The 57,671-nt window shown below is 40.9% G+C and carries 45 protein-coding genes (1 of these 45 running past the window's edge); 22 read left to right on the top strand and 23 right to left on the bottom strand.

The window, feature by feature from the left end; translation table 11 throughout:
* A protein-coding gene (locus tag WKF66_RS19635) for an amidophosphoribosyltransferase (protein ID WP_489676203.1) crosses the window boundary here: on the top strand, positions 1-1,144 show its 3' portion. It extends 758 nt beyond the left edge of the window; the window shows 1,144 of its 1,902 coding nt (coding positions 759-1,902); its start codon lies off the left edge, out of view; the stop codon is at positions 1,142-1,144.
* A gap of 9 nt (positions 1,145-1,153) precedes the next feature.
* Here the strand turns inward: WKF66_RS19635 and WKF66_RS19630 are convergent, their stop codons facing one another.
* Positions 1,154-1,780, bottom strand: coding sequence for a LysE family translocator (locus tag WKF66_RS19630; protein ID WP_489676202.1), 627 nt, complete (start codon positions 1,778-1,780; stop codon positions 1,154-1,156).
* A gap of 130 nt (positions 1,781-1,910) precedes the next feature.
* Here WKF66_RS19630 and WKF66_RS19625 point away from each other — a divergent pair, with 130 nt between their 5' ends.
* From WKF66_RS19625 to WKF66_RS19605, 5 genes are all read left to right on the top strand, one after another.
* Positions 1,911-3,341, top strand: coding sequence for an MFS transporter (locus WKF66_RS19625; protein WP_489676201.1), 1,431 nt, complete (start codon positions 1,911-1,913; stop codon positions 3,339-3,341).
* 92 nt (positions 3,342-3,433) lie between these two features.
* Positions 3,434-3,856: a deoxycytidylate deaminase gene (locus WKF66_RS19620; RefSeq protein WP_489676200.1), complete on the top strand. Its 423-nt coding sequence runs from the start codon at positions 3,434-3,436 to the stop codon at positions 3,854-3,856.
* Positions 3,857-3,864: 8 nt separating this feature from the next.
* The gene (gene guaA, locus WKF66_RS19615) at positions 3,865-5,394 is read left to right on the top strand and encodes a glutamine-hydrolyzing GMP synthase (RefSeq protein WP_489676199.1); all 1,530 of its coding nucleotides are present in this window, start codon (positions 3,865-3,867) and stop codon (positions 5,392-5,394) included.
* The gene (locus WKF66_RS19610) at positions 5,351-6,577 is read left to right on the top strand and encodes a type 1 periplasmic-binding domain-containing protein (protein WP_489676198.1); all 1,227 of its coding nucleotides are present in this window, start codon (positions 5,351-5,353) and stop codon (positions 6,575-6,577) included. The genes guaA and WKF66_RS19610 overlap by 44 nt, the downstream gene beginning before the upstream one ends.
* Positions 6,574-7,740 (top strand): RsmB/NOP family class I SAM-dependent RNA methyltransferase, encoded by a 1,167-nt coding sequence (locus WKF66_RS19605; protein ID WP_489676197.1) that lies wholly within the window; start codon positions 6,574-6,576, stop codon positions 7,738-7,740. The genes WKF66_RS19610 and WKF66_RS19605 overlap by 4 nt, the downstream gene beginning before the upstream one ends.
* Positions 7,741-7,786: 46 nt before the next feature.
* Here the strand turns inward: WKF66_RS19605 and WKF66_RS19600 are convergent, their stop codons facing one another.
* From WKF66_RS19600 to WKF66_RS19590, 3 genes are all read right to left on the bottom strand, one after another.
* Positions 7,787-8,356: a MarC family protein gene (locus WKF66_RS19600; RefSeq protein WP_489676196.1), complete on the bottom strand. Its 570-nt coding sequence runs from the start codon at positions 8,354-8,356 to the stop codon at positions 7,787-7,789.
* Positions 8,357-8,449: 93 nt separating this feature from the next.
* Complete coding sequence (locus WKF66_RS19595; protein WP_489676195.1) at positions 8,450-9,961, bottom strand: amino acid permease; 1,512 nt, start codon at positions 9,959-9,961, stop codon at positions 8,450-8,452.
* Between the two features lie 122 nt (positions 9,962-10,083).
* A complete protein-coding gene (locus WKF66_RS19590; RefSeq protein ID WP_489676194.1) occupies positions 10,084-12,372 on the bottom strand; it encodes a sodium-translocating pyrophosphatase in 2,289 nt (762 codons plus the stop codon).
* 190 nt (positions 12,373-12,562) lie between these two features.
* On the opposite strand from WKF66_RS19590, the gene WKF66_RS19585 reads away from it, so the two are divergent.
* A complete protein-coding gene (locus tag WKF66_RS19585) occupies positions 12,563-13,975 on the top strand; it encodes an APC family permease (protein ID WP_489676193.1) in 1,413 nt (470 codons plus the stop codon).
* Between the two features lie 501 nt (positions 13,976-14,476).
* Here the strand turns inward: WKF66_RS19585 and WKF66_RS19580 are convergent.
* The 6 genes from WKF66_RS19580 to WKF66_RS19555 form a co-directional block, all read right to left on the bottom strand.
* The gene (locus WKF66_RS19580) at positions 14,477-16,105 is read right to left on the bottom strand and encodes a serine/threonine protein kinase (RefSeq protein ID WP_489676192.1); all 1,629 of its coding nucleotides are present in this window, start codon (positions 16,103-16,105) and stop codon (positions 14,477-14,479) included.
* Positions 16,106-16,116: 11 nt separating this feature from the next.
* Positions 16,117-17,388 carry a serine/threonine-protein kinase gene (locus WKF66_RS19575; RefSeq protein ID WP_489676191.1) on the bottom strand — a complete coding sequence of 424 codons (1,272 nt, stop codon included), beginning with the start codon at positions 17,386-17,388 and terminating at the stop codon, positions 16,117-16,119.
* A gap of 12 nt (positions 17,389-17,400) precedes the next feature.
* A complete protein-coding gene (locus WKF66_RS19570; RefSeq protein WP_489676190.1) occupies positions 17,401-18,183 on the bottom strand; it encodes an FHA domain-containing protein in 783 nt (260 codons plus the stop codon).
* Positions 18,184-18,188: 5 nt separating this feature from the next.
* Positions 18,189-22,163 (bottom strand): FtsW/RodA/SpoVE family cell cycle protein, encoded by a 3,975-nt coding sequence (locus WKF66_RS19565; protein WP_489676189.1) that lies wholly within the window; start codon positions 22,161-22,163, stop codon positions 18,189-18,191.
* 1 nt (position 22,164) lies between these two features.
* Entirely contained in the window at positions 22,165-23,661 is a 1,497-nt protein-coding gene (locus tag WKF66_RS19560) for a PP2C family protein-serine/threonine phosphatase (RefSeq protein ID WP_489676188.1), read from the bottom strand.
* A 93-nt stretch (positions 23,662-23,754) separates the two neighbouring features.
* Complete coding sequence (locus WKF66_RS19555; protein WP_489676187.1) at positions 23,755-24,705, bottom strand: hypothetical protein; 951 nt, start codon at positions 24,703-24,705, stop codon at positions 23,755-23,757.
* A gap of 266 nt (positions 24,706-24,971) precedes the next feature.
* Between WKF66_RS19555 and WKF66_RS19550 the strand changes: the two genes are divergently transcribed.
* A complete protein-coding gene (locus tag WKF66_RS19550; protein ID WP_489676186.1) occupies positions 24,972-27,653 on the top strand; it encodes a sensor histidine kinase in 2,682 nt (893 codons plus the stop codon).
* A gap of 42 nt (positions 27,654-27,695) precedes the next feature.
* A complete protein-coding gene (mnmL, locus tag WKF66_RS19545) occupies positions 27,696-28,655 on the top strand; it encodes a tRNA modification radical SAM protein MnmL/YtqA (RefSeq protein ID WP_489676185.1) in 960 nt (319 codons plus the stop codon).
* Here mnmL and WKF66_RS19540 read toward each other — a convergent pair.
* Positions 28,631-29,116, bottom strand: coding sequence for an SRPBCC family protein (locus WKF66_RS19540; RefSeq protein WP_489676184.1), 486 nt, complete (start codon positions 29,114-29,116; stop codon positions 28,631-28,633). The genes mnmL and WKF66_RS19540 overlap by 25 nt on opposite strands.
* 265 nt (positions 29,117-29,381) lie before the next feature.
* Between WKF66_RS19540 and WKF66_RS19535 the strand changes: the two genes are divergently transcribed.
* The 3 genes from WKF66_RS19535 (at position 29,382) to WKF66_RS19525 (ending at position 32,469) form a co-directional block, all read left to right on the top strand.
* Positions 29,382-30,746, top strand: a complete 1,365-nt coding sequence (locus tag WKF66_RS19535) for an ammonium transporter (RefSeq protein ID WP_489676183.1) — start codon at positions 29,382-29,384, stop codon at positions 30,744-30,746.
* Between the two features lie 40 nt (positions 30,747-30,786).
* The gene (locus WKF66_RS19530) at positions 30,787-31,821 is read left to right on the top strand and encodes an outer membrane beta-barrel protein (RefSeq protein ID WP_489676182.1); all 1,035 of its coding nucleotides are present in this window, start codon (positions 30,787-30,789) and stop codon (positions 31,819-31,821) included.
* A 63-nt stretch (positions 31,822-31,884) separates the two neighbouring features.
* On the top strand, positions 31,885-32,469 hold the full coding sequence (locus tag WKF66_RS19525; protein ID WP_489676181.1) for a DUF4468 domain-containing protein: 585 nt from the start codon (positions 31,885-31,887) through the stop codon (positions 32,467-32,469).
* A gap of 1 nt (position 32,470) precedes the next feature.
* Here WKF66_RS19525 and WKF66_RS19520 read toward each other — a convergent pair whose 3' ends face one another.
* Positions 32,471-32,944 (bottom strand): ribonuclease H-like YkuK family protein, encoded by a 474-nt coding sequence (locus WKF66_RS19520; protein WP_489676180.1) that lies wholly within the window; start codon positions 32,942-32,944, stop codon positions 32,471-32,473.
* Positions 32,945-33,155: 211 nt separating this feature from the next.
* Here WKF66_RS19520 and WKF66_RS19515 point away from each other — a divergent pair, with 211 nt between their 5' ends.
* The 5 genes from WKF66_RS19515 (at position 33,156) to WKF66_RS19495 (ending at position 37,465) form a co-directional block, all read left to right on the top strand.
* A complete protein-coding gene (locus WKF66_RS19515; protein ID WP_489676179.1) occupies positions 33,156-34,463 on the top strand; it encodes a DEAD/DEAH box helicase in 1,308 nt (435 codons plus the stop codon).
* Between the two features lies 1 nt (position 34,464).
* Positions 34,465-34,710 (top strand): DUF1456 family protein, encoded by a 246-nt coding sequence (locus WKF66_RS19510; RefSeq protein WP_489676178.1) that lies wholly within the window; start codon positions 34,465-34,467, stop codon positions 34,708-34,710.
* Between the two features lie 99 nt (positions 34,711-34,809).
* Entirely contained in the window at positions 34,810-35,718 is a 909-nt protein-coding gene (locus WKF66_RS19505; RefSeq protein ID WP_489676177.1) for an ROK family protein, read from the top strand.
* Between the two features lie 2 nt (positions 35,719-35,720).
* Complete coding sequence (locus WKF66_RS19500) at positions 35,721-36,536, top strand: alpha/beta hydrolase (RefSeq protein WP_489676176.1); 816 nt, start codon at positions 35,721-35,723, stop codon at positions 36,534-36,536.
* Positions 36,537-36,544: 8 nt separating this feature from the next.
* Complete coding sequence (locus tag WKF66_RS19495) at positions 36,545-37,465, top strand: sugar phosphate isomerase/epimerase family protein (RefSeq protein ID WP_489676175.1); 921 nt, start codon at positions 36,545-36,547, stop codon at positions 37,463-37,465.
* A gap of 14 nt (positions 37,466-37,479) precedes the next feature.
* Here the strand turns inward: WKF66_RS19495 and ettA are convergent, their stop codons facing one another.
* Positions 37,480-39,159, bottom strand: coding sequence for an energy-dependent translational throttle protein EttA (gene ettA / locus WKF66_RS19490; protein WP_489676174.1), 1,680 nt, complete (start codon positions 39,157-39,159; stop codon positions 37,480-37,482).
* A 268-nt stretch (positions 39,160-39,427) separates the two neighbouring features.
* Between ettA and WKF66_RS19485 the strand changes: the two genes are divergently transcribed.
* From WKF66_RS19485 to WKF66_RS19465, 5 genes are all read left to right on the top strand, one after another.
* Positions 39,428-41,965, top strand: a complete 2,538-nt coding sequence (locus WKF66_RS19485) for an ATP-dependent Clp protease ATP-binding subunit (RefSeq protein WP_489676173.1) — start codon at positions 39,428-39,430, stop codon at positions 41,963-41,965.
* 186 nt (positions 41,966-42,151) lie between these two features.
* Complete coding sequence (locus tag WKF66_RS19480; protein ID WP_489676172.1) at positions 42,152-43,075, top strand: formylglycine-generating enzyme family protein; 924 nt, start codon at positions 42,152-42,154, stop codon at positions 43,073-43,075.
* A gap of 43 nt (positions 43,076-43,118) precedes the next feature.
* Entirely contained in the window at positions 43,119-44,447 is a 1,329-nt protein-coding gene (locus WKF66_RS19475) for a Gfo/Idh/MocA family protein (RefSeq protein WP_489676171.1), read from the top strand.
* Positions 44,448-44,459: 12 nt separating this feature from the next.
* Positions 44,460-45,470 (top strand): FAD:protein FMN transferase, encoded by a 1,011-nt coding sequence (locus WKF66_RS19470; RefSeq protein WP_489676170.1) that lies wholly within the window; start codon positions 44,460-44,462, stop codon positions 45,468-45,470.
* A 26-nt stretch (positions 45,471-45,496) separates the two neighbouring features.
* Entirely contained in the window at positions 45,497-46,432 is a 936-nt protein-coding gene (locus WKF66_RS19465) for a hydroxypyruvate isomerase family protein (protein WP_489676169.1), read from the top strand.
* A 3-nt stretch (positions 46,433-46,435) separates the two neighbouring features.
* Here WKF66_RS19465 and WKF66_RS19460 read toward each other — a convergent pair whose 3' ends face one another.
* The 10 genes from WKF66_RS19460 to WKF66_RS19415 form a co-directional block, all read right to left on the bottom strand.
* Positions 46,436-47,509, bottom strand: a complete 1,074-nt coding sequence (locus tag WKF66_RS19460; protein ID WP_489676168.1) for a PA0069 family radical SAM protein — start codon at positions 47,507-47,509, stop codon at positions 46,436-46,438.
* 40 nt (positions 47,510-47,549) lie between these two features.
* Complete coding sequence (locus WKF66_RS19455) at positions 47,550-48,770, bottom strand: carboxypeptidase-like regulatory domain-containing protein (protein ID WP_489676167.1); 1,221 nt, start codon at positions 48,768-48,770, stop codon at positions 47,550-47,552.
* A 43-nt stretch (positions 48,771-48,813) separates the two neighbouring features.
* Entirely contained in the window at positions 48,814-49,635 is an 822-nt protein-coding gene (locus WKF66_RS19450; RefSeq protein WP_489676166.1) for an enoyl-ACP reductase FabI, read from the bottom strand.
* An 81-nt stretch (positions 49,636-49,716) separates the two neighbouring features.
* Entirely contained in the window at positions 49,717-51,375 is a 1,659-nt protein-coding gene (recN, locus tag WKF66_RS19445) for a DNA repair protein RecN (RefSeq protein ID WP_489676165.1), read from the bottom strand.
* A 101-nt stretch (positions 51,376-51,476) separates the two neighbouring features.
* Entirely contained in the window at positions 51,477-53,288 is a 1,812-nt protein-coding gene (locus tag WKF66_RS19440; protein ID WP_489676164.1) for a M56 family metallopeptidase, read from the bottom strand.
* Between the two features lie 4 nt (positions 53,289-53,292).
* The gene (locus WKF66_RS19435) at positions 53,293-53,676 is read right to left on the bottom strand and encodes a BlaI/MecI/CopY family transcriptional regulator (RefSeq protein ID WP_489676163.1); all 384 of its coding nucleotides are present in this window, start codon (positions 53,674-53,676) and stop codon (positions 53,293-53,295) included.
* Positions 53,677-53,752: 76 nt separating this feature from the next.
* Positions 53,753-54,697: a type IX secretion system protein PorD gene (porD, locus tag WKF66_RS19430; protein ID WP_489676162.1), complete on the bottom strand. Its 945-nt coding sequence runs from the start codon at positions 54,695-54,697 to the stop codon at positions 53,753-53,755.
* A gap of 2 nt (positions 54,698-54,699) precedes the next feature.
* The gene (gene coaBC, locus WKF66_RS19425) at positions 54,700-55,893 is read right to left on the bottom strand and encodes a bifunctional phosphopantothenoylcysteine decarboxylase/phosphopantothenate--cysteine ligase CoaBC (protein WP_489676161.1); all 1,194 of its coding nucleotides are present in this window, start codon (positions 55,891-55,893) and stop codon (positions 54,700-54,702) included.
* Between the two features lie 42 nt (positions 55,894-55,935).
* Positions 55,936-56,259, bottom strand: coding sequence for a DNA-directed RNA polymerase subunit omega (locus WKF66_RS19420; RefSeq protein ID WP_410883947.1), 324 nt, complete (start codon positions 56,257-56,259; stop codon positions 55,936-55,938).
* A complete protein-coding gene (locus WKF66_RS19415; RefSeq protein WP_489676160.1) occupies positions 56,259-57,185 on the bottom strand; it encodes an outer membrane protein assembly factor BamD in 927 nt (308 codons plus the stop codon). Before WKF66_RS19415 ends, WKF66_RS19420 begins: the two co-directional genes overlap by 1 nt.
* Positions 57,186-57,671 lie beyond the last annotated feature (486 nt).

Genomic DNA, 57,671 nt, shown 5'->3' with positions numbered 1-57,671 from the left:
TCCGTCCGGCATCAGGCCTGCTTTCTATTACCAGGATGACGAAATTGTGGTTGCTGCATCTGAAAGACCAGCCATTCAAACTGCTTTCAATATTCCGTTTAGAGATGTAAAAGAGATCCAACCGGGTCATGCTTTGATCGTTAAGAAAAATGGAACGGTTACCCAGGAAATTTTTAGAGAACCTGGTGAGAAAAGAGCTTGTTCATTTGAACGCATTTATTTCTCCAGAGGAAGTGATGCAGAAATCTATAAAGAGCGCAAGCATCTTGGCGCCTTACTTTGCAAACAAATTCTCGATGCTGTAAGTGCGGATTTAAAGAACACAGTATTCTCGTTTATTCCAAATACAGCTGAGGTTTCATTCTATGGAATGGTCGAAGGTTTACATAGCTACATCAGACAAGTTCAGAAGGATACCTTGCTTCACAGGAAGGATACTTTGACGGATGAACAACTTGATGAGTTGTTATCTATGAACCCCCGGGTTGAAAAATTAGCAATTAAGGATGTGAAGCTGCGAACATTTATTACGCAGGATGCAGACAGACAGGATATGGTTGCTCACGTTTACGATACTACTTACGGCGTGATTAAGAATGATACTGACACGCTTGTGGCTGTTGACGATTCTATTGTGAGGGGGACTACATTGAAGCAAAGTATCATCAAGATCATTGACAGGCTGCATCCGAAAAGAATTATTATTGTATCATCGGCGCCGCAGATCCGTTACCCTGACTGTTATGGAATTGACATGTCGAAGATGGGGCAATTTGTTGCTTTTGAGGCTGCCATCCAATTGTTAAAAGCTAGGGGCATGGTAAACGTTATTGAAGAAGTTTACCAGAAATGTAAAGCTTCGCTATTGCTGCCTAAAGAAGAAATTGTGAATCATGTAAAAGACATCTATCGTCCTTTTACTCAGGAAGAGATCTCTGCGCAAATCACTAAGATCATTACACCTGAAAATATAAATGCTGAAGTCAAAGTTATTTATCAAACTTTGGATAATCTGCATGTTGCTTGTCCTAATCATAGTGGTGACTGGTATTTCTCAGGAAACTATCCCACTCCAGGAGGTAATAAAGTAGTAAACAAAGCTTTTGTTAACTGGAAAGAGGGAAATAACCAAAGAGCTTATTAAGCAGCAGCATTAACTATAATGCTTCATAATCACTTGTACGAATAGCCGGATAGCAAAGATCAAGATCACTGCTCCGGCTATTTTGTTTAATGCCTGGATGTTCTTTTCCTTGATCCGGTACCTTAACTTAGCAGCATAGTAAGTTTTAACACAGTCCACGGACAATTGTGTCGCCATGGCCACCACAAAAAATACAACCTTCTCAACGATGTCGTAATGTAATTGTACAGATATGATTCCGCCCACCATGATCCAGAACATGAGTGTGGAAGGAGAAAGCAAGCACATCAAAAATCCTTTGAGTATATAGCCTCTCTTTCGGATCTTGACTGTATCCGCTACTTCGTAATTTACCTTGACTTTGTGGATCAGGTAGTAAATGCCAACACCAAATAAGAATGCGCCGCCTATAATTCCGATGTACTGGTTATACTCTGCTTTATAATCTACAAATTGGGAGCTGAAGATGGTTAAGGAGATAAAAATTATATCGCTAAATACAACGCCGATAGCCAAAGAAAAACCAGCTTTGAACCCTGATTCAATACTGGTTTTGATCATAGAAAAGAAAACAGGACCCGTTAGAAACGAAAATAAAACACCTGCGCCTATCCCTTGTAATATTGCTTCAAACATTCAGTTCCTTTAATATAATATGCTAATATGCGATTTTAAACAATATATACGCCCAAATATTATGCATTAGCCCGCTTGCTTACAGTTTTTTTATTTATGTTTATCGCGACAAATTATCACTAATCAAAATATGGAACAACAAGTAAAAACGAAGTGGGGACAGTTCATTCCTTTAGTCACAGTATTCTTTTTCTGGGGCTTTGTAGCCGCCAGTAACGATATTTTAATACCGGTATTTAAACAGGCATTCAACCTAACTCAAAGCCAAAGTCAATGGGTTTCTCTGGCATTTTACATCGCTTACACTGTTGGTTCACTCATTTACACCGGCATTTCTGTTTTAATTAAACAAGATCTTGTAAATAAAATAGGCTACAAAAACGGGCTTGCTCTTGGTTTGGTAATCTCCGCCGTTGGAACTTTGCTATTCTATCCTGCTGCAAATCTGGGTTCCTTTCCATTAATGCTGTCTGGTTTGTTTATTGTGGCTTTAGGATTCTCTCTACAGCAAACTGTAGCTAATCCTCTAGCTATTGCATTAGGTCCGATCGCTACCGGTTCTCAACGTTTAACACTTGCGGGAGGGGTCAATAACTTTGGTACAACAATAGGTCCCTTGATTGTGAGTTTCGCAATATTCGGATCCAACACTGACGCTACAAGCAGTATGAGTATCGAAAGTGTGAAGATTCCGTATCTGATTTTAGGTGCGGCATTTCTATTGGTAGCTGTATTCCTTAAGTTTTCTTCGCTGCCCGACAGGCCATCTCTGGTAGAAGGCTTAGTGGAGGATCCCTCAATGAAGAGTTCAGCAATAAGATATCCACAATTGTGGATGGGAATGATTGCCATCTTTGTTTATGTTGGTGTCGAGGTTTCAACTGCAAGTAATTTGCCGGCTTATATGGAGAAGGATCTTGGGTTTGCAATTAAAGACATTGCTCCTTACATCTCTCTTTACTGGGCAAGTATGATGATTGGCCGATGGACTGGTGCAGTTGAAGCGTTTACCGATAACATTTCTGTTCAAAAGGTACTCAGGTTTATTGCCCCTTACCTGGCTTTTGGTATTTTCTTAGCTGTAAATGCGATCGCTAAGCATGACCTTGCTCCATTTTATGTGTATGCACTGATTATTCTAGTACTAATTATTGCTGATGCAGCAAGTAAAGGTAATCCTGCACGGATGCTTTTAATATTTTCGTTAGTAGGGATTACAGCTTTGCTGGTAGGTATGCTTACTACTGGGATGGTAAGTGTATATGCTTTCACGAGCGTTGGTTTGTTTTGTAGTACGTTATGGCCATGTATTTTTACGCTGGCAGTTAGTGGTCTGGGTAAGAACACAAGTCAGGGAAGCAGTTTCTTGATCATGATGATCATGGGTGGTGGAATTATCAGCTGGCTTCAGGGTTATGTATCCGAATTTACGGGAATACAGTATAGTTATATCGTTGGAATTTTGTGCTTCCTCTACCTTGTATTTTATGCGTGGAAGGTTAGTGGAATCCTTAGAAAGCAAGGTATCTCTTTCGATAAGAAACTCTCTGGCGGACATTAAGATTTTATAAATTACTTTTGCAGCCACAGAGATCATTCTCTGTGGCTTTTTTAATGAATATGACAACAAAACCAAGCTTTAACCTGATTTTTATGAACCTTGCTACGGACCTTGCTACACGGTCACATTGCGTAAGGGCACATGTTGGAGCGGTACTGGCTAAAGACACAAGGATTATCTCGATCGGTTATAATGGTCCCCCGGCAGGAACTCATAATTGTGATGAGGAGTGGCCGGATCAGGGCTGCGACAGGGATTCGAAGGGCAGTTGCTCCCTAGCCTTGCATGCTGAGGAAAATGCCATCCTTTATGCTGTGAAAAACGGTTCCAAAATTTCAGGGGCAACATTATACACCACACTTTCACCTTGTATTGCTTGTGCCCGGCTGATCCTCTCCTGTGGTATTAAGATCGTCTATTTTAAGGATTCGTATGCGGAATACAAGGGCCTGCCAAGCGATGAGGGCGTGGATTTTTTGAGAAGGTTCGGTGTGGACGTAATTAAATTTTCTTAACTTTGACCATGCTAGAAAAAATCATTATTCTCGATTTTGGTTCTCAATATACACAGTTAATTGCCAGGAGAGTACGCGAGTTAAACGTTTATTGCGAAATACATCCTTTCAATAACATTCCCGAACTTACAACAGACGTAAAAGGAGTTATTTTCTCAGGCAGTCCTTATTCCGTTAGACAGGATGACGCCCCTCAGATAGATCTTGAAAAATTCCATAACAAGTTCCCGGTATTAGCCGTATGTTATGGAGCTCAATATATTGCACAAAAATCAGGTGGTGACGTGCAACGCTCATCTACGCGCGAGTACGGAAGGTCGAACCTTACGTTCGTTGCAGAAAACAACAAGCTTTTAAAGAACATTTCTGCCGGTTCTCAAGTGTGGATGTCCCATGGTGATACCATCACTCAGGTTCCAAATAATTTTGATTTGATAGCAAGCACTGATAGTGTAAAAGTTGCTGCTTTTCAAATCAGGGACTCACAGACTTACGCCATACAGTTCCACCCTGAAGTCACACACAGTTCTGATGGGAAGCAATTACTGGAAAACTTTTTGGTTGATATTTGTGGTTGCCAGCAACAATGGACTCCAGATGCGTTTGTAGAAACGACTATCGCTGAATTAAAGGAGAAGTTAGGTAATGACAAAGTAGTACTGGCGCTCTCAGGAGGAGTAGATTCTTCTGTTGCAGCGATTTTACTTCATAAGGCAATAGGCAAGAACCTCCACTGTATCTTTGTGGACAACGGCTTGTTACGCAAAAACGAATATGATGCTGTCTTAGAACAGTATAAACACCTTGGTCTGAATATCAAAGGCGTAGATGCTAAAGAGCGCTTTTTGAGTCAGTTGGTTGGTTTGAATGATCCGGAACTTAAGCGTAAGGCGATCGGAAGGGTATTTATAGAGGTGTTTGATGATGAGGCTCACTTGGTTCAGGATGTAGTGTGGCTTGCACAAGGCACGATTTATCCTGATGTTATTGAGTCAGTTTCCGTTAAAGGACCATCTGCTACCATCAAGTCTCACCACAATGTAGGCGGATTGCCTGACTTTATGAAACTCAAGATTGTAGAGCCTTTAAACACGTTGTTTAAGGACGAGGTAAGACGTGTGGGTACATCGATGGGTTTAGAACATTTCATCATTGGCCGCCATCCTTTCCCTGGTCCAGGGCTTGCTATCAGAATTCTAGGCGAGGTAACTGCAGAAAAAGTAGCAATCCTTCAGGAAGCTGATGCCATCTATATTGACAACTTAAAGGAAGCAGGACTTTATGACAAAGTGTGGCAGGCCGGTGCAATTTTTCTTCCTGTTCAATCCGTAGGCGTAATGGGGGATGAGCGAACGTACGAAAATGTAATATGCCTGAGAGCAGTGGAATCTGTCGACGGTATGACGGCAGACTGGTGTCATTTACCATACCATGTGCTTGCAAAAATTTCGAATGAGATCATTAACAAAGTAAAGGGGATAAATCGCGTTGTATATGATATCAGCTCAAAACCACCAGCGACAATTGAGTGGGAATAAATATTGGTTAATTTTTCTAGTTCTTGTTACTTCTTGTTCACCACGGGTGGTCGAGACTGTAAAGAAGCAGCCGGAAACGCCTAAGTCAGTTGAACAACCAGTAGAGAAAGTAGTTGCTAGGTTTAGTGAGGCCACAATTTCTTTGCTTGTTCCCTTCCGGGTTGGCAGTGTAAATCTTAAAACTGCTACTAAGGCTGAAGTAGAAAAATCTGCTATGGCGATTGACTTTTATCAGGGATTTAAGTTGGGTGTGGATTCTGCAGCAACGGCCGGCCCAGATTTCAAACTAAAAGTTTTTGATGCTGGTGACAACATCGATAAATTGGAAAGATTAATTCAAAATGGCAGTTTGGCTAGCAGCAATTTAATTGTTGGCCCTGTATTTCCGGAAGGTTTGAAGCACATCCGAAGCTTCAGCCTTACGAAGAATATCACGTTGGTGAACCCTTTGGCGGCAACAAATCCTAAGGAGCTCAACAATCCCAACATGATCACTATTGTTAACAATATTGAACTGCATGCTGATAAGATTGCAAATTATATTATAAAGCACAATGATCCGGTTAAAACTGTTATTGTGCTCATTAATCCTAAAAACAGTGAAGATGAGCTAATAGCAGCCCCTATCCGTAAGTTTTTCAACGATCCCAAACAGCCTTTCTTTTTTCAGGAATTCGCTTCCGTATTTACAATGGATACGAGGATGATCAAGAACAAGAAGTATGTGGTTATTTTGGCGTCATCTGAAAAGAAATTTGTTACAGCGACCATTGATAAGCTTTTCAAAATGAAAAATGCTGGACTATCTATAGATCTGTTTGGTCATCCTGACTGGAGTAAACAGACCTATAGCACGGATAAGCTTCAAGCTTTAAACACTATGATTAGTGCATCTTACAAAGTAGACTTCAGCAGAAAAGAGGTATCAGAATTTGTAAAGCGATATCGGTCCATCTATCATTTTGAACCTGGTGAATATGCCTATAAAGGGTTTGATATAGGATATTATTTTGCGAACTTAATGGCTGTTCACGGCAAGAATTACCTACAGTTTTTAACGAAAGAGAAGTACAAGGGTCTTCACAATAGCTTCGCATTTATATACGATCCTAAAATGGGCTATTTAAATACCAGTTTAATGCTGTTGAAATATCAGAATTTTTCTCTAAAAATTATAGAATGAGAGTAGAGCATCAGATCAGGTCATTTGAGCAAATTTTCAAAAGTTATGATGGACTTCAGCCTTTGCATCGCTTTCTGTTCGCTTATTTTAAGGCAAATAAGCAAATGGGTTCTTCAGACCGGCGATGGGCTACCCGATACATTTATAGTTTTTTTAGACTAGGCAAGGCGCTGATAGGAGAAAGTCCTCTTCAAAGGCTGGCAATTGGCGATTTTTTATGCAATCAGAGTCCAAGCCTCATTGTGGATACCTATCTTCCTGATTTAAAAGACAAGATCAGCGAAGCGGTTGATGAGAAACTGTTGCTCATTGGAACCGCTTATCCCATATTTAACCTCGCTGATGTATTCCAATTTCAGGAATCGCTAAGCGAAGGCATTGACAAGCAAGCATTTTATGCTTCTTTTTTTACCCAACCGGACTTATTTATAAGAGTTGGTGCTAACAAGATGGAAGGCCTCATTGCTGAACTGAAAGTGGTGAACATAACGTTCGACCAAGTTGCAGAGAATGCACTGTCGCTTCCTAACGGTACTAAGCTAGAGCAGTTGTTGCCGAACGAGAAAGGTTATCAGATACAGGATTTTTCATCGCAAAAAACAGGTGCATTTTTCAAGCCTGACAAATATGACTATTGGTGGGATTGTTGTGCTGCTTCCGGAGGAAAATCTCTCTTGCTGCATGACTTGGAACCGAACATTCAATTGCTAGTTAGTGATGTGCGAGAAAATAGCTTAAATAATCTGCAGGAGAGATTTCAGGATGCCGGATTGAAAAAGTACCAGAAAAAGGTATTGGATCTCTTACAAAACAATGACCAGGATCTTCATCATTATGAATTTGACGGGATCATCCTTGACGCACCTTGTTCCGGGTCAGGTACCTGGGGCCGGACTCCAGAAATGCTCTATTACTTTGAAGATCACAAGGTGACTTATTTTGCTAAGCTGCAATGTTCTATCGCTGCAAACATTATTAAATACTTAAAACCTGGAAAGCCACTGGTTTATATTACCTGCTCTGTATTTAAGCAAGAGAATGAAGATGTAATAAAGTGGTTAACAGAGAATTTTCCATTAGAATTAGAGAGAATGGAAGTGATCAAAGGGTATGGTTTGAAGGCTGATACTATGTTTGCTGCCCGACTAGTAAAGAAAGTTTAATAGTGTTGTAAACCCTGCTGTTCCACGATCGTCTTTAGTTTACCTGTTACAAGCCTGTATTGTTACGGAACAGCTTAATTGCGATAGCTAGCAATATGATTCCGAATGCTTTGCGTAAGACACCTAAACCTGATTTTCCAAACAACTTTTCCAGTCGCTCGGTATTTTTCAATACGATATAAACGAAAATCATGTTTATGAGAATACCAACGATGATGTTTTGAGTCGCGTATTCTGTTTTCAACGATAATAGGGTTGTCATTGTTCCTGCTCCTGCAATCAAAGGGAAGGCCAATGGAACTATTGAGACGGTTTCGGGTGTTTCCCCATGCTTGAAGATGCTTAAGCCCAATACCATTTCCAAGGCAATGCAAAAGATAACTAATGAGCCCGCTATAGCAAATGATTCCACGTCAAGCCCAATAACTTTTAATAGCGTCTCTCCGGCAAACAGGAATACGATCATAAGTACTGTCGCCACTATTGCAGCTTTCTCTGACTCGATGTGACCAGCATTTCTTCTAAGTTCAATCACCACGGGTATAGATCCGAGGATGTCGATGATTGCGAACAAAACCATCGATGTTGATAGCATCTGACTGAAATTAAAATCCATACGGTGAGATTTGATTGTAAAGATAAATATTGACTGATGCCTTTTTCATAAAAAAGCCCCTCTTAAATAATTGAGAGGGGCTGGTATATTTAATTATAGTTTCGGAGCAGGAGGATCAACGGGATCCACCGTTATTCCTTTTGTATTTAACTTTGAATGCTTTTTACTGTATCCGAAATAGATTACAAAGCCTATTGCAAGCCATCCGATCAGTCTCAGCCAGTTTGTCCAATGCAAACCTAAAATCATTGCTAAACATACGACAATGCCTAATATCGGAAGGAAAGGAACCCAAGGAGCTCTAAACTCACGTACCAGATTAGGCTCTGTTTTTCTTAAAACGATTACAGCAGCACAAACCAGGATAAAGGCAAACAAAGTACCGATGCTAGTCATATCACCAACTACGTTACCCGGAACAAATGCAGCGAAGGCAGCAACCAATACTAAAATGATCAAGTTCGCTTTGTAAGGAGTTTTGTATTTAGGGTGAAGATCACTAAAAACTCTCGGTAATAGTCCGTCTTTACTCATTGCATAAAACACACGACTTTGGCCTAAAAGCATAACCAGGATCACAGAAGAGAAGCCGGCTAAGATGGCTACTGTCACTAGTTTTCCCAGCCACTCATAACCAGGCATAAAGTTTTGTATGGCCGCTACTACGGATGCTTCTTTACCGTTGGTTCTAAAGAATTCAACTGGCGCTAAGCCCGTCAGTACATGAGCGAATAGGATGTATAACACTGTACAAATGGCCAGGGATCCAAGGATACCAATCGGCATTGCAGTTTTGGGATTTTTCGTTTCTTGTGCTGCAGTACTTACTGCATCGAAGCCAATGAAAGCAAAAAATACAGTTCCTGCGGCACCTAATATACCCCAGATACCTCCAAAATTATGGGTGATCCCTTCGGTGTCCGTATAGCTTGTAGCTTCAGGAATATATGGGGTATGATTTACAGGATTGATGAAGTTCCATCCGAAAATGATAATAAGTATTACAATTGCCACTTTAGTAATCACGATAATTCCGTTAACAAAGGCGGATTCCTGAGTACCTCTGATTAACAACAAGCTCAACAACGCAACTATAAACAGTGCGGGTGCATTCATAATACCAGTTACACCTCCTACAGACGTTTCGAACGGCGAGTGGCACCATTCATAGGGTATGGGGCTCGTGTTGAAGACATGGACCAACAGGTTATTTAGATATTCACTCCATGCAATACCAACGGTAGCAGCACCAACGGCATACTCGAGTACTAGATCCCAACCGATTACCCATGCTAATAGTTCACCCATTGTGGCGTAAGTGTAAGTATAGGCACTTCCTGAGATTGGGATAGATGAGGAAAGTTCAGCATAACATAGACCGGCTAAGGCACAGCCGAAAGCTGCTACTATGAAACCGATAGTTACAGAGGAACCTGCATTTTGTGCTGCTGCAGATGCTGTTCTAACAAACAAACCTGCACCAATGATTGCACCAATACCTAAGGCAATCAGAGATCCCGCTGTCAGTGTCCGTTTAAGAGACTTTTCAGACTCCGAGGCATCGGCGAGCAGTTGTGTAATTGACTTCTTTGTAAAAAGACCCATAAAGTTTAGTTTAGTTTTTTTAATAAATTCAGAAAGTCAAACCTAAAGAAAATATGTGTAAAATTAAAAGGGATTTCAGATCACAATCCCTTTTAATGCGTAACAATTATGCCTATTTGAAATTAATTAACAAGTTTTGTGGTGTCACTTGCGTTTTTGAGTGTATCTATCTGAATATTACCTTCCGCATCCACCGTTTTCACAATATATCTGAAAGAATCGGTCCTGGTAGTAGTGGCTTTATTCTCAGGAGCAGTTTCTGATACATTTGAGGTATTGCTAATTGCAATATATGGAGCAATTACAAGCGAAACTATCGACATTAATTTAATCAGGATGTTCATTGATGGGCCAGATGTATCTTTGAATGGATCGCCAACTGTGTCTCCGGTTACGGAGGCTTTATGCGGTTCAGACTTTTTAAAATGCATTTCTCCATTGATCTCTACACCTTTCTCAAAAGACTTTTTAGCATTGTCCCAGGCCCCTCCGGCATTACTTTGAAATATTCCCATAAGCACGCCCGTCACTGTTACTCCTGCTAGCAAGCCACCAAGCACTTCCGGACCAAATATAAAGCCTACGATAACAGGAGTGATCAATGCGATCGCTCCCGGGAGCATCATTTCACGAATAGAGGCTTTAGTTGAAATCGCCACACACTTTTCGTACTCTGGCTTGGCTTTATATTCCATTATTCCAGGAATTTCGCGGAACTGTCTGCGGACTTCCTGAACCATGTCCATCGCTGCTTTGCCAACCGCTTGAATACATAAAGCAGAAAATACAAAAGGGATCATACCGCCTACAAAAAGACCTGCAAGCACGGGTGCCTTATAAATGTCAATGGCTGAAATACCGGCAATACCAACAAATGCTGCAAATAATGCAAGTGATGTTAAGGCAGCCGATGCAATTGCAAAGCCCTTACCTGTGGCAGCTGTGGTGTTTCCTACAGCATCGAGATTATCTGTACGCTCCCGTACCTCTGGAGGTAGCTGACTCATTTCTGCAATACCTCCAGCATTGTCAGCGATTGGCCCAAATGCATCAATGGCAAGTTGCATCGCTGTAGTGGCCATCATTCCTGCTGCAGCAATAGCGACACCATAAAGGCCAGCAAAATGATAGGATGACATGATTCCTCCGGCTAAAACCAATATGGGTATCACTGTTGATTTCATACCTACTGATAAGCCTGCAATGATATTGGTAGCATGTCCTGTTGATGACTGTCTAATAATTGAATTAACAGGTGCCTTGCCCATTGCGGTATAGTACTCTGTTACAATGCTCATGATTGTTCCAACAACCAGACCAACTAGAATTGCATAAAATACATTGATATTAGAGAATTCATATCCTCTTAAACTTAGCGTTTCAGGAAGCATCCACATGACAATAAAGTAGGAAGCGACTGCGGTAATTAATATGGAAGACCAGTTTCCAAGGTTCAATGCACTTTGAACATTTGAATGGTCGTCTTTAATGGTAACAAACCAGGTTCCAACAATAGAAAATAAGATCCCGAGACCGCAGATTACCATTGGTAATAAGATAGGAGACATTCCGCCAAACTTATCCTCTACGGAGATCTCTTGTCCTAATACCATCGTTGCCAGTATAGTTGCGACATAAGAACCGAAAAGATCTGCACCCATACCCGCTACGTCACCTACGTTATCACCAACATTGTCTGCAATTGTAGCGGGATTCCGAACGTCATCTTCAGGAATACCTGCCTCAACTTTACCTACCAGGTCGGCACCTACATCGGCGGCCTTCGTATAGATTCCTCCGCCCACGCGTGCAAAAAGTGCAATTGATTCTGCTCCCAGAGAGAACCCAGTTAAAACTTCTATTGCCGTTTTCATGTGGAGCGTATTGACTCCATCAGCTCCAATTACTTGAAAGTGATGCAGAAAAATAATAAAAAGACCTCCCAGGCCTAAGATCGCTAAACCAGCAACTCCAAGCCCCATTACTGTTCCTCCAGTAAATGAAACCTTTAGTGCCTGCTTTAGGCTGGTTCTTGCCGCCTGAGTGGTTCGTACGTTCGCTCTTGTAGCGGAACGCATTCCAATGTAACCTGCCAGGGCAGATAAAACGGCTCCAATTACAAAGGAGAGTGATATGATCCAGCTCGAGTGTATTGGTCGCCCATGAATTTCTGTTATAGTTCCGGAGTAGGCCAAAAGTGCTCCGGCAAAAAGTACGAATATGCTTAGTACCCGCCATTCTGCCTTTAAAAAAGCCATGGCGCCATCGGCAATATAGCCGGCGAGCTCCTGCATATTTTTATCACCTGCATCCTGCTTGTTGACCCAGGCGCTTTTAACCGCCATTACAAGAATTCCGATTAGGCCCAGTACTGGGATAAAATAAATTAAATTGGTTTGTAAAAACTCCATTGTGTTTCCCGTTTTAGCTATTGGTTCTGAAATATATTTGGTTATTTGCCAGGTATACAAAAATAATGGTGTTTCTGAGATTACCAAATCTTTTATTTAGTTATTCAATTAATTCCCAATTAAATATACTATTTCCGGATAACTGTAAATTTTAAATATATTCGCGTACCAACCTTATCAATTACATTTTATGGAAAAAGAGACGCAAGACGGATCATTTAAGCGCGAACTCGGGCTCCTTGACGGCACTATGCTCGTTGTAGGTTCGATGATTGGATCAGGTATATTTATTGTCAGTGCAGATATCGCCAGACAAGTTGGTTCTGCAGGTTGGCTTATTCTTATTTGGGTAGTAACCGCGTTGATCACTATGATTGCTGCTGTTAGCTATGGCGAGCTTAGTGCAATGTATCCAAAGGCAGGTGGACAATATGTTTATCTTAAAGAAGCATATAACAAACTCATTGCCTTTCTTTATGGTTGGAGTCTGTTCGCGGTCATCCAGACAGGGACTATCGCTGCGGTAGGCGTGGCATTTTCAAAGTTTGCTGCTTATCTTTTTGAACCTTTCAGTAACGAAAACATTCTTCTTGAGCTTGGAAATTTTCAGCTGAACGCTGCGCAGCTCGTTTCTATTATCACCATCATTTTCCTGACTTATGTAAATAGCAGAGGGGTGAAGGACAGTAAGATATTGCAAACCATCCTCACTATAATTAAAATACTTTCACTATTTGGGTTGATTATTTTTGGCTTTACACTAGCTGCTAAAGCGGAAGTGTGGAATGCCAATTGGGCAGATACCTGGACATCAAGATCTTTCAGTCTCGAGACAATGAGCTGGACTAACATCAACGCTTCTCTGTTACTTTCTGGAATATCAGCAGCAATGGTGGGTTCCCTTTTTTCAAGTGATGCCTGGAATGGCGTAACATTTATCGCAGGAGAAATTAAAAATCCTCAGCGAAATGTGGGATTGAGTTTGTTCCTTGGAACTTTTATCGTATCCGTCATTTACATCCTTGCCAATTTAATGTACATCGCTGTCCTTCCATTGGACGTAATTGCAACAGCAAAGCAAGACAGAGTTGCTGTAGTTGCTGCTCAGTATATCTTTGGACAGGCGGGAACCATCATCATTGCAGTCATGATTATGATCTCCACCTTTGCTTGTAATAATGGTCTTATCATGGCAGGAGCGCGGGTTTATTATACGATGGCTAAAGATGGACTCTTTTTCAGGAAGGCAGCCACGCTTAATACAGCAAACGTGCCAGCCTGGGCATTGTGGATCCAAGGTATTTGGGCTTCAGCATTATGTTTAACCGGGCAATATGGCGCACTACTTGATTTTGTAGTGATTATCGTACTGATCTTTTATATACTTACCATTTATGGAATATTCATTTTAAGAAGAAAGCTTCCTAATGCGGAAAGACCGTATAAGGCCTTCGGTTATCCAGTCCTACCATTTTTATACATTATCTTAGCTTCTGCCTTATGTGTAGGACTTATGATATACAAGACAGATACCTGTGGTTGGGGCGTGTTAATTATGCTGATAGGGATTCCGGTATATTATATCACAAAAAGAGAAAATTAAGCGGTTCTCTTCGAAGTCTGGAATCAGTTCCGCTGAAGAGCGGAAATAATTCTTAGGTCTTCTCTGAGAAGCTAAATTTTCTTGTAAATAGCATGATTTACGGCTCAATAGTTAGGGATCATTACCGATCATCATTAGCATGGTCGAATACTTTATTTCGCCTTTCTTTGCCAGCAATGAAGCGGTGAAACTGCCTGTTCCATGGTTTAAAACGCATGTCGACCTACAAAAGTTCGTGCTGCTGAGGAGAGACCTAGGAAATTTTGCCTTTTTCAGGCAAAAGATTCCAGTCTCCGACTAGCAGCACGAACTTTACAAGAAATTCTTTTAAAAGAAAAACAGGGATAAGCTATGAAAGTTATCCCTGTTCTAAATAGATGTTGACCCACCACAGATCAACTAAACCAAACAAACTATATGCACAACGTCTATTATTCCAAAAGGTTTTTAATTTTATAAAAAAAGTTAACTCCCTATTATACCGTCTTCAAGCACAGCTTACTAAAGCTCCTTCAGGTCGTTTTTATTTAACCAACCTTTTGTTACTTCACCGTCGGTATTTGTGTGCATCACCAGTATAAACCCGTTTTGTTCCTCCAGAACAGTGAGTTTTGTTCTGTTAGTCCACAGAATCATGACCTGGTGCTTAACAGCTTCAGCATTTGGATCATCGTAGAAGTAGGTAGAAGAGCCTCTTGACAAACGGAAACGTTTCCCATTACTACTTATAACTTGGTCAACAACTGTTTCTGCAGGGACTACTACGGTCGGCGTTGTTGGCTTGACCTGTGATTCTCCTGTTTGCTCTTCATAAGCTCGTTTCAGACTATCGACTTCCGCTTGTCTCGCTGCCGTGTCCACTTGAACAGGAGGGTTGACTTTTGTAGTGTCAGGTTCAATTGAATAAGGCAGATTCATGCCAGCAGTGTCTTGAGTATTGGTATTTGTTGAATCTTCGTAAACAATTTGTTTTTTATCAGAGCTTGCGAGGAATAAAGAATACACTGAATAAGCCCCTAAAGCAATCAGTAACAATACTAATGAAATGAAAAGTGGTTTGGAAACCTCCATCGTGTCAGGCGATGTTTCTAAACTACCTGATGTCGCAAGCGTATCGGGATCTTCGGTATTGATTAGGTTTGCCGAGGTAACCCCAGTAACTACGTTTTCCTTTGCAAGGGTAAAACCAGCGCTAGATATTCTGTTAGGCGTGTAGTTTGGCTGATCAAAATTCTCATGCAAAATAGCTTCCTGTAATTCCGAACCATTGGCATAACGCTTCTCTGGGTTTTTCTCAAGGCACTTTTTGATGACCTCAAGCAACCATGCAGGTACGCTCATCTCTCTTGCTTTAACCTCTGGATTCCAGGTATCCGGCAAATTACTTTTCCTAAGGGCTAGTAGATCAGGCACGGGCTTTTCCATGTGTGAAAGCATTACTGCATTCCTTGAGGTTTCACCATTGCTGTTTAAGGGAAATGGAACTACCCCTGCCAGTAACTCAAAAAGTATGACCCCGAAACTGTACACGTCTGTTTGGAAAAACATCTCTCCATCATGTTGTTCTGGCGCCATAAATTCTACAGCTCCCGCATGCTGGATGCTACTTCGACGCTGCTCATCAGACATAATCGCTAATCCGAAATCTAACAAAATGTAGTTTCCGGTATCGGTATTAAACTTTACGTTATTGCTTTTTATGTCCCCGTGCTTCACGCCAACTCTATGGCAATGTGCCAGGGCGTTTGCCAGTTGATGTGCCAGTTTTTTCGTTTCCCTAACAGTGAAGATCGGCGCATGAGGAGACTGCAGCAGCTCCTCAAGGTCAGGCCCTTCAATATACTGCATTTCGATAAACGGAAAAGATCCACTCTCCGTCAATCCGGAGTTAACGATCTTTACGACATTAGGGTTCGGAATTTCGTTGACTTTTTTTAACTTTTCGACTTCATTCTTGAAGTTTCTGTAGTTTTTATCGTCTGTGTTTTCCGTATGGATAGGAGTAGGCAAAATTTTCACCGCAGTAATGATTTCTCCAATTCTTTTTCCTTTGTAAACAGAACCTTGACCACCAGTGCGTAAGGCACCCATGTTTTCTAATCCTTCCGTTATGGTAAATACTTTACTCATATATAACTATGTTAAAATTCTGGAACATCATTTATTAATCCATCTTTAGTCTTAGCCGGTATAACCTTTTTTCGTTCAGGCGGTTGTTTCTTGACGGTATTACCAGGTTTACGTTGGATGGATGGACTATCTTTTTTTACAAGATTCGTACTGTCTGCGTGTGTTGACTTTCCAGTACTTTCGCTGCCCATCATAGAACTTACTACTATACTAAGGACACTAACTATGACTAATGCAGCTACAAAGAAAAGCATTTTGCTTTTAAAATATCGCTTGTAGCCATTTAATTCCGCATGTAATCGTTCATTTTCGGATTTCAACAATTCCAGTTCGCTTTTTGTGTCGTTCGACGATACGTGTTCCACAAGGACCGGTGGGCGTTCGATCTGGTTGCATATAGCGTCATGAAGTTCTACACCGTTTGCAAATCGATCCGTTGGAGACTTTTCAAGGCATCTGGCAACAATATCCTGAAGCCAGGCCGGCACATTCATTTCTGCGATACGTTTTTCTTCAGCCCAATCAGCCGGTAGTTTGTTTTTTCGCAGAATCATTAGATCAGGAACGCTTTTCTCTATATGAGAGATCATAACCTGATTTCTATTTGTTTCTGATTTAGAGATTAATGGGAAAGGTACCGCACCGGCCAGTAGTTCGTAAACAATAATACCGAAGCTGTAAACGTCCGACTGAAATAGTAATTCTCCTTCGTGCTGCTCAGGAGCCATAAACTCGACAGCTCCTGCATGGCGAAGACTTGACCTCCTTTGCTCATCAGACATTACCGCCAATCCAAAGTCCAGTAAAACGTAATTCCCAGTCTCTGTATTAAACTTGACATTGTTGCTTTTAATATCCCCGTGTTTAACTCTTGCTCTATGACAGTGAGCAAGTGCGTTAGATAGTTGAGTCGCCAGTTTTATGGTTTCCCGAATTGTGAAAATTGCGGGGTTTGGAGCTTGTAAGAGTTCTGCCAGATCCGGGCCTTCTATATATTCCATTTCGATAAATGGAAATGACCCACTTTCTGTGAGACCTGAATTTATAATCTTAACCACATTAGGGTTCGGATCTTCATTCACTTTTTTAAGCTTTTCTACCTCATTCTGAAAATCACGGAAGTTCTTGTCATCCTCATTCTCTGTGTGAATGGGCGTCGGTAATAATTTAACAGCAGATATAATGGCGCCCATCCGCTTTCCTTTATAAACAGAACCCTGACCACCGGTACGTAATGCACCCATGTTCTCCAGCCCCTCTGTTATGGTAAATACTTTTGCCATTATATGGATATCTTATTGGTGGTAACTGAACTCCAATACAGCGGATTCACCTAAAATAATCTGGTCGCCTTCGTTCAATGCAAAGCCCAACTCTGTAAAGGTTAGTTTTACCGGATTATGGTCTCCCTTTGATCGGATCTTCACTTTGTTTCTTGGTGGTACACCGCCTTCATCAGCAAAAAGCATAAATGATGCCGATTCATTATTCCATTCTAAATGGGCGTGTTGCCTGCTTATGTATTTATTGCATTCATTTTTACTCTCATCTGGAAAGGCAATCCCATTTTCTCTGAAAAAACCGTCGCTGTCTTGAGCTTTATTCCCCCGACCAATATTAACACGACCGTCATCAGATGTAATGGTGTATGACGTTTGCTCCGCTTCTCCGGCCAACACCTTGATATAGCCTGTGCCTGATTTTACTACAGAAACGTGTTCTGGTAGTTTAACATAGAGTGCGGCGTTTAACTGCTCCATTCTTATTCCTCTTTCCGGCAACTCTTCAACAAAAATAGTGTCTAGAGTCCATGATCCTGGCAAATCAATTGCAAAGTCGTCCGCGATACGCTGTACCTCATTTTTAAACCTTCCTTCTTCAGCAGAAAATACTGCTGACTCGTACATAAACTCTTCAGCAGAAGGACAGCAGATATAAAGTTGCAAGCCTTTAATATGCTTACCTTCACCTCCCTCCATTTTTTGAAGCTCTTGTTTGATAAACACTAAAAGTGCTTCTCTTATTGCTTTCACGTCCTGAGGCTTATCAGGCTCGCTTTTGTTGAATAAATTAAACATAATACTTACTTTATTTCCGTTTTTACATCCATAACGTAGCCCATTGATTTAAGGATGGGTACTACATGCTGACCTGCAAGAAGAACCGCTTTACTTGATCCTTGCGTAGATTCAATTCTAATACAAACCACAATGTGGCCCTTTCCATTTTTGTTGTCAGCAAAAAAAACGTACCAACCATCATTAATTCGTTCCTGCTTCCAAACCCGTTCCGGGGTTCCGGTTTTACCCGCTACTTTTAATCCTAGTGCATAAGATTTATTAGCACTTTGTTTCAACATATAATCGGTCAGAAGCATCGCATACTGAGGATCATTAGCAATTTTAATTCCTGGCTTGACTGCTATTGTTGAATCGCTTATTTTTAATACATAACGGTTTGGTACCAGAACCCCTTTGTTCGCCACACTTGATGCTAGTCTTGCGACAGCTGCCGGACTGGCGATTAATTCACCTTGTCCCCAAGACATACCTGAAATCCCTTTTGCTCTTGTTCGGCGGATATTAGCCGGATCATAAGATGGCTTGGTATTAAACTCTGTTTTTCTCCACAGGTTTAGCCACTTTTCTTCCTGTTTTACGTTATTAAGTGCCTTGTCGAAATAATAGCCACCTACTCCCCGCAGAAACATTCCGGTTTTCATGTAAAGCGCTACCATATCCTCTTGCAACTGTTCTTCGTTTGCCAATTTAATGAAATATACGTTATTTGAGTTTACAATTGCTCGCTGCAAGTTGATTCTTCCTGTCTCATCTGGCTCAATTCCTTTTGTCCTGATTCGCTCTTTCCTGCTGACTGTAAACGTCTTATCTTTAGCGTCCAAGCCAAGCTTATTAAACGCTGCCATAGCTGTTAGCACCTTTGCGGTTGAGCCTGGTTGAGTGGCATAGGTGAAACCTAGATCCGCAGTCGTGTACCATCCTGATAATTTATTCTGCTCAGCAGTCGTCATATTTAACAACTCCCAATCCTTAACTGGTGGTAAAGGATACACTGCCGAAGCCAGTACATCTCCTGTTTTGTCTTCCATAATTACGACCGACACCCTGCTCTTTTTTAGAGAGTCGTCACGACTGATCGACTGTTGTATTGCCGTTTGAAGTTGCGCATCAATACTGAGCTTCACATCCCGGTTGCGCTTCTTAAATTCCGCCACGCTTTGGCTATTTATTCCTGCTAACAGCAGCGGGGCTAGTTCCGCGTAGTCGCGTTTGCTTACCGTCATCTCCTTTACGCCACGAGGTAAGAAACGGTCTTCCCGATATTTGTTTGCCCTGGTGGTTAGTGAACTTGTCGGCGTGTGAAAGCCCCTAAGTTCTGCCGCGTGCTCGTACTCAGCAAAATATCCGTTGGTGCTACCGTTAAAAACTCCTGTATTCACATCTCCAGTCCAAAAGAATGTTTGTTCTTCAAAAGGATAATATCTTTCGACACGTTTATGTACAGCTGAATCCAAATCATAACTCAGGCCCGCAGCCTTTAAAATATTGCGCTGCTTTCTAACGAGATCCGGATTACTTGTAGCCAATATTTTCCCCTTTCTATCGTAAAGCTGACCCGCTTCAAGCTTATTCATCAATATTGAAATGCGAGGATTGTAGCTAAACATTCTTGTTCCACTTCGGTCAGCTACTAATGACGGTTGCACAACCCACTTTTTATTATCGATCACGTATCTTGATACTGTAATTCCCAAAAGCAGTACGGCTATGCTTGCAGATAACAGTGCGGGCACCAGGTTTTTGTCCTGCTGCCGGGTAATGAAATCCATTTGCAAAGCGGTCCCACGAATGGTAGAGAGCGAGAGAATAAATCCTGCCGCCATCATATTGGCCACCAAAGATGACCCTCCATAACTGATAAAAGGCAATGCAACACCTGAAAGCGGCAGTGCTCCTGTGGAACCTCCTGCTATCAGTAAAAATTGCACAAACATACTTATCCCAATTCCCGAAGACAGATAAAAAAGAAATGGCGTACCGGTCTGCCGACCGATAAGGATCGACCTATTTAGAAATATGAGAAAGAGGATAAATATTCCCAGGATAGCGGCCAGGCCAAATTCTTCGCCTATAGCAGGCAATATCATATCTGTGTGAGCCTCGGGAATGGTTTTCGCAAAGCCTTCTCCTGCACCCTGTCCACTTATTCCGCCTCCGGCCATGGCCCATATTCCATTCGCTACCTGGTCGCCACCATAAACTTCGTTGTTCCAGGGATCTTGCCAGATCGACTTGCGTTCAGATAACCGATTTACAGGTCCGGGAATTAGTTTATCAAGATAAGGGATTTGATCAATGAGTAGAAAACCAGCCATCACCATAATGACCATCATGGCTGATTCACTGGACTGTTTCTTGTTAAATACCATTGCCATGGCAAGAACTGCTACCGTTACCAAAGTCGCTATCCATATGTTTAGAAACCAGACTGAGGCTGTGTAAACTATTATGGCAAAAAGCATCATTATGAAATCACCTCTCGAGAAGGAAAATAATATGATAAATGTGAAGCAAACCACCATTGCAGGACCAAGATCACCCAGTACCAGATACATCAAAATGGCACCTAACATCGCCGCTAAGGCAAATGAAAAGAAGTACCAACGTTTTTGCCAGCTGCGATACTCAGTTATAAATTTTTCGTTGCTGGCGAAAAAGCCTGCCAGAAATAGGATGATAGCATACTTAACGATCTCACTTGGCTGCACACCAAAAAGATTAACTTTTACCCCGCTACCTTCTGGACCGCTCCCAAAAATTATAGTTAGTGCCAGCAATGCCAGCGCAATAACTGCCCATTGCCAGCCGTTTGCCCGATTGCTCTTATTGCTTAGCACAAGCATCCGGTAGAATTTAGAGTCTACAGTGAATTTTTTGAAATTAATAGTTAGCATAATAGCTATGCCTAATATTCCGATTCCAAAAAAAGCTAAAGAGTCTTTAGCTAGAAAGCGATCTCTTAACGGATCTTGCAAGCTTAGCAGTGTAATGAAGGATATGCCAGTCATAAGCATAACCAAGGGCAGCATCAGCTGGTCTGCCTGTGGCTGCTTCCAACTGATCAAAAAGTGCAGTAACCAGAAACCTAGAAAGAAGCTAACCGCGATGATCCAAAACCACTGATTGTAATCCTCCACGCTTCGAACAATAAGGGATCTCTCTTTTCTAAGAATCTTAAAGTCTCTCGCTGAAAAAAGTCTTATTGTATGTGGAGCTTGTCTAAAGGTAAAGCTGGCATCACTACTTAATTCTTGTACTCCCTGCGTTCTACCAAATTGATAGCCCGGTTGTAGTGGTAGAATTTCAAAGGCTTTGTCGTTTGTAAGATGTTGAAAGCTAAAAGAGCCGTTAGCGTCGGTTCGAAGATAGGAAACGAATTGTGGTTTGACGGGAATAGAATCGTTTTCTACATACCCGCTATCTAAGGGCAAAATCATTGATAGCTTTACTAAAACGCCACCAACCGGATGATTGTCTTTATCAAGAATTTCGCCTTCAATGTCATATTCGCCCGAGTCAAAATCACGCTGGGACGGTAATGATGGCATGTTTCCTCTTTCTTGAACGAATCGTTTGGCATCACCACCGGTATATCCCAATAATGCTCTGGAATCCGCCACCCGATCTTTAAAGGTCGTTCCCCCAGATTCATATGCCTCATCTGCTATGACAAAAAAATTCTTCTTGTTTAGTTCGCCAACATTATCAATTGGTGTCTCGAATGCTTTTACACCAGCTGTTACAGCCGACTTGATCAGCGCGATGTCCTTTTTGTCTTCAAAATAGTAACCTTTTTGCAACAATACACTCATGCTCTCGGCAGCGTTTTTGCTATTCAGATTGACCATCGTGCCATTCTGCAATCGGGTTTCAACATCTAAAAATCCTCTTTGCAAGTTGCTAAAAAGGGTGATAAATATTGCGCCTAAGACAACTGTAATTAAGAGGAAAAATATGCGTTCGTTTTTTCTTTGCATATCACTCTGTAGGCTTTAAAGGTATAGAGTCTGCCGAAAACGAACTAAATGGAATTTTTCCGTTAACATATTTTTGGTTTTCCAGATTATAGGTGCTTTGAATTGAATTCGGACAATTACTGAATTTGACATTTCTTAATATCAACGCATTGTTTGATGTAGAAATAGCTGTATTGAAATTTTCAAACACAATGTTACGCAACTGTACAAACTTGCTTTTTGGCTTAATATCTATAGCTACGCCTTTGTACAAAGAGTCGCTGATTATGACTAACTCTTTCTCTGCCCTAATAAAGATTGAATCTTTATTAAAGATCAATGGCTGGTGCAGAATTATTGGTGAAGGAAATAAAGAGTCTGATAAGATCAAAGTCTGACCTTGGAGTTTGTTTAAAGTATCTTGAAGCATAATCTCCTTTGTATTCCTTTTCTCCGTGATTTCTGTCAATCGCTGTGGCTGGACAGCAGTTGCAGGATGGTTATTGTATAACCAATATAGATAAGCCGTGGAACTTATAAATAAAAGACAGAGTAGGGAAAGCAAAATTATTAACCCTTTACCCGACTTCTTCTGAACGTTGTCCACAGTATCAGTATGAATTGACGTTATTACCTCCGGGATTGATTCCGGGGACTTTTCATCTTTGATTTCATTATACGGGAGTTCTTGGTCGATAACAATAGGCGTTTTGGTTTTTGGTGTAGGTTTAGTCGCCCTTCCAGGTTTTGTTGCTTCGTACACTAACTTTTTATTGTTATTTGCTACTAGAACAGCGGTAATGTTATCCATTCCACCATGCTCATTCGCCGCCACGATAAGTTCTGATGCCTTTTGTTCTAAATCATTTCCAGTGGTAAGTATGCTGGTCAACTCCTTGCGGTTTACCATATCTGAAAGTCCGTCGCTGCAAAGCAGCAGAAGGTCGCCCGGTAAAAACGGCGATTGACCAGTTTCTATATAGTCTGCCTGTTCGGAAAGATTTGCACCGAAGCCTAGCGCTTTATTGATTTCATTTCGCTTGGGGTGTTTCATTGCCTGTTCTTCCGTTAGCCTTCCTGAGTCTTCCATGAAGCCGACAAACGATTGATCTTTAGTAATCTTGACAAGTGAATTATCGCGTAGCAAATAAAGGCGCGTGTCTCCGACGTGGGCATAGTAAAAAAGATTGTTTTTAAGATCCACCACGGCCAATGTTAATACACAGGCCATGTTTTCTAATTCTTTGTCCTGCAGTTTTTCCGCCACAATTTTCGCATCCGCTGCGGCAATAGCGTTTTTCATTGTCTCCAAGAGGTCACCCTTAGGCTTGCTTAAATGCTCCAGGACCGAGAATTTGGCAATTTCCGCTGCGATTTCTCCGCCAGAGTAACCGCCAACCCCATCAATTACACAGGCAATGATAAAATCATTAGCAGCAGTTATTTCCGCAATGAAAGTGTCTTCGTTGTTGTCCCGAACTTTACCTGTATCGGTAATTCCAAAATAATTTCTATTCATCTTATTTAGGTGAATTTTTAACATTTTTAAAGTGTGCGATCAAGAGCAAAACACACAGAAACAAAAAGGCAATAGACAGAATATGCGACATTTCTAAGATTTAAATATGTTCATTCCAATGATCCCATTTAGTATGATACGCGAATTCACAGGTAATTCCGTCCATTTCGGGCCGTTAATGTCGCTGCGTTCCACGAGGTTTTCATTTAAAATAGTTTTTTCACCAAACGATGCGAGATAAAACTTATCGTCAGCATCACTATAGCGTATTTTCAAATGTGGAGAATTCACCCATTCCGAAGGAATTTTAAAGATATGGTCTTCTACTCTCGTATCTTCCTCGCCGGTTACTATGATTTCCTCTTTTTTCATCAAAAACTCTACCTTCTTTCCAGCATAAGCCCGGTCAGGAAGCGTCGTTTCGAATCTTGCAAGTAGCTCATTTTCTTTATGGACAGGCGTCTTAGGGTCAAACACAAGGGTGCTCACATACGGTATCTCGTAATACCCTTCACTGTAAAAAATGAAATCTTTAAGAATGTCATTATTTATGTCGAATGTCTGGGCCATACCAGTCTGTCTGGGTATGAAAGTCACCCTCAAATTTTCTTCCTTCTTATTGTTGTCAGGCAATAGTTTGCCAATAAAGCCTTTGTCGCCGGATTTATAATCAGGGTGAGATACAAAACGGAACACCCATTTATTGCTTGATGGCTCTGCTTTTTTGCCCTCACTAATTTTTTGATTAAGAATTTCATAGAAGTTCTTTACAGACTCCTGAGCGATTAGACCTAAAATTCCTTTCTTATTGTCCATGAATTCCCGGTAATCATCGGCGTTTAAGCAAATTATATACTCATGGTAGAAAACTATCCTTTCGGCAAAAGAGAGCTCTGCTATTGACTCTTCAAACTTCTCTATAATATATTTGAAAACAATATTTGGGGTAATAGGTTGAGATTTTAAGGACGCCGCGCTTCCGTTATTAGTCAGAAACCAGTCTTGAACGCCTATCCGCTGCCAAAATGAAGGTTTTTCAGTCATTTATGTTATCACATTTTTTCGCCTTTAAGATAGCAATAATGCTGCCTGTTTGCGTTCAACGATGGTTTTTATTTCAATATAGTAGTTTAGTTAACCTTTATTTTGGGCTTCACTTGTACGAGTTTGGTCTGTCGGCTGGTTAAATGTCCCTTGGATCCCCCTTGCTACCGCGTTGGTTCTACTGGAGCCGAACCAATGCGGTAGCAAGGGGGACCCAAGGCGGTAGCAACGCGGAACCAACCCCTAAATTGGGCATATCTTTTGTTATGAAATTCTCAGTTATGTTAGCAAATCTCATTAATAGTAAAGACTGGTCGGAGACCTCAATTGGTCAGGCAGATACTTGGCCGGAAAGTTTAAAGCTAGCAGTCAGCATTAGCTTGAATTCTGGTTTCCCGATTGCAATTTACTGGGGCACGGATTTCACGTTGATTTATAATAATGCCTGGAGCACCATACTCGGCGACAAGCATCCCTGGGCGCTTGGCAAGCCCGGCGCGGAGGTTTGGCCAGAGATATGGAAGGGTTTGCAGCCCGAGTTCGAAAGTGTACTTCAGACCGGAGAATCCATTCGAAGGCCTGATGCGTTACTGCTGCTCAATAGGCACGGCTATGGTGAAGAGTGTTATTTTGACTATACCTTGTCTCCAATTATAGCCGCCGATCGGGCTATAGGAGGTGTGTTTAATGCAGTTATTGAAACCACTTACAAATATATAAACGAGCGCAGAAAGCAGCTTTTACATCAGTTATTATTGGCTAATCTATCAAGAAGCATTTCTGAAAGCCTCCTGAATATTCAGCACCTTGTTGACGAGGCTACCGATGACATCACCTTTTTCTTACTATATATTGACAACAGCCCTAAGAGCGTTACAGTAGTTCTCGAACGTTGTGAATTAATGCTTTCCAGTAGCGATATCAGCACAGACCTTGTTTCTGTTTCCTGGCCGGCTCCTGATGTAGATCAGAACAAATCTTCAAATTATGTAAATGACCTGTCTAGCCATCTCAATAAACCTCAACTAAGCTACCTCGGCGAAGAGTGCAAAGAAGCGTTAGTAGTGCCATTAAGTGCAGAAGAGTCAAGGGTAAACGGCTATTTAGTCTTAGGCGCCTCTCCGAGACGGAAGCTGGATGAGGATTATCGTCATTTTTTAGAGTCAGTAGGGCTGCATATTGGAACAATATTGAACAATGCATATGCTTTTGAGCAAGACGGACTTTTTAAACGTGAGCAGGCCTTGAATGAAAAACTTGCTACAGCGAACGAGGAGTTAAGTGCTACTAATGAAGAATTGCAGCAGGCACAGGACAGTTTGAGTGCTTTGAACGTAGAATTGGAGAGGCGTGTGGCTTTTCGGACAAAGGCCTTAGTAGAGAGTGAAGCCAGGCTCCAAAGCATGGTTGTGTCTTCCCCTATAGGGATGGCGGTATTTAAAGGAAGACATCTTACGATAGAGATGGCTAATCAGCCCATGCTTGACATATGGAGCAAAAGTAGAGAGGAGGTGATTGGTCATGACCTGGTGAAAGTGTTTCCAGAACAGATCGGTCAGCCTTTTTTAGAAATGTTTCAGCGTGTTTTTGAAACCGGAAGATCCGTATCAATAGCAGAAATGGAAGCTAGAATCGGTACATCAGAGGGTGAAAAAAATATATATGTAGATTTTCAATACTCACCCATGCACAATGCAGATGGGACAGTCGACGCGATCATGGCCTTTGTAACAGATATAACTCCGGTTGTACAGGCAAGAATGAGATTGGAGAGTAGTGAGCAAGAACAGCAGACACTTAATGAGGAACTCACTGCAGCAAACGAAGAACTTGCTGTTTCTATGGAGGAACTAGCTATTAGTGAGCAGAAAAAAGATGAATTTATATCTATTGCCAGCCATGAGTTGAAAACTCCCTTAACCAGTATCAAAGCGTTCAATCAATTGATGCAGCGTACCAAAGATGAGGGGCGGTTAAATAGCTTTATAGGTAAGTCTGCGGAACAGGTGCATCGCTTGGAGATGTTGATCAATGACTTATTGGACGTCACTAAGATCAATGCAGGGAAAATGATCTATAACATAGAGCCTTTCGCTTTTTCTGCAATGATAGCTGGAAGTGTTGAAAATGCGCAGCATACATCCGGTACACACCAGGTAATCTTGCAGAGTAACGATGACATTACCTACAGCGGTGATCAGCTTCGCCTGGAACAGGTATTGCATAATTTCCTTTCTAACGCGATTAAATACTCTCCACATGGCAAGCGGGTGGTTGTGAACAGCAGGGTTGAATTAGATAATATTGTGGTATCTGTTCAAGACTTTGGAATTGGTATTGAGGAGAAGAACCTCGATCAACTTTTCAATAGATATTATCGGATAGACAATACTTCCATGCGTTTTGAAGGGTTGGGTCTTGGCTTGTATATATCATCTGAGATCCTTAAAAGGCACGATGGAAGCTTCTGGATCGAAAGCACACCTCAAAATGGGGCAACATTTTTCTTTAGGCTACCCTTGCGTTCTGAGAAGGAGACCTCGGCAAAGATTATATCGGAAACGTTTTATCAGGATGAACACATCAGTATCTGTTATAATAAGAGCAAGTTTCGACTTGATGTGGATTGGACGGGATACCAAAACTTTGACAGTGTGAAGAAGTGTGGGCTGATTATGCTTGAAATGCTTCAAAAGAACAACTGTACTATGGTGTTGAACGACAATACCCATGTGTTAGGTTCCTGGTCTGAAGCGGCAGATTGGATTGGGGAGGAGTGGTTTCCGATGATGGCGAAGGCTGGATTGAAACACTTCGCCTGGGTATACTCTCCGAGTGTTTTTAGTCGGTTGGCTGCGGACAAAAGCGGCAGTACTGCTGCGAGCAATGTTACAATCAAATTTTTCAACGACATTGAAGCAGCCAGGGGCTGGCTTGACACGCCGTAGTGGTTGGATTATTTTTCGTATTTTTGTGAAAAATAGCAAGCATTGGGAACATTACTGGATCAGGGGATAAAGGGTTACAACAATTACGGCACGCACCTTAAAGAGAAGTACAAAGGTCAGCGGGTATTCAAGGTGATCGTTGATGGAGGATTTACTTGTCCGAATCGTGATGGTAGCAAGGGTTATGGCGGATGTACCTATTGCAATGTTGATTCTTTCACTCCAGAGCTTTCCCGAAGACTTCCGACCATCCGTGAACAGCTTGAACAAGGTATGGAGCGAGGCAAAAGCTTTTACAAAGCCGATAAATTTATCGTTTACTTTCAACCAAATACCAATACTTACGCTCCGGTTCATTATCTAAAGATGATGTATGATGAAGCTTTGTCCATCAACCCACAAGATGTTGTAGGATTTTCGGTTGGTACCAGACCAGATTGTATAGATAAGGAAAAAATAGCCCTCCTGGAAAGTTATTCCGACCGTTTCGAGGTAGATTTGGAGATGGGAATGGAGTCTATTTATGATGAGACTTTAAATCAAATCAACAGAGGTTGCAGTCACGGCGAATTCGTTGCGGCAGTAAAGCTGCTTGAGAACAGTAAATTAGATCTTTGTGTGCATACCATTTTTGGTTTCCCCTGGGAAACGGAAGAGATGATGCTTGGTTATATTCATGAAATCAACCGGTTTCCACAGATCAAGTTTGTGAAATTCCACCATCTGCATATTGTAGAGGGATCAATTATGGGGGCTAAATATAAAAAAGAACCTTTCAAGTTGTTCTCATTAGAAGAATACACTGATTTGCTGTGTAAGTTAATTCCTTTATTAAGGCCGGATGTCGTTATCCAGCGGTTGTTTGGAATATCAGATTGGGATTTGCTGATCGCACCAAACTGGGGACTCAATAAATCTGCGATTCAAACTTACATAGATAAGGAGATTGAGCGTCGCGGTATTGTGCAAGGTTCTGACTATGTATCCGTTGCGGTAGTATAGTCTCCAAACAGCTCTTTTACCCTCTTTGTTCTAAAGTTAAAGATTTCCTTTACTTTGTTTTCTACAAAAATACTATTGGCTAGTTGACCGAGTGGACCCAATGGAAGGCCATACGTTAAAATATCATTCATCATCGTTCCGCCAGTTACTGAACGAAAGTGATGTTGATGATGCCAAAACTCATATGGGCCAAAACGCTGCTCATCAATAAAATATTTTCCTTCTGCAACATGAGTGATTTCGGTCATCCAGTTTAGTTTGATATTAAATACCGGAGATACCGTATAGGTGATAATCATCCCAGGATACATCTTTTCAGATTGTTCCTTACTCGAGGTAACGGTGAAAGCCATCTCAGGTGGCGTTATTTTAGCAAGGTTTAAAGGCGAGGAAAAAAAGTCCCATGCTTCTGATAATGAAATCGGAAGAAGTTGTTCAAAAGTGAGTTGGTAAGATTTCATAAGTAGTTAAAGATACGAACTTATTGTTTTAGGTAATTTTTATTTATTTATTAAGGAATACGGTATTTGTTCTGTGAATAATTGTAAATAGGCAAAAAATAGAAGTGATATTTGTGACTTTCGTATGTTTTGTAAGCTTTATTTTGTTTTTTATACAATAGTTTGTCTTGATTGTTTGGTTTCGAATGTATTTTAATGGGAATAATTACTATTTTTAAAGAATATTCAACTAAACTTTAATTACAAACAGTTAAAAAACACATTTATGGCGAAAGTTTTATTTAAACAGTGGGGCCCCTTTGCAGTTTTAATGGCAATTGCAATTGCTGCCCTTTTTATTCCTGTACTTCCGAATTTTGATGAGGGAAAATACAATGCAGCAGATATCGCATTTATCCTAATTTGTTCAGCTTTGGTATTTATTATGACCCCCGGGCTTGCGTTCTTTTATGGTGGTATGGTTCATCGTAAGAATATTTTATCAACTATGATAAAAAGTGTTGTTGCGGCTGGTATAATAACTGTGCTTTGGGTCGTTGTTGGGTTCAGTCTGGCTTTCGGGGATACCATCGGCGGTTTTATTGGAAATCCAACAACTTATTTGTTTTTTCAGGGCGTAAATTCAGGACCGGCATGGGGAACTATTCCTTTATCTTTATTTGCTGTATTCCAGTTAATGTTTGCGATTATAACGCCTGGATTAGTGGTAGGTGCCGTTGCTGAGCGTATTCGCTTTACTTCTTACATTTTATTTATTGTTCTATTTGCCCTTTTTGTATACTCACCTTTGGCACACTGGACCTGGTCTGCAAACGGATTCCTTCTAAAAATGGGCGTTCTAGATTTTGCAGGAGGTACTGTTGTACACATTTCTGCAGGTATGGCAGCATTGGCAGGTGCTTTGGTATTAAAACGCAGGAAATCTCATATTGAACATATTGAAGTTCCACCAGCAAATATTCCTTACGTACTCATTGGGACTGGCTTGCTTTGGTTCGGTTGGTTCGGTTTTAATGCAGGTTCCGCATTGAGCGCAGGTAGCTTAGCTGTTTCTGCTTTCTTAACCACTAATACCGCTGCAGGTGCTGCCGGTTTAGCATGGATGTTCTTCGATGTTGCCAGAGGCAAAAAACCATCTGTATTAGGTTTCTGTATCGGCGCCGTGGTAGGTCTTGTTGCGATCACTCCAGGAGCTGGTTTTGTAAGCATTCCTTCAAGTATTTTTATTGGTGCAATTGCTGCTGTCATCTCTAATCTTGTCGTTTCATGGAAACAAACAACTAGCCTTGATGATACTCTTGATGTTTTCCCTTGTCATGGTGTTGGTGGTATTGTTGGTATGTTGTTAACAGGTGTTTTCGCTACGAAAACAGTAAATAGTCTTGGAGCAGATGGATGGGCATATGGTAATTTCGATTTCTTCTTTACTCAACTTAAAGGTGCTGTTATAGTCGTTATCTTCAGTTTTGTGGTATCGTACATTATCTTTAAGATCGTGAATATGATACAACCGATTCGTGTTTCTTCAGAAGAAGAAGAAGAAGGGTTAGATGCTAGTCAGCACAATGAAAAATACTCTCAGGGTACACTCGTAGTAACGGGCGGTCAAGAAATCGAAAACACTTATTAATCTCAAAGGCATTAAAATACAACTAAACCAAACAAACATTATGAAATTTAAATCTATATTAACGATAGCTGCTCTGGCTTTTACAACTGCGGGATTTGCGCAGGAAACAACCGATGCTCCTCTGCAAATATCGGGTTCCGCAGATGCATATTACAAATATGACTTTGCTAAAAGACCTAATATCGGTACATCTTTCGCTAGTGATCATAATTCCATATCACTAGGGATGCTGGATCTCGCCTTAAAGAAAACAACTGGAAAAGCATCATTTGTAGGCGAATTGTCTTTCGGTCCGCGGGGGCAATACCAGTCAATTCCAAATGGAGACGGAAATACTGCTAATGGTGACAATTCATTCCATATCCAGAACTTGTATGCCAGCTATGCATTCACCGACAAGTTTTCAATGACTGCTGGTTACATGGGTACGTTCATAGGCTATGAAGTTATCGCTCCCACCGGAAATTTCAACTATTCGACGTCTTACCTATTTACTAATGGTCCGTTTCAAAATGCCGGAATTAAAGGAACTTATGCTTTCTCTGATAAGGTAAGTTTAATGGTTGGGTTATTTAATGACTGGAACGTTTATCAGGACCTTAATGGCGTATCTCATGTAGGTGCTCAGCTCATGTTGAGTCCGGTGGAAGGATGGACTGCTTATTTAAATGTCTTGTCTGGGACCTCTTATGGAGCTACTAACGGCACTGTACTAGATTTAACCACTTCTTATCAGGTTACCGAGAAGTTCAAAGTAGGCGTTAACGCCGCTGATTACTCTGTTGATGGTGGTGGTGGTTATGGTGGTGGTGCTTTGTATTTACAAAATGCATTTACTCCCGCTGTCGCGTTAGGGATTAGGGGGGAGATGTTTACTTACAAATCAACGGGACCTGGAACTGCAAAAGATAGCGCTGCGGTTACATTATCCGGAAATTTAAAGTCTGGAGGATTGACTTTCATTCCGGAAATCAGATTTGACAACGATTCGAATTCCAGCTTTTTGAAAAGTGATGGTCTAACTGCGACTAAAAACGCTTCTCAATTTACATTAGCTATCGTTTACGCTTTTTAAGTTAAATAAATTCTTAGGAAGCCATCGGATTTTATCCGGTGGCTTTTTTACTTAAATTGCGTTATGAAATTATTGTTTTCAAGCCTTATATTTTTAGTTATTACGTCACCTTGCCTGGCGCAAGATAAGCCTTTGCCGTATGATGAACGTGGTAAGTTGATCTACTATGAGGTAGTGGAGCCTACTAAAACGCCTAAAGACTCTTTGCTTACGAGAGCTAAGGCATTTCTGGACGCTGACGCTAAAAGGTATGACATCCTAAAGATTGTTGGCGATACACTCATTGAAGCAAAAGGTAAGATGTTGCTTAGTAAAAATGCATTGGGAATGGCGCGACCAGTGGGAGCTGTAAATTATAATTTTTATGCAGAAGTAAGAGCGGGTAAATACCGGTTTTGGCTGACGGATTTCATTTTTATACCCTATATGAGAGATCGCTATGGTAATTTTATTCCTTCGACAACAATAGGAGTGCCTCTGGAGCGAGAACAAGGTAAACTTCGTGCCTCGGAATGGTTAGGATACCAGAAGATAACTGCCAGGGAAGCGAAGATTATTGGCGATCAATTTAAGCTCACTCTAGCAACAAAAATTTACACTCCTGAGGCCCCCAAACCAAAAAATACAGTGTCAACTAAAAATTGGTGAGTTAATGAACCATCTTATCTGCGCAGGTTGAACTTGCGAATGCCTCCGGCTTAGCTTTGAAGATAAATCCCATGCTTAAGATGTAACCCATCGCTTCATTAAGTGCCTTGTTAGATTTAAACATGGGGTTGGTATTAATGTCTGCATGTACTTCCAGATCCAGATCGTACAAGTCCAGTAGGTCACAAATAGAATAAGCGGTTTCAATTGACTTCTGAACCTCGACAAGCATACGCTCCTTAATGGTCATTTTTTGTGGTGTCTTGTCTTGGTGGATGTACATGAAACCTCCGTGATGCTCTCTCAAGAGAACGATGACTGTTGCAAAATCGGTGAGACTTCCTTTGACTTGGGAATCCGTCCCGATGCAGACCTTTAATTTGTAGCCGCTTTCGGTCTCCCTGATTATTGCTTTTTCGACTTCTTCAAGGATGGGGGACTTTATAATCTCACCACTAAATTTTTTCCAGGTCATATGCTTGCCTTGTTTATGTTATAATTATATGTCTTGCATTATTCTGTTACGTATGCGCTTAGTTGATTTCTAAATCTACTGTTAATGTATTAAAATTGCATGAATTTCGTGTTGTTAAATTGCTAACAAACACCTTGTTGTCAACACTTTAATGTCTTCACTGTTATAAATTTAAGCTATTGTTGGCATACAATCTTATCTTTGAGGTAATATGCTGGAAAAGATTCTTGAGAAACTAAAAATTACTGCACTGAATGATATGCAGCTTGCTGCTATTAGCGCCGCCAAAAAAGGAGATGATATTGTTTTGCTTGCGCCTACAGGTTCCGGAAAGACACTTGCCTTTCTGGTTCCGGTACTTAGTGCACTAGAGAACTTTGAAAAACATCGGGTTCAAGCATTGATCCTTGTTCCTTCCCGTGAGCTTGCACTGCAAATAGAACAGGTTTTTAAACAAATGGGTACAGGCTTTAAAGTTAATTGTTGTTATGGTGGGCACCCGATAAAGACGGAAAGAAACAATTTTGAACAGGCGCCATCAGTGCTTATTGGGACGCCCGGCCGTATCGCATATCACTTGAGACATGAAAACTTTGACGAATCGGGAGTAACCACATTGGTCTTAGATGAATTTGATAAGGCGCTGGAGTTTGGCTTCAAAGAAGATATGTCTTATATCATTGGTAAGCTACTTTCTTTAAAACAACGCATCCTAACATCAGCTACTGCAATGGAGGAGATTCCAGACTTTACCGGCGTTAAAAAGCCTGTTGAAATTGACTTCCTGAAAGATGTAAAAGTTGCACCTGATTTAAAGTTGAAGAAAGTCCTAACTACAGCTGCAGATAAGCTGGATACGTTATTTCAACTGATTTGTAAAATTGGTAATCGTACAACATTAATTTTTTGTAACCACAGAGAGACGGTTGACCGGATTAGTGATCTTTTAATAGACAAAGATTTAGCGCATGATATATTTCATGGAGGGATGGAGCAGGATGAGCGTGAACGTGCTCTACTGAAGTTTAGAAATGGCAGTATAAAAATTCTGATCACAACTGACCTCGCCTCAAGAGGCTTGGATATACCAGAAGTAGAGTGCATTATTCACTACCAATTACCTTATAGTGAGGATGCGTTTCTGCATAGAAATGGACGAACAGCCAGAATGAATGCAAAGGGAACTGCCTATTTGGTGATTGCTGACGATGAAAATTATCCTTTCTTAAAAAGCGACATCGAGACTGAAAGCTTAAAGGGTGTTTTTAGTCTTCCAAAAGACAGTGACTGGCAGACCCTATATATTGGAGCAGGCAAAAAAGACAAAGTAAATAAGATAGACATTGTCGGTTTACTACTGAAAAAGGGCGGTTTGCAGAAGGAAGATGTGGGACTTATTGAAGTTAAGGATCAAAGTTCTTATGTTGCTATTAAGCGAAAGATGGTTGCTAAAGTGCTTACTGCACTGTCTGACGAGCGCATCAAGAATAAAAAGGTGAAAATAGAAATCGCAATGTAATATGAGTAACAACGATATTTTTAAAAAGCTTCGTGTAGCCTTGGAACTGACCAACGATGATATCATCAAGATCATGGAATTGGTAAATTTTAAAATTACTAAAAGTGAGTTAGGTTCCTTCTTTAGAAATGATGACCATCCGAACTTTAAGCCTTGCGGGGATCAGATTCTTAGAAATTTTTTAAATGGCTTAGTAATCCACAAGCGTGGACCCAGACCAGCAAAGTCAATTGAGTCTCCTGAATAAGATTTTATTGTCTAGTTTGTTAATTTAAACCATCTCTAAAGGTTAAATTAATATAAGGAAAGGTTTGCTAAAACGGTTTAAAAAGCTGTATTTTAGAAAATGAATCATTTCGATTCTGCTAACCAAAACTACAACGAGACAATGAACCAAAAATCGTCTAAGCTGCCTTTTATTGGGGTAGACATCGGTGGCTCTCACATTACTGCTGCGCATGTTGATAGCACCTCTTTCACTATAATTGACAGTTCCATGAAGCGCGAACGTGTTTCCTCAATGGATGATGCAGAAAGCATATTTACTTCATGGGCCTCTGTATTGTCTTCGCTCATTCTAAAATCAGGCGAAGAAAGTTCAAAGATCGGTATCGCTATGCCGGGTCCTTTCGATTATGAGAAAGGAATTTGCCTGATGAAGGGTCAAGAAAAATATGACTCTTTATATGGTATGAATGTCCGCACTATTCTGTCAGAAAGGTTAGGCATTTCCGGCGATGATATCATTTTTATAAATGACGCAGAAGCTTTCTTGCGCGGGGAGCTTGCTTCCGGAGCAGCAGCTGATTACGAGAAAGCAATAGGAATCACGCTTGGAACCGGACTTGGATCTACTAGTAATTGTAAAGGTCAAGTCGTCGACATGAACCTTGCCTTTTATCCTTTTTTAGATAGTATCGCCGAAGAGTATATATCTACAAGGTGGTTTTTAAGACGCTACAAAGAACTTACCGGCGAAGAAATTAAGAACGTTGAACTGTTTTTGAATACGGATTGTGCAGCAACAAAAGCTCAAATATTTAACGAATTTGCAATTAATCTCGCTTCTTTTTTAAATGACTTCATTGCGGATCAAAAACCACAGGTATTAATAATTGGAGGGAATATAGCAAAGACCTGGGATCACTTCATCGAACCCCTAAAGGATCGAATTCTTGACAAATCGGTAGTGATTAAAAAGACAGAAATGTGGGAAGACGCGGCGCTGGTAGGTGCTGCATGTACATGGGCGTAATTATGAAAAAGTATTATTTAATTCTTATTGCCTGTGTGTTTGCACTGCAAACCGCCTATGCAGCTAAAGTAGATACACTTATTACTTTTAGTGCTGCGATGAAAAAGAATATTAAGGCTGTGGTGGTTTTGCCTGATGACTATTCTGAAAGTAAAAGCTATCCAACAGTTTATTTGCTTCATGGTGCCGGAGATAATTTCTCTGGTTGGGTCAATAAAGTTCCAGCTATAAAAAGGTATGCAGATCAGTTTCAAATGATCATTGTTTGTCCGGACGGGAACGTTACCAGCTGGTATTTTGATAGTCCTGAGGATCAATCCTGGAAATACGAGACTTACGTCTCCACTGAACTAGTTGACATCATAGATAAAAAATATAGAACCATTAAAGATAGAAAAGGTCGCGCAATTACTGGCTTGAGCATGGGTGGCCATGGTGGGTTATATCTTTCTTTTAAGCATCAGGACACATTCGGCGCGGCCGGTAGCATGAGTGGTGGTGTTGATATCAGACCGTTTCCTCTTAATTGGGATATTGCAAAACGATTAGGTGCTCAGAAGAAATTTCCGGAGCGTTGGGAGCAAAATTCAGTGATCAATTTGGTCCATCTCCTTACGCCAAACAGCCTTGCAATTAATATAGACTGTGGGAGAGATGATTTTTTCTACGAAGTAAATATGAAACTTCATGAAAAACTCCAATACAATAATATCCCGCACGACTTTACCATCAGGCCCGGGGCCCATAACTGGGAGTACTGGACCAACTCGATCGGTTTTCAATTAATGTTTTTTAACAATTATTTCAATAAAAAATAGGTATGGCAATGGAAAATAAAGAGCGTAGGAGTTTTATCAAAAACATTGGGTTGCTGACCGCCGCGGCCGGCTTAAGTACACTCATACCTTTCGACGTGTTAGCTGCAGGCAGAAAAGAATTCTTTAAGATTTCTTTAGCAGAATGGTCCTTTCATAAGGCTTTGTTTGCCGGAAAAATGACCAACCTGGACTTTCCATTACGCGCCAAAAAGGAGTTCGGAATCAATATTGTGGAATATGTGAGTCCCTTTTTTAACAAAAAGGAAAGCAATTCGGCCTACCTGAAGGAATTGCTGACGATTACTAAAAATGAGGGAATCCAAAACCACTTAATTATGGTTGATGGTGAAGGTGACCTCGGTGATCTTGATCCGGCAAAAAGAACCAAAGCGATTGAAAATCATTACAAATGGGTGGATGCAGCAAAAACACTTGGTTGTCTAACCGTTAGGGTAAACGCCTCTGGAAACGGCTCCGAACAAGATGTGAAGACGGCTGTAATCGACGGTCTAGGCCGACTAACCGCACATGCCAAAAAAAGTAACATCAATATCATTGTTGAAAATCATGGTAGTTATTCATCCGACGGCAAGTGGCTATCAGACGTCATGAAGCAGGTAAACAGTCCGTACTGTGGCACTTTACCGGATTTTGGTAACTTCAAAATCAGTGCAGATAAACAATACGACATGTATCAGGGAGTAAAGGATTTAATGCCTTATGCCAAAGGAATTAGTGCAAAGACATTTAAGTTTGATGAAGAGGGAAATGAACCCGACATCGATTACACGAAAATGTTCAAGATAATTCACGAGGCGAACTTTACTGGCATAGTAGGAATCGAATGGGAGGGAGATAGTTTATCTGAAGAGGAGGGGATTAAAAAAACGAAAGCCTTGCTTGAAAAAGTATTAAAGCAGTATAGTTAATAAAAAGCTGGTTGTTAAACCAGCTTTTTATATTTAATACGTTGTGGTGCAACATCACCTAAACGTTTCTTTCTATTTTCTTCGTAATCGCTATAATTACCCTCAAAAAAGTATACCTGAGAATTTCCTTCAAAGGCAAGGATATGAGTACAAATACGGTCAAGGAACCACCTGTCGTGACTAATGACAACTGCACAGCCCCCAAAGTTTTCTAAGGCCTCTTCTAATGCACGTAAGGTGTTTACATCAATATCGTTTGTTGGCTCATCTAAGAGCAAAACATTTGCACCCTTTTTAAGCGTTATTGCAAGGTGCACCCTATTGCGTTCCCCACCAGAAAGCACTCCAACTTTCTTTTGCTGATCGCCTCCATTGAAGTTGAACTTAGAAACATATGCACGCCCATTTACTGCTTTATTGCCTAGTTGAATATTATCTAAGCCGTCTGTGATATTCTCATAGACGGTTTTGTCTGGATTAAGGTCATTGTGCATTTGATCTACATACCCAAGTGCAACCGTATCACCAACTCTAAACGTCCCTGTATCCGGAGTTTCCTGCTCTGTAATTAATCGGAACAACGTGGTTTTACCGGCGCCATTTGGTCCGATGATGCCCACAATCCCAGCTGGCGGCAGCGAAAAGCTTAGGTTTTCAAATAGGATTTTGTCACCATAAGCTTTGGTCACGTTGTTTGCCTCTATCACAACATTCCCTAAACGGGGACCTGCAGGGATAAACAACTCCAATTTGTCTTCTCTTTCCTTCGAATCCTCTGATGCCAGTTTGTCGTAGTTAGACAACCGTGCTTTAGACTTCGCATGTCTGGCTTTTGGTGCCATACGCACCCATTCCAGCTCACGTTCCAATGTTTTCTGACGTTTGCTTTCAGTTTTTTCCTCCTGTGCCAGGCGTTTCGCCTTCTGATCAAGCCATGAAGAGTAATTTCCTTTCCATGGAATACCCTCCCCTCTGTCCAGTTCAAGAATCCATCCAGCAACGTTGTCAAGGAAATACCTATCGTGTGTTACTGCTATTACCGTTCCCTTATAGTTCTTCAAAAATTGCTCTAACCAGTCTATGCTCTCTGCATCAAGGTGATTGGTTGGTTCATCAAGAAGCAGCACATCGGGTTCCTGGAGCAACAGGCGGCACATGGCAACCCTCCTCCGTTCACCACCTGAGAGCACACCTATTTTAGTATCCGGGTCTGGACAACGTAAAGCATCCATTGCTCGCTCTAATTTGTTGTCGAGTTCCCATGCATTGAGTGCATCGATCTTATCCTGTAGTTCACCCTGTTTCGCCATTAGTTTATCCATGGCGTCTGCATCTTCGTAAACCTCTGGCAAGCCAAACTTCTCATTGATTTCTTCGTATTCTTTCAGAATTGCAGTTACTTCAGCAACTCCTTCTTCAACAATCTCTCTTACGGTCTTATCATCATCAAGTTCAGGCTCTTGCGCAAGGTAACCCACAGTATAACCGGGAGAGAAAACAACCTCACCTTGAAACGCTTTATCTATACCTGCAATGATTTTCAGTACGGAAGACTTCCCAGAACCGTTAAGTCCAATTACACCGATTTTAGCGCCATAGAAAAAGGACAGGTAGATGTTTTTTAATACTTGTTTTTGGGGAGGGTATATTTTATTTACACCCGCCATTGAAAAAATTATCTTCTCGTCTGACATGTTATGCTGTTGTATTTAAGTAAATCAAAGATAGAAAAGGTATGTTAGTTAAGAAACTTCTCAACAGAAGAATTCATCTGACATAATTGCTTATCTATTTAGATAGAATGGCCATTGCGTCAAAAATTAGTAACATTTATGAAATTACGGCAGAGCCCGCATCTATTTGATATCAGATGGCGTAATTGTTGATAAAAAGAAACAGTCAGGGGTGCTTTTATAAAACATATTTTATAGTTTAGAGCATCCCGGATTTAGAAAGGTATATATGGAAGCGAAATTTTCTCCACAAGTAAAAGACGTGATTTCTTTTAGCAGGGAAGAAGCCCTGAGATTAGGTCACGATTACATAGGCGCAGAACATCTCTTGTTGGGCCTAATTCGCGAAGGCGATGGTATGGCCATTAAGATATTAAGATCATTAGGGGTTGATACTACAAAGCTTCGCAGGTCCATAGAGGATTCTGTTAGAGGCACTTCAAGTGTAACGGTAAATCTTGGAAACATCCCACTTACCAAGCAAGCCGAAAAGGTTTTAAAAATAACTTATCTGGAAGCAAAGATCTTCAAAAGTGATTTAATAGGTACTGAACACTTGTTGCTCTCCATTCTAAGAGACGACGACAATATTGCCTCTCAGATTCTTTTGCAATACAGTATCAACTACGAAATATTTAAGCAGGAGGTTGAAGTGAATAAGAATGGTTTTAGGGATGATCCGCAAAACAGTTCATCTACTGGCGATGATGAGTACCGTGAAGAGGAAACGTTTAGTAGTCCTAAAAAGGTATCAGACATTAAATCGAAAACTCCTGTTCTAGATAATTTCGGAAGAGATCTTACAAAAGCAGCTGAAGAAGGTAAATTGGATCCGATTGTAGGTCGTGAGAAAGAGATAGAGCGTGTATCGCAGATTTTATCTCGTCGTAAAAAGAACAATCCAATTCTAATTGGTGAGCCGGGTGTTGGTAAATCTGCTATCGCAGAGGGCTTGGCACTTAGAATTGTTCAGCGTAAAGTATCAAGGGTGCTATTTAATAAAAGAGTAGTTACCTTGGATCTTGCGTCATTAGTTGCAGGCACTAAATACCGCGGCCAGTTTGAGGAGCGTATGAAGGCAGTAATGAACGAATTAGAGAAATCAACTGATGTAATATTATTCATTGATGAGATTCATACTATTGTTGGTGCCGGAGGTGCTTCAGGGTCACTAGACGCATCCAATATGTTTAAGCCCGCGTTAGCGAGGGGAGAAATTCAATGTATTGGTGCAACGACTTTGGATGAATACCGTCAGTATATAGAGAAAGATGGCGCTTTAGACCGCCGTTTTCAGAAAGTGATGATTGAGCCTGCTACTCCAGATGAGACCGTTGAGATTTTGAACCGTATCAAAGAGAAGTATGAAGATCACCATGGTGTAACCTATACTGATGAGGCGATTAACGCTTGTGTGGCATTGACCTCCAGATACATTACGGACAGGTTTTTACCAGATAAAGCAATAGATGCGCTGGATGAAGCTGGTTCAAGAGTACATTTGACCAATATCCATGTTCCAGAAAATATCATTGAGATTGAAAATAAGATCGAAGAGATTAAGCTGGAGAAAAATAAAGTGGTTAAGAGCCAGAAATACGAAGAGGCAGCTAAATTAAGGGATACAGAAAAGAATCTTTTAGATGAACTTGAACGTGCTAAAGCAGCATGGGAAAATGAAACTAAATCTAAACGTTATACAGTATCAGAAGATAACGTTGCAGAGGTGGTTTCTATGATGACTGGTATTCCATTGCAACGTGTAGGACAAACGGATAGCATTAAGCTATTGAATATGTACGAAACAGTTGCAGAGAAAATCATTGGTCAGGATGATGCTATCAAGAAGTTAACGAAAGCAATTCAACGTACGAGAGCTGGATTGAAAGACCCAAAAAAACCTATCGGATCGTTTATATTCTTAGGTCCGACTGGTGTTGGTAAAACAGAACTTGCAAAAGAACTTGCCCGCTTCATGTTTGATAGTGATGATTCACTTATTCAAATTGATATGAGTGAGTACATGGAGAAATTTGCCGTGTCACGTCTGGTTGGTGCGCCTCCAGGATATGTTGGATACGAAGAAGGTGGCCAGTTAACTGAGAAAGTTCGTCGCAAGCCATACGCGGTTATACTATTAGATGAGATTGAAAAAGCTCACCCTGACGTATTTAATATTTTACTACAGGTGTTGGATGAAGGACAGCTTACTGATAGTCTTGGTAGAAAAGTGGATTTTAGAAATACCATTATCATCATGACTTCAAATATCGGTGCACGTCAGTTGAAGGATTTCGGACAAGGTGTCGGCTTCTCCACTACCGCTAAGGTTAACCAGATCGATACGCATTCCAGAGGTGTTATTGAAAGTGCGCTGAAACGTGCATTTGCTCCTGAATTCCTTAATCGTGTTGACGACGTAGTTGTATTTAATACACTGGGAAGAGATGAGATCTTTAAAATCATTGATATTGAATTGAAGTCTTTATTCGGTCGTGTTCATAACCTGGGTTATGAAGTTAAGTTAACAGACACAGCTAAAGACTTTATTGCCGACAAAGGGTTCGACATCAACTTTGGTGCAAGACCTTTAAAGAGGGCTATACAAAAGTATTTAGAAGATCCGATCGCTGAAGAGATATTGAAAGGTGAGATCAGCGATGGAGACGTTTTGGAAATTGACTATGATAAGGAGAACGATGTTATTGTAGTTGAGAATAAAAGTCCTGGTAAGAAGAAGAAAAAAGAAGAAGGTAGTGTAGAATAAGCCACTTCTCTAAAATAAAAACCCCCTGTACGCTAGCGTTTACAGGGGGTTTTTTTGTATCATTTATTATGGAAATTTTGCGTTATGGATTATTGCACTTATTTTAGAAGTAAATAGGTTAGGTTTTACGTAATACATTCAACGATGCGCATTAAATTACTTCTGCTTTTACCATTAACATTAGTTATGGTAACTACCAAGGCACAGGAAAAGCCAAAGTCTTACAAGCAGGAAATAACGGGAACAAAGCTTTCTTTTGAGATGCAGGGTCTTCCTGGTGGTGAGTTCGTTATGGGGAGCAAAAAAGGGAAGCCAGATGAACAGCCTCTTCATACCGTTAAAGTGGATCCCTTTTGGATGGGAACTTACGAAGTGACTTGGGATATTTATGAGCCCTTCTTATATAAAGATCTGGAAACATCACACAATATTGGTAGTATACCTGCAAATGTTGATGCGGTCACAAGACCCTCCAAGCCGTACCTGGATATGACATTTGGTATGGGCAAGGAAGGGCAGCCTGCATTAGCAATGACCCATTATAACGCAATTCAATTTTGTAAATGGCTTTATGCCAGAACTGGTGAATTCTACCGCTTACCTACGGAGGCAGAATGGGAATATGCTTGTCGTGCCGGTACCACTACTGAGTTCTCTTTCGGAAATGATGAAAAGCAATTGGGTGATTATGGCTGGTTTGATGCAAACAGTGATGGCAAAACTCACAAGGTCGGGGAGAAGAAGCCTAATCCATGGGGACTATATGACATGTATGGTAACATATCTGAATGGACATATGATCAGTATCTTCCAGAATTCTATGCGAGTGTTAAGGATGTAAAAACAACGAATCCGGTTGCCAAACCAGAAAAGCTTTATCCGAACGTAGTTAGAGGGGGAGCGTATAACGATACAGCGACTGACTCGAGATCAGCAGCACGACTGCCATCTGACCCAGCATGGAAGCAGTTGGATCCCCAAATACCAAAAAGTAATTGGTGGTTTCCAGAAGCGCCTTTCGTTGGTATGCGATTAGTAAGACCGCTTGTTAAGCCGTCACAAGAATATATCGATGCTTACTATAACAAGGCACCGGTTAAAGATCTTTAAGAAAAACACATTATTAACAACCACAATATAAACTTGAATCACAATGAACAATGAAGGACTAGGTGACAAACGTCGCGAATTTTTGAAGGCTTCCGCACTTGTTGCCGGAGGGGTAATGATGAATGGAGTCGCTTTCGCCGGCGGTGGAGCGCATTCTTCAATGGATGACACTATTAAAATAGTGCTAATTGGCTGCGGCGGAAGAGGGACGGGCGCCGCTTTCCAGGCTTTAAGCACCAAGCAGAACATTAAGTTAGTCGCTATGGCAGATGCTTTTAGTGACAGATTAGAAAGTGCTTACAAGGATATTAAAGAGAAGTTCGGAGACAAGGTTGATGTTCCGCAAGAACGCAGGTTTGTTGGATTTGATGGTTATAAGCAAGCTATTGCCTTAGCTGATGTGGTTCTTTTGGCTACGCCTCCCGGGTTTAGACCCGGGCATTTTGAAGAGGCAGTAAATCAGAATAAACATGTTTTCATGGAGAAACCGGTAGCAGTGGATTCTCCGGGAATCAGACGAGTGCTGGCAGCTGCAAAAATTGCCGAAAGCAAGAAGTTGAACGTTGTGGTAGGACTACAACGCAGATACCAAAATAATTACCGGGAAGCAATTAAACGAATCCAGGATGGTATGATCGGCGACGTTACCGGTGGACAGGTGTATTGGAATAGTGGGGGAGTGTGGGTTAAGGATCGTGAACCAAACCAGACGGAAATGGAGTACCAGATGCGCAACTGGTATTATTTTAACTGGTTATGCGGAGATCATATTGTAGAACAACATGTTCATAACATCGATATTGCAAACTGGATAAAAAATGGTCCACCAGTGTCTGTTCAAGGTACAGGAAGTCGCGCCTGGAGAACTGGAAAGCAATATGGCGAGATTTATGATAACCATTCTGTCGAGTTGACCTATGCTGATGGCGCAGTTGTACACAGTCAATGCCGTCACTTCGAAGGCATCGATAATCGGGTAGATGAAGGGTTTCAGGGAACAAAAGGTCGCGTTCATCTAGATGCGGGAAGTAATATTGGAAGAATTGTAGATACAAAAGGTAAGCCTTTATACAACTACAGCGCAAAGACTAACCCTAACCCTTATCAAACGGAACATGATGAGCTTTTTGCTGCAATAGCGAATGGCGAGTATAAATTTCATGACGCAGAGCGTGGCGCAACAAGCTGCCTGACTGCCATCATTGGTAGATACGCCACTTATTCTGGCAAGAAAATTAGTTGGGAAGAAGGTTTGGCTGCGAACAATAACTTGTTTCCAGATCAATTAAGCTGGACTGCGAAGCCAAAAATCATGCCCGATGCTGATGGTTTTTATCCAATACCAACGCCAGGTAAGACGAAGGTGATCTAGGTTTAAAACCTGATGATTCAATACAAACTATTTTTAATATGGATACCGCTGCTGCTCCTTTTTCTGTTAAAGAAAGATGATCGGCGGCAGTATTTTATCCATGGGTATGCGCAGGGCACTGATTACAGCATCAAATATTTTGCTAAAGACAGTGTTGTAACTCAAAAAGCTGTAGATAGCATTCTCTTGCAGATTGACTCTTCCATGTCGCTTTATAAAACTTATTCCCTGATCAATAAATTCAATGCCTCTTCTTTTGGAGTCAAGCTGGATCCTCATTTCTTAAAAGTGATACAAAAGTCTATAAAGATATCAAAAGCAACCAATGGTGTGTTCGACATTACAGTGAAACCACTTGTTCAAGCTTGGGGTTTTGGTTCAAAGCCTATTCTTGTTTTCCCAGATAGCGCAGTGATAAAGCAGATTTTACCTTGTGTTGGAGTGGAGAACCTTACTTTAAGCGGCTCCTATCTAAGAAAGAAGATACCTTGTGTCCAAATAGATTTAAACGGAATTGCTCAAGGTTATAGCGTGGATGTAGTCGCTGAGTTACTTACTAAAAAAGGAATCAAATCCTTTGTTGTTGAAATAGGTGGTGAGTTGCGAATAAAAGGACTCAAGCCTGATGGCACTTACTTTAGAATCGGAATAGAGGGTCCGGCTAACACTGACAAAGCGGAGCCCGTAATGAAACACGTCATCCAACTTCAGGAGGGAGCAATTACTACTTCGGGAAACTATCGGAAGTTTTTACAACAGGGCTCGAAGAAATTTTCCCATTTAATAGATGCAAAATCCGGGTATCCTTTACAAAATTCAATGATTAGTGTGACGCTTTATGCCAAGGACGCTATTACCGCCGATGGATATGATAATGCGATTATGGCATTAGAACCTTTAGACGCTTTAAACTTTGTTAAATCACACAAAGACCTGGAATGCTATCTCATTTATCATAAAAGTGATGGCAGCATTGCCGATACACTGTCAGCTGGCTTTAAAAAGCTTATAACCAGCAATTAAATACTACAAACCATAAAACCAAACGTATGAACAGAATAGATTTTCTTAAAAGTAGTTTCCTAGCCACAGGCGCAATGGTTGCAGGAACATCAATGAATGGATTGGCATTAGACAAGGAACAGGTCGATAGCAACAGCCTTGCCGGTAAAACCTTTAATCTGGACTACGCTCCACACCAGGGTATGTTTGCTGCCAATGCAGGAAAGAGTTTTTTAGACCAGATACAGTATATGTACGATCAGGGCTTTCGTTCCATTGAAGATAATGGCTACCTGGGTCGCTCAGCAGAAGAACAAACCAAAATTGGTAACCTCCTCGCTAAATTGGGAATGAAAATGGGCGTGTTTGTTGTTGATGGCGGCGATAACTGGAAGATCTCACTAACTACCGGAAAGAAAGAGTTCAAAGATAAATTTATCGATACTTGCAAACGCTCTGTAGAAGCTGCAAAGCGATGCAATGCCAAGTGGCTCACCGTGGTGCCGGGTTTTTATGAACGCAAGCTTCCCTACGGAAACCAGTTTGCAAATGTGATTGATGCTATGCGTGCCGGTGCAGAAATCTTTGAACCCCATGGATTAGTAATGGTCTTAGAAACATTAAGTGATACACCAGAGCTATTTCTGCAACAAACGCACGAGACTTATGCCGTTTGCAAAGCAGTTCAAAGTCCTGCATGTAAAATTCTTTATGATATTTATCATATGCAAAAAACCGAAGGACAATTAATAGTCAACATGGACCGCTGCTGGGATGAGATCGCATACATTCAGATTGGCGACAATCCTGGTAGGAACGAGCCAACAACGGGAGAGATTAATTACAAAAATCTTTTCAAACACATTCATAATAAAGGATATAAAGGCGTGATGGGCATGGAGCATGGAAATTCTAAACCCGGCAAAGAGGGGGAAATAAGGGTAATACAGGCCTACAGGGAATCTGACAATTTCCTTTCCTAACAGCTAAAAAAGACTGAGTTGGACTTTCGGTACCTTAAACAAACCGGAGTTCAATTCTATCTTTGTTTCATTGAGGTGATTCAAACGACAATGTAGCTTAAAGGTATCACGGATAAGTTGCGCAATATTTCCATCCCCACGCATCCGCTCTCCAAACCTACTGTCATTTACATTTCCTGTATGACACGATTGTATTGAGTGCCAAACCTTTTCAAACCGGTCAGGGTAATTCTTTTTAAGCCAGTCTTCAAAAATGCTGGCAATCGCACCATTAAGTCTAACCACTGTGTACCCTGCGGATAATGCTCCAGCATTCGCAACCGCTTTTAAAACTGAGGGAATCTCATGATCGGTTAGCCCTGGAACAAGAGGAGCGACCAATACCCCCATTGGAATTCCTGCTTTACTTAGTTCTTCCACGATTTTCAGTCGCTGCCTGGCGGTTGTCGTCCTTGGCTCCATTTTAGATCTTATACTTTCATTGAGGCTGTTGATAGAAACATAAACCATAACCAGGTTGAGTTTTGCCATCTCTTGTAGAATATCTGTATCCCGCAAGATCAACGCATTTTTTGTGATGATGCCAATTGGCTGCTTATATTCCAAAGCAATCTCTAGTAGCTGTCTGGTGATTCCGTATTTTCTTTCCGCTGGCTGATAGCAATCGGTATTCCCAGATAAAGAAATTATACTGGCATCCCAGTTCTTCTTCTCGAGAAACTTCTTAAACAGTTCCGGTGCCTCCGTTTTTACGATAATCTTTCTTTCAAAATCTAAACCGGCGCTAAATCCCCAGTACTCATGCGCATTACGGGCGTAGCAATAAGTGCACCCATGCTCGCAACCCTGATAAGGATTAAGGGAATAAGCCATTCCCACGTCGGGGCTGTCAACCTTATTAACAATTGATTTGGACTTTCCGAGTATGAACGAAGTTTTTTGAGGCTGATCTTCCCAGTCATCAATGCCTTCATCATGTTGCTTAACGTAGTCGTTTTTCGCAAAGCGGTTGTGTGGGTTGAATTGGGCACCACGTCCTTTATGATAGCTTTGCGGAAGCTCATTGTCTGGAGTCATAGTCTAAAATTACTAATAATTTTAGTATTAAACCAAAGATTCAATATTTTGTTGGAGAGATGTAATCCATCGGTACCATATCGGCCACTTTTTCATACGCCCAAAATCCTTCATACAACAACGCCCTGGGGTCAGCAATCCCTCCATTCTCATAAAAACTTGCAGGAGACAGCAATTGATGAACTACAGAAATTTGGTAATTAGGGATATCTAAAGGGCGATTTACACTATGACCAGACATGTTGGTATACTCGACCGTTTCGCGCTCATTGGTATATATGACATATAAAGCGTCACTATAAGCAACCGACTTAACTTCATTAAATATGTTTTTCACCAACGTGTCCACTAAAACCTCAGCTCTATTTAATACAGAAAGGCTAGCGGGTTCCGTCCGCATGTTTCGCCAATACCTTAAAGAATCTGTGAACATACCGTTGAGTTTGCTATCGCCATAATAGGTTCTGCTCAGCCTTGAAATATTGGCGTTGATCACTTCATCCGGTAGCCTGTTTTTATTAGGGATACTAGCGATCTTCTTGATTTGAAAGCCCTCTTCCTTTATGCGGTTATGATACAAGGAGGTAAAGAAATGCTGTGAGGAGCCAGCATAAGCAATTGCTCTTGGCTTAGCATACTTCTTCCATTTCGATTCTTTACGTTCTAGCTCTTCAAAATGTGGATGACCGGAATAGAAAACTATATTCGCTTTCTCGTCATTTTCGAAAAAGTTAAGCAAGTATCTAATGCGATAGCCCAGCGCTTTATTCTCTATGATCAGAAAGTCAGTCGCGGTGACCGTCAGTAAGCGTTTCGATTGATCATAATCCGTTTGAATTACCTCAGGATTCAATATCTTGCACTGCTTGGAATTGGGAGTATTGCCAATAAATGAATTTTTAAACATGGTCAGGTAACGTTGCCTGTTCGGGTCCACCCTGATCACCACTTCGCTTAATTCCGTAACGTTTTCAGTGAGCACGATATCAACACTTACCGTTTTGTCCAATAGCACCACATTCTTGTTTTGCGGTGAAAAACCGATCACTTGTACCAGCAGTTCATAATTGCCTGGCTTCAGGTTCCCCAGTGTAAATTTGCCATCATTGTTAGCTACAGTAGCTATTTTATAACCGCTGAGATAAATGGCTGCGCCAGGAATTACTTCACCTTTTTTATCCTTAATTGTTCCGGTGATTGAGAAGGACGGCTGAGCATAGCAGACTGACACCGCCGAGCCGGTAATTAAGGCATATAACAAAAACGCCCGGATAAAGACCCAGGCGTTCGTTAAGTATTTTATGTTAATCTTCAGAACTAACTCCTAATCTTTTCATCACGTCATCACTTACCCCTGTAGATGAATAACCTCCATCATGGAAGAGATTTTGCATGGTAACCATTCTTGTTAGGTCCGAGAATAAGGTAATGCAATAATCGGCACATGATTCTGCGTCGGCATTTCCCAACGGAGCAATAGCGTTTGCATAATCGTAAAAGTCCCCGAATCCTTTAATACCAGTTCCTGCCGTTGTTTTTGTCGGCGATTGTGAAACCGTATTGATTCTAACCTTTTTATCAAGACCATAGTGATAACCAAAACTTCTTGCAATAGATTCAAGCATCGCTTTGATATCAGCCATATCTGTATAGAACGGATAAGTTCTTTGAGCTGCCATATAAGTAAGAGCTACTACGCTTCCTCCTTCACTAATGGCATCAAGTTTCTTAGCAACAGCAAGCATTTTGTGAAATGACATCGCAGAAACATCAATCCCCTTCATGAAATAATCATAGTTTGATTCGGTGTAAGGTATTTTTTTGCGAATATTTACGCTCATACCAATAGAGTGTAAAACGAAATCAATCTTACCGCCTAATATCTCTTGTGATTGAGTAAAAAGGTTCGTTAGTTCATCAACATTAGTCGCGTCTGCAGGAATGATTTGTGATCCCGTCTTTTCAGCCAGGTGATTAATCTCTCCCATTCTCATCGCAATAGGCGCGTTGGTAAGCACAAAGGTAGCACCCTCTTCATGGGCCTTTTCTGCAACTTTCCATGCAATCGAATTTTGATCAAGTGCACCGGTGATGATACCGCGTTTACCTTTTAATAAATTGTACATATGTTTTGGTTTTGTTGTTCTGTTTTGAATTTTCGAAAGTAAGAAAAATATAAAACTTATAAAGAAACTGGGCGTAAAGAATTACCGGGCTGCCAAGAGATCCTTCGCATTTTCCAACGCAGAAAGCCCAGGATCTTTACCGCTAAGCATCTCTGCTATAGCCAATACCCGCTCATCTGTTCTTAACCTTTTGATACCTGTAGTCGTACGCTCGGTCTCTTCATTCTTGTAAACGAAATAATGCGCTTCTCCTTTTGCCGCTATTTGTGGCAAGTGTGTAATGCAGATAACCTGCATGTTTTCTTCCAGCTCTCCAATAACATTGCCCACACGAAGGGCCGTCTCACCAGAAATACCGGTATCAATTTCGTCAAATATCAAAGTAGGCAGAGCCGTGTGCTTCGCAAGAATAGATTTTATAGAAAGCATTAGCCTGGATAGCTCACCTCCAGAGGCAACTTTACCGACCGGTGCAGGCGACTGACCAAGGTTTGCTGAAAATAACAGTGACACGTTGTCCCGGCCATCTTTATTTAAGTCTGGCGCAGCTGTCTTCTCTATCTTAATCTTCGCATTCGGCATACCAACCTTTATTAGAGTTTGCGATACCTCTGTTTCCACAATGCTAATCGCTTTACTTCTGTTCTTTGATAGGGTAGCGGCCATTTTTTCCAGCTCAGTTGCCAGCTTAACAACGGCTCCTTCTAATTTCTCAATGTCTTCATCGCTGCTCAGTAAGTTTTGCAAATTGTTAGACAGTTGATCTCTTACCGCTAAAAGCTCTTCTAGTGTTCCTACTTTATGTTTTTGCTGCAATGTATAGATTACATCCAGTCTGCTGTTTATATCGTCAATTCTGGACGGGTTAAAGATGATATCCTGTTCACAGGCAGCTGTCTCCTGGGCGATGTCTTTAATTTCAATCAAGACCGATTTTATCCGTTCAGCTAAAAGCTCGTACTCTTTATTATATTTTTCTATCGTTTGCAGTTGGTTACTACTTTCTTTCAAAAGCGATATCACAGAAACCTCCTGTTCACTTAGTAAACTTACGCTGGTAACGAGGCCTCTTTTAATGCGCTCCGAATTGTTAAGAATCTCAATTTCCGCTTCCAGTTTTTCCTGCTCATCTGCTTTAAAAGCTGCGGATTCAAGTTCATCAAAAAGATATTGCTCATAGTCTTGTTTACTCCTTGCATCCACCGCACCCGCTTTTAGTTCTAAAAGTAATTGCTGGGACTTTTTATATCTTCTATATTCAGACCGGTATCGGGCAAGTAGTTCGGAATGATTGGAAAGGGTATCCACAACCAGTAATTGAAAGCCCGGATCGCTGATTTCCAGTGTGGCATGCTGTGAGTGTATATCTATCAACTGTTCACCCACTGTTTTCATTAGGGTAAGTGTAACGGGCGTGTCGTTGATAAAAGCACGCGACTTCCCATCTGTAGAGATTTCTCTTCTTAGAATAGTTTCCTCGTGAAAATCAATATCATTGTCTTCAAAAAGCACTTTTAAAGCAGAGTCAGACAATAAGAACTGCCCTTCGATAATGCATTTCTTTGCTTGATTAAAGAAGTATTTGGTTTCTGCTCGCTGACCTAAAATCAATGACAAGGCGCCAAGCATAATAGATTTTCCAGCACCTGTCTCCCCAGTTATGATGTTTAAACCCTTATCTAACTCAAGGTCTACACTGTCTATAAGCGCGTAATTACGGATAGTAAGTTTTTGTAGCATATACACTGCTAAATTATGAAAACTTAAGCAATGAGTGTTTATTCTTGAGCACAAAAAAGGCAGAATATACTTCTGCCTCAACTTAAAACATTCTTACTTATTTAAAATATACTGATAGGCGATAGGTTAACATCAATTGAGTTAAGACTTCCAATCCTGAGGTCGGTCTTGATGCCTTTTTTCTCTTTTAAACTTTCCAGGTCTTTATCAAACTTCTCCTTTAACTGCTTATATTCTTTAGAACTTTTCAATTCTTTTAAGGCCTCTATCTGTTTCTTAAACTCCGGACTTGAGTATTGAATTCTCAGCTCCTTACTATTTTTGAGCAACTGCTCTTGTGCCGCCTTCAACTCTTCTGAACGTAGGCCTTTTTTTTTCTGCTGAAGACTTTTTATGCTTTCCGACTGTTGCTTTTTCCACTCCGGTGAGCTTAAATATATTCTTGTCGCTTCCGCACTTTTTTTAAGCTCCTTCTTAAACTCCGGCGACCCAATATATTCACTGGTCTCCCGCATTTCCTTTTTAAACTCTGGCGATGACAACAATAGCGTTGCTTCGCGCATCTCTTTATTAAACTGCGGTGATTTCAGGTAGATCATACTTGTTTTTACAGTGCTGTCTAAAGTCTTAAAAGTATTTTCAAAACTAAAATCAAATTTATAATCACTTAAAACATCAAGCTTTAGACTGTCCGGCATTTCAGCGACTGAATGATAAACTACCTTTTTACCCTTACCGTCTACTGTTACAATCTTAATTGTGCGTTTCTTTTTAGCAGTATCTACAATGGAAGCTTTCCTCGGAACGGTGTCTACCCAAAGTTTCTTGACAAGCGCAGCATTTTGTCTAGCGCCCTTTGGAAATTTAAACGTATTTGTTTTGACAGTGATCGTACTCACTTCTCTATTTTTTGCTGGATTCACCCAAGCAATGGAGATCAGCGTGGCCATCGTTAACACAATTGCAAAGAGCTGTTGTTTTGAATTCATGTAATTGGTTTTCATATCGGTTATTCTTTTTATCCGTTGATATAGATGATGATTTTTGCCAGTTGAAGCCATAGCGAGGGCAGGACTACCTTTATCCTTAAGAATTTCCAGCTTTAATAAGGCATGAGCGTAAGTAACAGGCGTGCCGGTCAGTTTAAGTACCAGGTCATCGCAGGCATGCTCTCTTTCAATATCAATCAATCTACTAGTTAGCCACACAAAAGGATTGAAGAACAGGAGAGTCTCTATAGCAGTTTTTATCAGGTTGAGCAGGTAATCATTTCTTCGGATATGCCACAATTCATGGATCAATATTGCCTCTACCTGATTGACATCCAATTGTGCAACGAGCGCAACAGGAAACAATACCACAGGTTTCAAATATCCGATCACCAGTGGCACATTAACCATAGACGACAACCTGAATTTAACATCCTGGTGAAGTCCTAGCTTACTAATCAGCCGTTTGAAAATGATTTGCCAGCTCTCTGGAACCTGCTCATGACCCTCTTTTTTTAAGATATTAAGCTTAAGATAGCCTTGGCTAAGTACAAGAAGTTGTATTAATAAGCCAACTGCGTAAACGGAAACAAGATATGGGAAGACGTTTTCAGTTTTATGATACATCTCCGTCATCCAACCAAATCGATAACCACCAGACTGCGTGCCAATACCTTGCCCACTTGAAATCACCGACTGCTCATTTGCTCCAGGTAGTTCAAAAATGATCACAAAAGTTGCAATAAAAGCAACGAACATCACCAGCAAAGATGTATAGGCAAGATTATGCTTTGTTTTAGATTGCAGCCCTGGAAAAGCATTGACGAAAAGCAGTACAAGACCATACATTAATGCCCCCTGCCACAAAGAGTGGAAAATACTCCATCCTGTCGCCCTGATAAGATTGTTTAAAATCGCTTCCATAACCTTATTTTTTGCTTAGTTGATCCAAATATTCTTTTATAGAATCTATCTCCTCCTTGCTTGCACTATGGTTGCCTAAAGCCTGCATCACCAATCTGGCTGCTGAGCCATTAAAAACGTTATCTATCATCTTATTAACAAGATGCTGCTGTGTTTTTTGCTGATTGATCAACGCTTTATAAATATGCGTTTTCGCTGACGTGTCACGTTCCACCAAGCCCTTTTCATGCATGATCTGCATCAGTTTTAGGGTAGTGGTATAACCTGCATCCTTACTTTTTACTAGTACTTCGTGTACGTCACGTACAGTGCAGTTACCCTTTTTCCAAAGGATTTGTAGTATCTCCAGTTCACTTTCTGTTGGTTTGGAATGATTGATGCCCGACATATCTATCTATACGAATTGTTTCGTAATCAAATGTACGAATCTATTCGTATAAACAAAATAATTTTATAAAAATCGTTTATTGTTTTTTAACACCCTCATTAAGAGGAGTGGAAGCTTGTTTCAAGCCTTCATATCTACTAATGTTCGCTGGATCAACTTCAGCGAGAAGATTGTAAGCCTTGATTCGATCTGTAGGATCACCAGTCGGTATAGAGAATATATTAACCACTTCATCTGCCTTACTTGCAAAGTAGAAGTTTGGGAAGATAGAGCCTAATTTTTGCTTATTTATCTGCTTCAAGCCACCGAGTAGTGTGATCATCCGTTTGACCCCTCTGCCAGCATTGTCTTGTAGTCGATCTAACCCATTGTAATGATAGTTGTATATGAACACGCGCAGTTCCTCAAACCCTTTATTAAGTAGGTTTTCATTCAACCAGTACCTATTGCGAAGGCCATCGAATGCTTTCCATCCCTTATTGGAAGAGACTTGCGCAATATTTAACAGGGTGAGCGCCTTGTTATGATAAAATGTTCCACCAAGCGAGCTAAAGCTGTCTTTATCTAAGCCAATAATGGTGTATGCATAAAAACCAAGAAGGGAACTTAAGTTGGAGATGTAATTCTGATCAGAAAAGTCCAGTGACTGACCCTCCGTGTAGTTGAAATCGAAATCTTTATCATTCAGGTTTAGCAGCGTTGTATTGTAAGCGGACCCATAAACTGGTCTGCTGGATTGAATCTGTGCTTCTGCCTTGTATGCTGAATTGCCATCCCACTCAGAAATGGTAATCACGAAGTTGCATTCAATTCTTTCTTGAGCTGCATAAGTCTCATTACTCCACTTGTTGTTGTTCAAAAAGTCTCTGATATTCTTTTGTAAGACTTCAAGATTTCTTCTATCGATATTTTGAACAGTAGGAGCCAGGATCTGTACCCTGGCATTCAGTTCTTGTGCGCTGAGGTTCAGTTGCAGACCCAAATTCAAACACATAGCCAGATAGAAAAACAGATACCTCATGGTTACACTATCTTTAAAATTTCATTGCAAATGTCTTTTGCGACCTCAGTCTTAGATTTAACTGTGAATTCAGTTTTTCCAAGAGCCCTATTAAAGATAGTGATTTTATTGGTGTTAGATTTAAAGCCCGCGCCCTCGTCGTTCAGCGAATTAAGAACAATCAAGTCAAGGTTTTTCCGCTTTAACTTGCCAATCGCATTTTCCTCTTCATTGTTCGTCTCCAATGCGAAACCAACAAGAATTTGGTTCGTTCGTTTTAGTTCTCCTAAGGATGCTAAAATATCCGGTGTCTTTTTAAGTTCAAGATGGAACGCAGATTCTGATTTCTTGATTTTGGTTACCGCTACGGTAGTCGGGGTATAATCTGCGACTGCGGCGCTCATGACAAAAATATCAGACTTGTCAAATTCCAATTTACAAGCTTCAAACATATCTGAAGCACTGACGACGTCGATACGTTTATTGGACTTAAGACTCTTTTGAGTACTGGGCCCGGAAATCAGAGTTACTGTCGCACCTAAAGCAGATAATTCGTCTGCTATAGCAAATCCCATCTTGCCGGAAGAGTGATTGCCTATAAAGCGAACCGGGTCAATTGCCTCATATGTTGGGCCGGCGGTAACCACAGCATTTTTACCATTCAAGGGAAGGTCTTTTCGTAGAGAAGCAATGAGTTGAGCTATGATCAGTTCGGGCTCGGCCATGCGTCCCTCACCATACAATCCACTAGCCAGTTCTCCAATCTCAGGGGAGATCATGGTATTGCCATAGGATTTCAACTGCTGAACGTTATGAAGCGTACTCTCATGCTTCCACATATCAAGATCCATAGCAGGAGCGAAGTATACCGGGCATTTTGCAGAGAGATAAACAGCAGTCAGGAGGTTGTCGCACAATCCCGTGGCCATTTTAGCTAGGGTATTTGCACTTGCAGGGGCGATGATCATTAAGTCGGCCCAGAGACCTAATTCGACATGGTTACTCCAGACGCCAGTTTCCGCATCAAAATACTGGGTATAAACTGGGTTTTTAGAAAGGGTCGCCAGCGTAAGTGGCGTAATGAAGTTTGCTGCATCAGCAGTTAAAACAACTTTGACGTTTGAGCCAGCTTTTATAAGCAATCTTACAAGTATCGCCGACTTATAAGCTGCTATGCTGCCACAAACGCCAAGTATAATGTTTTTATCTTTTAGCATGGTTTATTAATGCAAGATTGCAAACTAATCCAATGCCAGATACTATAAATCCTTAGCTGGATTTCTATGATAGATTTTATCGTTTAGAAATTCATCAACAGCAATCAAACTTGGCTTAGGCATGCGCTCATAGTGCTTGCTGATCTCAATTTGTTCTCTGTTTTCAAAGATTTCTTCCAGGTTATCATTCGAAGAAGCGAACTCAGCTAACTTGCCATGCAACTCTTCTTTCATGTTGTTTGAAATTTGATTGGCCCTTTTAGAAATGATTACTAATGACTCATAAATGTTTCCAGTTTTTTGATCAAGGTCATTAACATTCCTTGTAACTGTTGTATTTGGAACTGCTGGTTTATTCGTATTCATTATTGTATTGGGGTTTTAATTGTAGTATCTCTTTGCTTCTTATTCTCTTTAGACAATTGTGTCTTATATTTTGCAACCAATGCATCTTGTGTCGCAAAATAACTCTTTACTGTAGTAATACCTGCTTCGCTTTCAGACTTCAAGCTCTTGGCCTCCGTCAAATATTTGCTTTCAGGATGGGATTCCAAAAACTCATTTGCATAAGTGATGGCTTCATTATACCTATCCTCCTGACGAATCTCCGTACTATTCTTTGCGTAATTCAATTGCGATTTAATGATCAGAAGATCCATCTCTTCCGCATATTTTATATCAGGAAAATCAGTTTGCGCGTTCTTTAATGCGATTACCGCCGATTTGTAATTTGTGATATCATAACCACCTAGTTCATAATACATCTTTGCATTTGCAAAAGCTTTATCTTCCAGCTTTGCTCTAAGCACAGCGATATATTTAGTAGCTTCTGTTGCACGTTCGCTTTGTGGGTAAAAGTTAATGAAAAGTTGAAGGGCATCAATTGCTTTCAGCGTATTATCCTGGTCTAGACTCGGATCTGGAGATTCCAGATAGTAGCAATATGCACTCATATATCTACACTCTTCAGCATATTCGCTGGTAGGGTAGGTGTCTGCAAATACCTTGAACTGATACCTGGCAGTTGTATAATCTTTCATCTTATACAGCGTCATGGCATAATAATAGTTCAATTGCTGTGCTCCATCTCTTCCTCTATACTTTTGAGAAAGATCTTCAAATAATATTAAAGCCTTGCTGTAGCTTTTTTTATTATAAAGCCGCATTGCCTCCTGATTTTTTTTGGCAACGTCATTGCTCAAGCGTATTTTCTCAAACTGGCTTTTACAGCCCGCTATTGATAAAGCAATGATGATGAAGCTTAATAAAGTGAAGTGTTTAATTTTAAACATTGTGCAAAGATAAGTATTAATACGATATCGTCAATTAAAATAATAGGACGCTAAGCTATGTATAAAGAGGTTATTTCGCTAGTAGGTTAACATTATTTAACAGTTGTGGTTATGCGCGATGATTAGCTTTGCTTGTGGTTTGGTTGAGGGCGCTATGAGCCTATTGTGAATGCACGGTGAGGCCGCCTTTTCTCTAGTAAAAGGTGGCCTCACCGTGGCCTCACTGCGGCCGCATGGCGGCCTCACCCAAAGCAGAACCCGAGCTTGTACCGAATACGTATATATATAGTATAACTTCTTCTGCTATCCATTTCCAGTTACAATGCTGTAGTCCGCCATCGTTAATGTTCATTTGCCTAGATCCCATTTGTATTCTTAAACATTACTGATATTGTATTTGGTGAGATTTGCCATGAGCTTGGCTAAATAATACATTAATAAAAGATAAATCACAAGTAAACGCCCGGGTTGGCTTATCCTTGACTT

It is taken from the genome of Pedobacter sp., from assembly GCF_037719805.1.
Lineage (GTDB): Bacteria > Bacteroidota > Bacteroidia > Sphingobacteriales > Sphingobacteriaceae > Pedobacter.
This window is presented reverse-complemented; position numbering and strand designations above follow the sequence as displayed.

Coding starts and splice junctions, on each gene's coding strand:
- WKF66_RS19630 (WP_489676202.1), bottom strand. CDS start 1,780: ATGTTTGAAGCAATATTACAAGGGATAGGCGCAGGTGTTTTATTTTCG.
- WKF66_RS19625 (WP_489676201.1), top strand. CDS start 1,911: ATGGAACAACAAGTAAAAACGAAGTGGGGACAGTTCATTCCTTTAGTC.
- WKF66_RS19620 (WP_489676200.1), top strand. CDS start 3,434: ATGAACCTTGCTACGGACCTTGCTACACGGTCACATTGCGTAAGGGCA.
- guaA (WP_489676199.1), top strand. CDS start 3,865: ATGCTAGAAAAAATCATTATTCTCGATTTTGGTTCTCAATATACACAG.
- WKF66_RS19610 (WP_489676198.1), top strand. CDS start 5,351: ATGATATCAGCTCAAAACCACCAGCGACAATTGAGTGGGAATAAATAT.
- WKF66_RS19605 (WP_489676197.1), top strand. CDS start 6,574: ATGAGAGTAGAGCATCAGATCAGGTCATTTGAGCAAATTTTCAAAAGT.
- WKF66_RS19600 (WP_489676196.1), bottom strand. CDS start 8,356: ATGGATTTTAATTTCAGTCAGATGCTATCAACATCGATGGTTTTGTTC.
- WKF66_RS19595 (WP_489676195.1), bottom strand. CDS start 9,961: ATGGGTCTTTTTACAAAGAAGTCAATTACACAACTGCTCGCCGATGCC.
- WKF66_RS19590 (WP_489676194.1), bottom strand. CDS start 12,372: ATGGAGTTTTTACAAACCAATTTAATTTATTTTATCCCAGTACTGGGC.
- WKF66_RS19585 (WP_489676193.1), top strand. CDS start 12,563: ATGGAAAAAGAGACGCAAGACGGATCATTTAAGCGCGAACTCGGGCTC.
- WKF66_RS19580 (WP_489676192.1), bottom strand. CDS start 16,105: ATGAGTAAAGTATTTACCATAACGGAAGGATTAGAAAACATGGGTGCC.
- WKF66_RS19575 (WP_489676191.1), bottom strand. CDS start 17,388: ATGGCAAAAGTATTTACCATAACAGAGGGGCTGGAGAACATGGGTGCA.
- WKF66_RS19570 (WP_489676190.1), bottom strand. CDS start 18,183: ATGTTTAATTTATTCAACAAAAGCGAGCCTGATAAGCCTCAGGACGTG.
- WKF66_RS19565 (WP_489676189.1), bottom strand. CDS start 22,163: ATGCAAAGAAAAAACGAACGCATATTTTTCCTCTTAATTACAGTTGTC.
- WKF66_RS19560 (WP_489676188.1), bottom strand. CDS start 23,661: ATGAATAGAAATTATTTTGGAATTACCGATACAGGTAAAGTTCGGGAC.
- WKF66_RS19555 (WP_489676187.1), bottom strand. CDS start 24,705: ATGACTGAAAAACCTTCATTTTGGCAGCGGATAGGCGTTCAAGACTGG.
- WKF66_RS19550 (WP_489676186.1), top strand. CDS start 24,972: ATGAAATTCTCAGTTATGTTAGCAAATCTCATTAATAGTAAAGACTGG.
- WKF66_RS19540 (WP_489676184.1), bottom strand. CDS start 29,116: ATGAAATCTTACCAACTCACTTTTGAACAACTTCTTCCGATTTCATTA.
- WKF66_RS19535 (WP_489676183.1), top strand. CDS start 29,382: ATGGCGAAAGTTTTATTTAAACAGTGGGGCCCCTTTGCAGTTTTAATG.
- WKF66_RS19530 (WP_489676182.1), top strand. CDS start 30,787: ATGAAATTTAAATCTATATTAACGATAGCTGCTCTGGCTTTTACAACT.
- WKF66_RS19525 (WP_489676181.1), top strand. CDS start 31,885: ATGAAATTATTGTTTTCAAGCCTTATATTTTTAGTTATTACGTCACCT.
- WKF66_RS19520 (WP_489676180.1), bottom strand. CDS start 32,944: ATGACCTGGAAAAAATTTAGTGGTGAGATTATAAAGTCCCCCATCCTT.
- WKF66_RS19515 (WP_489676179.1), top strand. CDS start 33,156: ATGCTGGAAAAGATTCTTGAGAAACTAAAAATTACTGCACTGAATGAT.
- WKF66_RS19510 (WP_489676178.1), top strand. CDS start 34,465: ATGAGTAACAACGATATTTTTAAAAAGCTTCGTGTAGCCTTGGAACTG.
- WKF66_RS19505 (WP_489676177.1), top strand. CDS start 34,810: ATGAATCATTTCGATTCTGCTAACCAAAACTACAACGAGACAATGAAC.
- WKF66_RS19500 (WP_489676176.1), top strand. CDS start 35,721: ATGAAAAAGTATTATTTAATTCTTATTGCCTGTGTGTTTGCACTGCAA.
- WKF66_RS19495 (WP_489676175.1), top strand. CDS start 36,545: ATGGAAAATAAAGAGCGTAGGAGTTTTATCAAAAACATTGGGTTGCTG.
- ettA (WP_489676174.1), bottom strand. CDS start 39,159: ATGTCAGACGAGAAGATAATTTTTTCAATGGCGGGTGTAAATAAAATA.
- WKF66_RS19485 (WP_489676173.1), top strand. CDS start 39,428: ATGGAAGCGAAATTTTCTCCACAAGTAAAAGACGTGATTTCTTTTAGC.
- WKF66_RS19480 (WP_489676172.1), top strand. CDS start 42,152: ATGGTAACTACCAAGGCACAGGAAAAGCCAAAGTCTTACAAGCAGGAA.
- WKF66_RS19475 (WP_489676171.1), top strand. CDS start 43,119: ATGAACAATGAAGGACTAGGTGACAAACGTCGCGAATTTTTGAAGGCT.
- WKF66_RS19470 (WP_489676170.1), top strand. CDS start 44,460: ATGATTCAATACAAACTATTTTTAATATGGATACCGCTGCTGCTCCTT.
- WKF66_RS19465 (WP_489676169.1), top strand. CDS start 45,497: ATGAACAGAATAGATTTTCTTAAAAGTAGTTTCCTAGCCACAGGCGCA.
- WKF66_RS19460 (WP_489676168.1), bottom strand. CDS start 47,509: ATGACTCCAGACAATGAGCTTCCGCAAAGCTATCATAAAGGACGTGGT.
- WKF66_RS19450 (WP_489676166.1), bottom strand. CDS start 49,635: ATGTACAATTTATTAAAAGGTAAACGCGGTATCATCACCGGTGCACTT.
- recN (WP_489676165.1), bottom strand. CDS start 51,375: ATGCTACAAAAACTTACTATCCGTAATTACGCGCTTATAGACAGTGTA.
- WKF66_RS19440 (WP_489676164.1), bottom strand. CDS start 53,288: ATGGAAGCGATTTTAAACAATCTTATCAGGGCGACAGGATGGAGTATT.
- WKF66_RS19435 (WP_489676163.1), bottom strand. CDS start 53,676: ATGTCGGGCATCAATCATTCCAAACCAACAGAAAGTGAACTGGAGATA.
- porD (WP_489676162.1), bottom strand. CDS start 54,697: ATGAGGTATCTGTTTTTCTATCTGGCTATGTGTTTGAATTTGGGTCTG.
- coaBC (WP_489676161.1), bottom strand. CDS start 55,893: ATGCTAAAAGATAAAAACATTATACTTGGCGTTTGTGGCAGCATAGCA.
- WKF66_RS19420 (WP_410883947.1), bottom strand. CDS start 56,259: ATGAATACGAATAAACCAGCAGTTCCAAATACAACAGTTACAAGGAAT.
- WKF66_RS19415 (WP_489676160.1), bottom strand. CDS start 57,185: ATGTTTAAAATTAAACACTTCACTTTATTAAGCTTCATCATCATTGCT.